Genomic DNA, 40,519 nt, shown 5'->3' with positions numbered 1-40,519 from the left:
ACAAGACTTCTGATTGTACGATATGTTCCATAAAAATGAAACATTTTTAGTATATGGGATATTTTTCCGTAAAAATGAAACTTATTTGACGCTATGCGGGTGCTCGTAAATCTTGCGGGTGCTGTTTTCGCTCCCCTAGAATGATCCTCGCCTCTACGGCAACCGGCGGGGCTCGGGGGGGGGGTGCCTTCGAGGTGCCGGTCCCGCACCCCGGGCGAGCTAAAGCCCGCCCCTACGGTGGACTGCCCCTGCGGCGGATCGCCCCCGCAGTGGACTGCTTCTGCGGTGGGTCGCTCTTGCGGCGCGCGGATATTGCCGGGATGGCACCGCGTAGGGGCGGCCTTCAGGCCGCCCGCCGGGTTGAGCGCGGCCACCTTCTCTGTCGCCCGTAGGGCAAGGGCTCTGCCCTTGCCGCCTTAATGCGGCCATTTTCATTGCCATACTTCTACTTGTCATGCGTCACGTGACATGCTACATTGTTTGAAGGAGGTGGGAGATGATAAAGACGTTCGCCGATTCAGATACGCGGGAGCTGTTCGAGACGGGCGAGAGCAGGAAGCTTCCTGCCGATATCGTCCGCAGGGCGCTTCGCAAGCTGGAGTCTGTCGACAACGCGGTGCTCGTGACCGACCTTCGGCTCCCGCCCGGCAATCGGCTGCACGCTTTGAAGGGAGATCGTGCCGGGCGGTTCTCCATTTCTATCAACGATCAATGGCGCATCTGCTTCAGGTTCGAGCTCGATGGTGTCTACGATGTCGAGATCTGCGATTACCACTGAGGCTGCTAGTAAGGGAGATGCTATGAACGACGATATGATTCTGATCTCGCGCGAGCCCGTCCATCCGGGGGAGTTTCTGCGCGAGGACTACATGCCCGAGCTGGGGTTCACGGTGGCGACGTTGGCGAAGCGCCTTGGCGTGTCGCGCCAGACGGTCAACGACATCGTGCGCGAGAAGCGGGGCTTAAGCCCGGAGATGTGCCTGCGCCTGGGGCGCCTGTTCGGCACGACGCCGCAGTTCTGGATGAACATGCAGTCGAAGGTGGACATCTGGGACTCCATGGCCCTGCACGAGGACGAGGTCATGGCCATCGAGCCCATCGAGGTAGCTGCCATCGCGTAAGCGGCTGCTGCGCCTTCGGCCGCTGCCGAAAATATGGTGCGCTCTGGGTGCGCTCTGGCGTGGGGCGCTCTCTCGGCCTATAATGAATCAATTAACCGTTCAGGGCACCGATTTGAAAGAAGGAGCGCAGCCGTGGCCTACTATTTCGAGGAACCGTCCCGTACATTCAACGAGTACCTGCTGGTGCCGGGCCACACGCCCGCCGACTGCGTGCCTGCGGCGGTCAGCCTGAAAACGCCCCTGGTGAAGTACCGCAAGGGCGAGGAGGAGTGCCCGCTCACCCTTTCCGTGCCCATGGTGTCTGCCATCATGGCCGCCGTGTCCGATGACAAGATGGCCGTGGCGCTGGCCACCGAGGGCGGTCTGTCGTTCATCTACGGCAACCAGTCCATCGAAGACGAGGCCGCTATGGTGGCCCGCGTGAAGGACTACAAGGCAGGCTTCGTCACCTCCGACGCGAACCTGTCGCCCAACATGACCCTCGAGCAGGTGGTCGACCTGAAGGAGCAGTACGGCCACTCCACCATGCCCGTCACCGAGGACGGCACCGCCCACGGCAAGCTGTTGGGCATCGTCACCGAGCGCGACTACCGCCTGTCCCGCATGTCTATGGACGAGAAGGTGGCCGATTTCATGACTCCGCGCGAGAAGCTCGTGGTGGCCCCGGCCGACACTTCGCTCAAGGAGGCCAACGACATCATCTGGGATCACAAGCTGAATTCCCTGCCCATCGTGGACGCCGACGACCACCTGGTCGCGCTGGTGTTCCGCAAGGACTACGATTCCCACAAGAGCAACCCCGACGAGATGCTGGATGCCCACAAGCGCTACATGGTGGGCGCGGGCATCAACTCCCGTGACTACGCCGAGCGCATTCCCGCCCTGGTGGAGGCTGGTGCCGACGTGCTGTGCATCGACTCGTCTGAGGGCTACTCCGACTGGCAGAAGTTCACCATCGAGTGGGTGCGCGAGCACTACGGCGACTCGGTGAAGATCGGCGCGGGCAACGTGGTTGACGCCGAGGGCTTCCGCTTTTTGGCCGACGCGGGCGCCGACTTCATCAAGATCGGCATCGGCGGCGGCTCCATCTGCATCACCCGCGAGACCAAGGGCATCGGTCGCGGCCAGGCCACGGCGACCATCGAGGTGGCGCGCGCCCGCGACGAGTACTTCCGCGAGACGGGCGTGTACATTCCTATCTGCTCCGACGGCGGCATCGTGTACGACCATCACATCTCGCTGGCCCTGGCCATGGGCGCCGATTTCGTCATGCTGGGCCGCTACTTCGCCCGCTTCGACGAGAGCCCGTCTGCCAAGGTGATGGTGAACGGCACCTACATGAAGGAGTACTGGGGCGAGGGTTCCGCCCGCGCTCGCAATTGGCAGCGCTACGATTTGGGCGGCAAGAAGAAGAACCTCTCCTTCGAGGAGGGTGTGGATTCCTACGTGCCCTACGCCGGCAGCCTGAAGGACAACATGGCCATCACGCTGCTGAAGCTGAAGAGCACCATGTGCAACTGCGGCGCGCTGACCATCCCCGAGTTCCAGGACAAGGCCAAGCTCACGCTGGTGAGCGCCACCTCCATCGTGGAGGGCGGCGCCCACGACGTGCTGCTGAAGGACAAGGCTCCCTACGCCAGCAACACGCGCTAGGCGCGGCGGCATACCAAGAACGAGAGGCGGCTTGCGGGCCGCCTCTTTTGTGCGCGGAAAGAACAGGGTGGGTGAAGGGCCGGAGTGGTTTGAGCGGGCGGCTTGAAGGCCGCCCCTACAGGCCTGGGGCTTCGAATACGGGCGGACGCTTGCGGCTTGCGGAGATGGGCGGCCTGAAGGCCGCCCCTACGGGGTGCTGCGAGAGGGTGTTTCCGGGTTGCGGAGGCGGGCGGCCTGAAGACCGCCCCTACGGTCCTGGGGCTTCGAGTACGGGCGGACGCTTGTGGCTTGCGGAGGTGGGCGGCCTAAAGCCCCCCCCTACGGGGTGCTGCGAGAGGGTGTTTCCGGGTTGCGGAGGCGGGCGGCCTGAAGGCCGCCCCTACGGAGGGGTTGCGGTGGTCTGTGGGGCCGAAAACCGCTGGTTGTGTCTAAAATTACAAGAAATTCGCGCGTGTTGTTCCCGAGCCGTTGACCGATGCTATACTGGCCATTTAATGGATTAGAGTGTCAATTTCGGTCGAGAGGCGAAAGAACATGGGAGATATGACGATCGGCATAGCACTATTTGTGCTGATCATCGTTATAGGTCTGGTGATAGGCCTGCGCCTCAGCTCCACGACTGCTCAGCGCCGTGCGGTGGTGGTCGCCTTCGGTTCTATGGCGGCCATTGCGGTGCTGTTCTATGTGTTCGCCATGCAGGCCGCCCAGTTGTGGGCGGCTCCGGTGTTCGCCATCGCGTGCATTGTAGTGCCCATCGGCGCCTACACCTTGATGATGCGTGGCGTGCAGCCCGACAAGGTGGTGTCGCGCCGGAGCGCCAACGAGGCTCCGAAGCCCATCCGCTCCGACCGTGCCAACCGCACCACCCGTCCTGCTACGGCTCTGGATGCCGCGGTTATGCCCATGACTCCCAACCATCCGGTGAATGAATATCTGTCCCTGCAGCCTGAGGATGTCGAGCTTGCCGAGGATATGGACGCCGAAGCTACTTCCGACGAGGCGATGGCCGAGCCGGCCGCAGCGGGCGTTGCGGCTGCCGACGAGGTGCCGATCGCCGAGGCCGATGTGACTGCCGAGCTGTCGTCGGACGAGCTGGCCGGTGCCGCCGAGGCGCAGCATGGCGAAGATGCCGCCGATGCCGAGGCGACCGACGATGAGACTGCCGCCGAGGGCGACCGGGCGCAGGATGCCGAGACCCATCCCACCGCCACTGAGGCCTTCATCGAGGAGTACCTGGTGGAGCAGAACGAGGACGAGGGCGGCTTGTTCGAGCCCGAGGCCTCGCCGTCGCTGCAGACGGAGAAGCCCGGCGCGGCCGTAACTTCCACGTCCACCATGATGGTGACCATTCCCTTCTCTGAAGGCGATGAGCGGTTCCTGGTGGTGTCGGAGAGCACGTCGGTGCCGAATCCCATTCTGGCTTACAAGCGCACCACTTCGTCGCATCTGGTACCCATGGGCTCTGCCAAGCATGGTCCGCGCGAGAAGACCCCGCTGCATGCCGACCTGTCGGCCCCGGTGCCGCTGCGCGAGAAGCCCGCTGCCCCGGCTGCGCCCGAGCAGCCCGTGTTCGAACAGCCCACGCTGACGTGGGACGACGCGCGCGCAGAAGAAGCTTCCCCGGCCGCCGCCTCGGCCCCGGCCGAGCAGTCGGCCGCAGCGCCCGCCCCCGCCGCTCCCGTGGCGGCCGTTGCCGCATCAGCTGCTGTTGCGGCTGCGCCCGCGCCCACGCCCACGCCTGCTGTCGAGTCGGTGGCGGCTCCCGCCCCCGTGCCCTCTGCTTCTGCAGCTCCTGTTTCGGTTGCCGAGTCGGCCGCTCCTGCTGAGGCCGAGTCTCGACCTGCGGTTGAGCCGGCGGCTCCTGAGCCCGCTGCAGTGCGCCAGGAGGCCCCTGTTCCCGCGTCCGCCGCGGCCCCGGCCCCCGTAGGGGCGGCCTTCAGGCCGCCCGCAGCAGCCGAGCCCCAGCCTGCCCCTGCCCCCGCTGCTCCCGAACCTGCGGCCAAGCCGGCCGCCCCGGCGCCCGCAGTGGTGTCCGAGGAGCGCTTCCAAGAGATCATGGACAAGGCCCAGAGCCTGCGCGAGCGTGGCATGCATCCTGTGGCCGCGCGCCTGTACGCTCAAGCGGCCGAGTCTGCGCCGCGCGGCGATGCCCAGCGCCAGGCCCGTTTCGAGGAAATCGCGTGCTACGTGAAGGCCGGTCAGAACGACAAGGCCCGCGCCTTGGCGGCCCAGCTGCGTACGTCCAACGTGCTGACGCGCGTCGAGCGTATCAAGCTCGACGCCATCGAGAGAATGGGGTAGGTCATGGCCGCCCACGCCCGTCCTCCTCGTCGATCGCCTGCGCAGCCCACGCCGCGCACGGCAGCACGCGCTTCCGGCCCGCGCCGGCTGCACATGCCCGCCACATCGCCCATCGTGCTGCCGTTGGTGGCTCTGTGCTCGGTGGCGCTGTCGGCGTGCATGGCCTTCGGCAGCCCCGTGCTGTGGACGAGTGCCGCCCAGCAGCTGGCCGACGATGTGGCGGACGCCCCCGCGCCCACGACGCCTGAGGAAGAGGAAGAGCCCGCGCCGAACGATCCCAATGCTCCCGAGCAGGTGGTCATCGGTGACTACCAGGCTATTTCCCAAAGCAACGATCCCGGTCGCCGCGAGAACATTCGCCTGGCCGCCGAGGCGGTTGACGGCACCGTTATCCAACCGGGCGAGGAGTTCTCATTCAACGAGGTGGTGGGCAATACCTCGCTGGAGCGCGGCTTCCAAGAGGCCTCCGTTATCCGCAACGGCGAGGTGGCCCTGGGCGCCGGCGGCGGCGTATGCCAGGTTTCCACCGCCATCTACATCGCGGCGGTGAAGGCCAATCTGGAAATTGTGGAGCGCCATCCCCACTCGGTGCCGTCCGACTACGCTCCCATCGGTTTGGACGCCACCATCGTGCACGACCAGTTCGACCTGCGCATCAAGAACAACACCGCCCATCCCATCACCATCAACGCGAAGGCGCTCGGTCAGACGGTTGAGGTGTCCATTGTGGGCGATCCGCTGCCCGACGGGCTTTCAGTGGACGCCACCTCCCACGTGACGAGTCAGTACGAGCGCGAAGACGATCAGGGCAAAATGCGCCAGTATTACGTGACCGAGTCGTTCAAGGTGTACTACGAGTACGGCCAGCGTACCACGCGTGACTTGCTGTCCAGCGACATTTACCTCATTACCGAGGATTCCGAAGTGGTTTTGGCCGAAGGCAGCGTCGAGCCGAACAAATAATACGCGAAAGCCGTGGGAGAGTGGTTGTTTTCGCTGGCGAACGCTAACGTTTCGTTTACAATGAGCCTACCTGCAAGACCGAGCACCGCCTGCGCTCAGACGGTTCGCTCCCCCGAGAAAGAGATACCATGGAAACCAATGAGTCCATTCTCGTTCGCGATGTTGTCGGTCTGGACGATCGTCGCGTCATCGGCAAGATGCGCGAGCTGCGTGTCGACTGCGACAGCCTGGCCGTCAGCCATTACGTGGTGGCCAGCGCCACCACCACGTCTCCGCTGGTGCTTCCCTTCGACCGTGCGCTGTCGGTGGGCGACACCTTCGTGACGGTGCAGACGCGTGAGAACTTCCTGCCCGCTTCGTCCGCCGAGGCCCAGGCGCTTATCGCCGGTGGTTTCAAGCTGGTGGGCGTGGACGCCTACAGCCGCACCGGTAACAAGCTGGGCACGGTGGCCTCCTACGAGTTCGATCCGGTGTACGGCACCGTGACCAGCCTGAAGCTGGCCGACGGCTCGGTGTACCCCGCTGACACCTTCGTGTTCTTCGCACCCGAGTTCGTGTTCGTCGACAACGGCGCCAAGACTGCTGCCGAGCTGCGTGCGACCGGCACGACGGCTGCTGCCGAGATTGTCGCCGACGAGGTGGCGGAAGAGGCCGTGGCCGAGGTCGAGCTGGAGGAAGCCGTGGCCGAGGTCGCGCTGGAGGAAGCCGCCGAGGAAGAGGCTGCCGAAGAGGTCGAGGAGGCTGCTGAGGAGGCCGTCGAAGAGGCCGAGGAGGAGCTTGAGGCCCCCGAGCTGTCCGACGAGGATGCCCAGCTGGTGGAGCTGCTGGTGGGCGCTTCGCTCGTCGACGACGTGACCAGCGAGGACGGTGCCTTCACTGCTGAGAAGGGCACGGTGCTCACCCGCGCGATGGTGTACGACGCCATCTCCCACGATGCGCTGTTGCTGCTCACCCTGGGTGCCGACATCTAAGGTTCCACTGCATGCGCAGGCAACCACAACGCGGGCGCTCCTTGCGGGGCGCCCTTTTCTATGCCATAGGATGTGCGAGGCCTTGGTAGAGCGCCTGCAGGTCGGCCTCGAAAATGCTGTTCGGCAGGCGCACGAACGAGATGTCGTGGGTGATGGGCTCGCCTGGCAGCTCGATGATGCGCAAGGCACCCTCCTGCACCTCGCGTTGTACGGCCGCCTCGTACACAAAGGAGATGCCCAGGTTCCCGGCAACGAATATCTTGATGATGTCGAGGCTTTCCACCACGCACACATCGGCGAAGGCCGACGGGCTCAGATTGCGCTTTGCCAGAATATGGGCGAGCACGTCGCGGCTGCCCGAACCCGGCTCGCGCAGAATAAGGCGTTCGCCGAGCAAATCCTCGAAGGTGGCGGGGGTGCTGGCGAAGCGATGGTCGGCCGCGCAGATGGCCACCAGCTTCTCGGTGCGGAAGGTGTTCGCGGTATAGGAGCTCTTGTCGAACAGGCCTTCCACGAACGCGCAGTCGATAGCGCCGGCGTCCATGAGGGACAGCAGGTGCTGGGTGCCCCCCGATCGCACAGTAACCTGCACCGACGGGTGGTCGGACAGGTAGCGCACTAGGGGGGCGGCCACCACGTATTCGCCGGCCGTCAGCGTCATGCCGATGCGCAGCTGCACGGCGGCTCCATGGGCCACCTCGGCGATACGCTCGTGCAGCAGCGCGTCATCGTGGGCCATGGTGGACAGGGCGTCACGCAGCACGCGGCCAGCTCGGGTCAGCTCCAGTTTCTTGCGGTGATAGGTGAACAGCTTCGCGCCGTATTCCTTCTCAAGGTAGGCGATGTGCTGCGATACGGCGGGCTGGGTGAGCGCCAGTTCCTCGGCGGCGCGGGTGTAGTTGAGCGTCTGGCACACGGTGAGGAAGGTTTTCACGCGAAAGTCCTGCATAGGCCCTCCCGGACAACGGCAAAAGTCGAATAAGCCCCTGCATTTTATCAATAATAGTATCTTATGGCAGCATAAAAATAGATAAGTTTTCTTTTGGTAAGAATGAGCGCATAATAGCGGGCATCGCGTTCCTGCGGATCGTCGCGAAGCCGTCCGGCGATCCGTGGTCGAACCCCTCCCTCCTATGGATCAATGAGCCCCAACCGAAAGGTAACCCATGCGCGACGTTATCAAGAAAGTACCGATTCCCACTGCGGGCGTGGCCTTGGGCCTGGCTGCTTTGGGCAACCTCCTGCAGCCTTACACCGAGATCGCCCATGTCGTATGCGGGTGCTTGTCCCTCTTCCTGGTGAGCATGCTCATCGCGAAGGTGGTCATGTTCCCGTCCATGATTCGCGACGACCTGCAGAATTCCATTCTGGCCAGCGTGTCCGCCACCTTCTTCATGACCCTCATGCAGCTGGCCGGCTACCTGGCACCCGTGGCCATCGTGCCCGCTTTCGGGCTGTGGTGCGCGGCCATCGTGGGCCACTTCACGCTGATGGCGTGGTTCACCGCCCATTACATTCGCAACTTCAAGCTCGCCGAGGTGTTCCCCACCTACTTCATCTGCTACGTGGGCATTATCGTGGCGTCGGTCACCTCGCCGACCTTCGGGATGCAGGCCTTCGGCCAGGGCATCTTCTGGTTCGGCTTCGCCTGCTTCGCGGTGTTGCTGGCCGTGGTGGCCGTCCGCTACATCAAGCACGAGATTCCCGAGCCCGCTCGTCCGCTGTTCTGCATCTTCGCGGCTCCCATGGGGCTGTCGCTGGTGGGCTATCTGGCCGTTATGCCCGATCCGAACCCGGTGTTCGTGGCCGTGCTGATGGGTCTCGGCCAGGTTATGCTGGTGGGCGTGGCCACGCAGCTGCCGAAGTTCGTGGCTCTGAAGTTCTACCCCAGCTACGCGGCTATGACGTTCCCCTTCGTCATCTCCGCCATGGCGCTGGGTAAGGGCATTCAGGCCCTGTACGCTGCCGGCATCGCCATTCCGATGCTGCCGATGGTGGAGGCGCTCATCGCGCTGGAGACCGTGTTCGCCGCCGTGATGGTCACCTACGTGTTCACCCACTACATGAAGTTCTTCTTCGGTACGCCGAAGGGCGCTCCGGTGGCGGCTCCTGCGGTGGAGGCCCCGGTGGTGCTCTCCGCCGAGACGGCCGAGTAACGACATCAACTCACAGCCTCGGGTAACCGACGGCCCCTCCTCTCTCCCCGAACGCTCCGGTTCCCTCCCGGGGCGTTCCCCTTTTTGCGGAGAGTTCTATTCCTCGATAGCGCGGGCGATCAGGGTGCGCAGCTCGTCGATGCCGTCTCCCTTTTCCGACGACGTGACCACCATGGGCGTGCCCTTCGGCAGGTCGAGCGCCTTTTTGATGGCGGCGCGCTGCTTCTGCTGCTGTTGCTTCGACAGCTTGTCGGCCTTGGTGAGCACAATGGCGAAGGGCAGCTCGGCGTCTTGCAGGAAGCGCACCATGTTGCGGTCGAGCGCCGAGGGGTCATGGCGAATGTCGATGAGCGACACCACGAGCGCGAAGTTGCGGTCCTGGTTGTAGTAGCCCTCGATGAGGTCGCTCCAGCGGTCCTTCTCCGACTTCGACACCTTCGCGAAGCCGTAACCGGGCAGGTCCACCAAGTCGTGGCCGTCCACCTCGTAGAAGTTGATGGTGGCCGTCTTGCCCGGCGTGGCCGACACCTTCGCGAGCCCTTTACGGTACATCAGCTTGTTCAGAAGCGACGATTTGCCCACGTTCGAGCGTCCCGCGAAGGACACCTCGGGACCGGTTGAGGCCGGCAGTTGGGCCGACGTGCCGTAGGCGGCCTTAAACGATGCGTTGTGGAAGTTCATGGGTGCTCCTTACATGGCGGTGCGCTTATTTGGCTTGAAAAGCACAGTTTTGGAACATCAGCAGCTTTCCGCGTGGCCTTCGGTAATGCGCCACGTGGGGAAATGCTGCGCAGGTAATACAACCGACGCTACTTTTCCCTCAATTCGGCTGCAACAGGTTGCAAAAGCGTGCTTTTCAAGCCAAAACAGAGAATCGGCGGTGATCAGTCTTTGGCTGCTTGCAGGTGGTATGGTACCCGAAAGCAATGGTTGGCGCAGGGAAGGAGCGCGAAATGACTGAAAAGGGGAGAAGCGACAAGCTGGAAGTGGCGCGCATCACGGGCGTGCAGGGCATCCGCGCCGCCATGGGCGTGCTGGCGCGCGAGGCTGGGGGCGACCGGGAAGCGACCAGTCGACCAGAGGGCGGCATGGCGGCTGTCGGGGACGCGGGGAAGGACGCCGACACGTCGCTGCCCACCACCGAGGTGGATGCTCCGCATCCGGTGAAGACCTGCGCCGTCTGCGCCGCCGACAACGACGGCGCTCGCGAGGTGTGCTGGAACTGCGGCGCCTCGCTCCGCCGCGTGCGGTAGGAACGCGGCGCCCTCCAACGACGGAGGAGTCCCCCTGACGAGACGGCTCCATAACGCAGGAACGCCCCCGGAGGGAGGGCGTTCCTAGAATCAACGCGAGGTAGTCGCGGAGGGGAGGGCGAGGCGCCTACCTCGCGTGGCGCAAGACGCCTAGAAGTGGGCGAGGCTCTCGCGGGCGTTGTCGCGCCCGATGAGGTTGTGCTCGAAGCGCCAGGCGGCCTTCAGGTTGTAATCGTCCTCCAGCTGGTGCGGGAGCTCCGGAATCTCATCGTCGGGACGCTTAACCAGCTTGCGGGCCTTTTGCGGGCAGACGTAGGCGCACTGGCCGCAGCGCTGGCAGAGATAGTCGGTCACTTGCGGGGATCCGCCCATGCCGTCCATGGTGATGGCTCCCATGGGGCAGCGGCCAGCGCAGGTTCCGCAGGTAATGCACTTGGTGAGGTCGACTTCCAGCTCATAGTGGGAGCGATGGTTGAAGGCGACGGACTGCTCCTGCAGCTCTTCCCAGCCGCCGAGGGTCGCCGCTCCGGCCTCCCACTGCGCGGTGATGCCGCAGACCTTCGGGTTGCACATGCAGGCCCAAGCGTGCTCCTTGCCGTAGAGGCAGTGCAGGATGAAGCCCGCATCGCGCGCCCGCTGCACAATCTCCAGCGCCTCTTCCTGAGTAATGCGGCGTCCGAGGCCCAGCGACACCAGGTACTCGGCATCGTCGCCCAGGGCAAGGCACGTCTCGATGCAGTCGCCGTTGTTGTCGCGGTAGTCGGTGAACTCGCCCGTGGCAAAATCCTTGAAGGTGGGGAAGGACTCGCCCTTCTCGTGGCATTCGAACACGTAGGTCTCGTAGCGGCAGGAGCAGGGCTGCACGGCGATGTAGTCGTGGTCGCGGATAACCTGGTCGAAGTCGTCGTAGGCCAGAAGCTCGCTTTCCTCCGAGACCACGTCCTTGTTCAGGGGCACCGACATGAACACTGGCGTGCCGGACAGCGCATGGTCCTCGGCCAGGCCCATGCTGCCGAGCAGGGGCCACACGAAGTTCTCCGGATCGGCGTAGTACTCGTCGCAGTAGGTGTAGGTGTTCACGCCCTCGGCGAAGCCGGGAATGTTGTAGGTGCGGCCCTCGTTGCGCGTGCGGAAGGGCAGGTAGGTCTTCTCGCTGAAGAATTCGCACAGCTCCTTGCACTCCTCGTAGGTGCGCTCGATGCCCTCCTTGCGGCACTTGTGGTAGTACTCGTTCACGGTGAACTCGACGCCCCAGGGCATATCCAGGTAGGCTTCCACCTGCTCCTCGGTGAAGGTGTCCATCATGCGCTCGAACATGGCGTCGTTCAGGCCCTCGCCGCAGCCGAAGCCGTGGGTGTGAATGAGCGCGCGCATCTTCACGTAGGCGGCGGGCACCACGGTGCCGTCCTCCTTCACCCACTCGGTCTGCGCGTCGACGTACTCCTTACGGCGGCGGTTCAGCTCCTCGAGCGGCATGGTGGAGCCGCCCAGGGCCGCGATCTCCGGCGGGGTGCCGCGCCACACGGTGCCGTCGCTCAGCACCACCTCGCCCTCCTGGGCCGCATAGGCCACGCCCGTGTCGGGGAGTTCCGGCGCGTTGAGCACCTTGGGAGCGCAGCCGGTCATCGTACCCATGGCGCCGGCAGCGCCGAGGGCGCCCATGGCACCGATCGCGCTTAGAAAGTTTCTACGAGAAATGTTCCCCATCATGGCAGATCCTCCGTCTCTTGCGTCTGTCCGGCAGAGGACGGTTTTCGGGCCGCCGTCGGACATCTCGGGCGTCTCCTCCTTGGAGACGCCCTCATTCTAGACGCTGAGCGAAAGGGTTAGGATATCGTCCCGTTGGGATTTTCCGCAGTGCGGATTCGCGAAACGCAAACGGAAGATTCGCAAAAGCAAAAAGCCTATTGATCTGCGGAAACGGGAAAGTAAAGCTCACTTACGAGATCAAGGTACTCGCGCTGGAGGGGATTAAGCGAGCTGGGGCGGTACAGCAGGTAGGCGTCGGCGATGAGCTCGCCTTCGAACCGGGCGCAGGGGTAGTCGGGAAGGTCGAAGTCGCCGGGGGCGCCCTCCATGGGCTCGAGCCAGAAAACGTACTCGTCATCGAGGTGCTTGAGGAAGGCCTCGGAATTGCGCAAGATGCGCTTGTAGAGAACCTGGATCGATATGCGGTGCTCCGCCAGCTTCTCCGCCACGCCCTCCATGATGATGGACGAGACGGGGTTGAGCGCCGCGATGACCGTCGCCCGGTCGAGCTCTGCCGCGCTTAGCGTGCTCTTTCCGGCGGTGGGATGCTGGGGCGTGCGGGCGAAGACGCAGTGGTACGAGCCGATGCGCGCCCAGGCGATGCTGGCGGGCACGGTGCTCTCGATGCGGCGGCTGGCGCCTCGCACGAGGAAGAGGATCGAGACGTCGCTCAGCCCGTCTTCGAGAACCTCCAGGGGGTCTTCGAAATCGTACTCGTTGGAGCTGAGGATGACCTTGGTGCCCGGATGCTTTGCGAGGAAGGCTTCGCGGGCTGCCGCGATGGGCGGTTCCAGGATATCGAATTCCGGAAAGCTCAGGCGCAGGGCGGCATCGCCGCCAACCGCGCAGTCGCGCAGAAGCTCGTTGTACTCGAACATGATTTTCTGGGCGTGCTCGAGGGCGGTTTCGCCCTCTCGGGTCAGGGCGAAACCGCCCTCTCGCGAGAACAGCTCGCAGCCGATTTCGCGCTCGATGGCAGCCAGGTGCTGGCTGAGCGTAGAGGGCGACATATGCAGCGCCCGGGCTGCGGCGGTCAGCTTCGTGTAGCTTGCCAGCGTGACGAATTCCCTCAAGTAGGAAAGCCTCATAGATACCCCCGCGTCTCCATGGTGCATTGCTCCCGCGCCGCCGGCGGCCGGACGATCGGACATCTGTGATGGATGGCCGGACCTCTGCGGTGCGGACAGGACTAGATATATCATGCACGGTGTCAACAGGCAAGGGGTTTCGATGACGAGGGACCCTGCTCGCGCCCCCTGCTTCGAGGCCCGCTTTGTGCGCGCGGTATGCCAGGAGGCGGGTTGGGGGAAAGGGCTCTCGATGGCGGGCGAATCCCTAAGCCACCGCGCTGTCGGCGAAGCGGGCGACGATAATCTGGTCGAGGGTGAACTCCATGCCGGAGTGCAGGCGGTAGCTGCGATGGGCACCGCAGGCGGGGCAGGTCCAGGTGGAGGAGTCGCGCACGTTCAGCGGAAATACGTGACCGCACTCGTTGCAGCGCACCGTGTAGGGAACGTGCGTGATGACGAGCTTCGCGTTTTCGGCCACCGTGCCACGGGCCAGGAAGGTAAACAGGCCCTGCATGTAATCCTCGATGACGTCGCGGCCGTCGCCGATGGTCAGGTGGACGGCGGACACTTCGGCGGCGCCGGCGCTCGCGGCGTATTCGAGCACGGTGTCGACGATTGGGTGAACTAACGCCATCTCGTGCATAGCGACTCCTCTCACCAATGACGCTCGCGCGCCGAATCCCCTGTTCGGTCGGGGCCTTGTTTGCAGTATAGCCCTGCGCTCATCTATGGGCGCTTGCGACTCGTTCGCTTTTGCCGAAGCCCCGGTTCGGCGTTTCGGAATGGCATGTTTCCCAGCGGCATGAGGGGGCGCATGACTTTACCGCGCGCGGCAATCGTGATTCTGGGACAAAAACCGCGATTCTCAGAACCTTGGCAGCGCGTCGGTGTCCATTTTCTCTGAAGAGCGAGGGGTTTTCCCAGGTCGGCGTTGCGGGCTCCTCCCTTTTGAAGGTCTGCGCCTCTTTCTAAAGTTCTGAAAAACGCGATTTTTGTCTTGCCAGAGGTGTTTTAAGTGTTTTACTCGATGGCGCATGGGAGAAGCGGGCGCTCGGGGCGCTTGCAAAGGGGCGCGATGTCCCCCCCCGGATAGCTCCGTCCGTCGTAATCGGAAGCGCGGTTTGGGAGCGAGGGGTTTTCTCGGGCTTTCCATGGTTATAATGGGGAAATCAACTCGCGGCCGCGGGAATACGCGCGGTCGAAAGCCACGTTTTCCGAGGGAGTGCCATGAAAGCCTACAACCCCCATGAGATCGAGCCCCGCCTGCAGTTGGCCTGGGAGGAGGCCGGCCTGTACACGGTGCCGGAGAATTCCGATCGTCCGAAGAAGTACGTGTTGGAGATGTTCCCGTACCCCTCGGGCGACATGCACATGGGGCACGCGAGCAACTACACCTACGGCGATGTGGCCGCCCGCTACGCCAAGATGCGCGGCTTCGACGTGCTGCATCCCATGGGCTGGGACGCCTTCGGCCTGCCCGCCGAGAACGCCGCGGTGAAGCACCACAGCCACCCGGCTCTGTGGACCTACGAGAACATCGAGACCCAGAAGAAGAGTTTCTCGCGCATGGGCTTTTCCTACGACTGGGACCGCAAGGTGGTGGCGTGCGACCCCGAGTATTACCGCTGGGGCCAGTGGATCTTCCTGAAGTTCTGGGAGCGAGGGCTTGTGGAGCGCCGCAACTCGCCGGTGAACTGGTGCCCGAGCTGCGCTACCGTGCTCGCCAACGAGCAGGTCATCGAGGGCCGCTGCTGGCGCTGCGACTCCGAGGTTGAAAAGCGCGATCTCACCCAGTGGTACTACAAGATCACGGACTACGCCCAGGAGCTGCTGGACGACCTGGACCAGCTTGAGGGCTGGCCCGAGCGCGTGAAGCAGCAGCAGGCCAACTGGATCGGCCGCTCCGAGGGCGCGAACGTGGACTTCATCCTGTGCGACGCCGAGGGGAACGTGCCCGCCGAGCCCACTGACGACGACATCATCACCGTGTTCACCACCCGCGCCGACACGCTCTTCGGCTGCAGCTTCTTCCTGCTGGCGCCCGAGAGCAAGCTCTTGCACGGCCTGGTGGCGGGCACGGAATACGAGGCGCCCGTCATGGAGCTGGTGGAAGCCGCCAAGAAGGTGACCGCGGTGCAGCGTGTTCAGGGTGACCACGAGAAGCACGGCGCGTTCACCGGCCGCTACGTGGTGAACCCCATCAACGGCGAGAAAGTGCCCGTGTGGGTGGGCGACTACATCGTGGCCGACTACGGCACCGGCGCCGTCATGGCCGTGCCCTGCGGGGACGCGCGCGACTTCGAGTTCGCCCGCAAGTACGATCTGCCCATCATCCCCATCATCCTGCCCGAGGACGATGAGCTGTACCCGTCGTTGAAAGACGAGCAGGGCCGCGTGGTCACCTCGGTCGACTGGCCCGAGGCCTACGCTGCCGAGGGCATCCTCGTGCAGTCGGGCCCCTACACGGGCATGCGCGGCGGCAAGCACTCCGAGGGCGAGGCCGCCGTGGTGGCCGCGCTCGAGGAGATGGGCCGCGGGCGCCGCACCGTGGAGTTCCGCCTGCGCGACTGGCTCATCAGCCGCCAGCGCTACTGGGGCAACCCCATCCCGGCCATCCACTGCGATACGTGCGGCGTGGTGCCGGTGCCCGAGGAGGACCTGCCGGTGCGCCTGCCCGAGGACATCGATCTGGCCGCCGGCGAGACGCTGGCCACCCATGCCGGCTTCGCCGAGTGCACCTGCCCGGTGTGCGGCGCCCCGGCCCGGCGCGAGACCGACACCATGGACACCTTCACATGCTCCAGCTGGTACTACATGCGCTATACCGACCCGCACAACATCCACGCGCCCTTCGACCCGGCAAAGGCCAACGGTTGGATGCCCGTGGACCAGTACATCGGCGGCATCGAGCACGCCATCCTGCACCTTTTGTACAGCCGCTTCTTCACGAAGGTGATGCGCGACATGGGCCTGCTCGACTTCGACGAGCCCTTCACGAACCTGCTGTGCCAGGGCATGGTGCTGGACGCCCACGGCGATGTGATGAGCAAGTCGAAGGGCAACGTGGTCTCGCCCGAGGCGGTCATCGCCGAGTACGGCGCCGATGCCGTGCGCGCCTACATCCTGTTTCTGGGGCCGCCCGAGAAGGAGAAGCTGTGGAACGACGACGGCCTGCCGGGCATGTACAAGTTCCTGAACCGCGTGTGGCGCCAGGTGCACGACCTTATGGGCAATGCCGGCGATGAGACGCTGTTCGCCCAGAAGCCGGCCGGCGAGGCAGCCGAGGCCGCGGCGAAGAAGCTTGCGCGCGAGCGCCATCGCGTGGTGCAGAAGGTGAGCGCCGACATCGAGCGCAACAACTTCAACACCGCGCTCGCCGCCATCATGGAGCTGTCGAATGCCGCCGGCGAGTACCTGCGCGCCTTTGGCCCCGAGGATCGCGCGGCCTGCGAGGATAAGCGCGCGCTGGACGCGGAAGTGGCCGAGGTGCTGGTGAAGCTGCTGGCGCCCTTCACGCCGCACCTATCCGACGAGCTGTGGCGGCAGGCGCTCGGGCGCGAGGGCTTTGTGTACGACGAGCCGTGGCCTACATTCGACCCCGAGCAGGCCAAGGCCGACGAGGTGGAGCTGGCCGTGCAGATCTGCGGCAAGGTGAAGGCCCGCATCACGGTGGCCGCCGATGCTCCCGAGGCCGATGTGCTGGCCTGCGCCCGCGAGGCCGTGGCCGACCTGGTAGCCGGCAAGCAGGTGAAGAAGGAAGTGTACGTCCCCGGCCGTTTGGTGAACATCGTGGCCGTGTAGTTGACGCCGTTTGAAGCAGAGCGAGCGTTCGACTTGAGGCCAGGTGATCGCTGTAAAGATTCCGTAGGGGGCGACTTTAGTCGCCCCTTGCTGCCAGGGGCGCCAATTCCGCTCGATAGGGCGGACTGAAGTCCGCCCCTACGAAGGGCGTCTGGCTACGGAGGGCGGAGAAAAACGAGGCGCCCCGGCATCGCCAACGATGTCGGGGCGCTTTTGGTGTTGCCCGGAGCGGAAGGGAGGGGGCCGCCCCGGGCGAAAGGTGCGGCACGGGGCCGCTTTGAGATGGTGCGGTTAGGCGTCCAGCTCGCCGGAGGCCAGCTCCTGGCCCAGCACGTAGGGGAGCGTGATGCAGCAGGCGCCGTAGTTCATGCCCTCCATGGCGAAGGTGTAGGTGGCGCTGTAGAAGTTGCCGATCATGCATCCGGCGTTGTACAGGCCCTCGATGGGCTGGTCGTCTTTGTCAAGCACGCGCAGGTGCACATCGGTGCGTAGGCCGCCGAGCGAGGTGAGAAAGCCCGGCGTGAAGGCAGCTCCATAGAAGGGGCCGTCGCCCTCGCCCACGGGAATCAGCTTGTCGGCCGTCTTGTAGAAATCGGTGTCGGCGCCTGCGGCGCACATGCCGTTGTAGCGCTCGATGGTGTCGATAGTCTCGGCGGGCAGACCCAGCTGGGCGATAACCTCCTCGCGGGTGTCGGCCTTCACGATGTTGAAGCCGTCGGTGTCGTTGTCCCAGCGCTCGATAACCTCTTCCGTGGTGAAGTACTCGCCGTGGGCGTAGTTGATGGCGCCCCAGGGGCCGCCGGCCTCGGCGCGGTTCTGGCCCCAGATGCAGTAGGCGGTTTTCTCGGGCAGATGCATGATGGTGGCGCAGGCGAAGCCGCCCAGCACGTCCTCGTTCATGAAGCGGCGGCCGGTGTTGTCCACCATGAGGCCCGTGTGGCTGGTGTAGGGCTGATCGCCCGGCAGGTTGGGGCGGCCCAGCATGATGTTGTTCGGCTCCTTCTGCCACGCACCGCCGATCCACAGCTCCATCTTGTGGCCGTCGCCGGGCATAAGGCCGCCCATCCAAATGCCCTGGTCGTAGTTCACCTCGGTGGTGAAGTCGCACAGCTCAACGGCCTGCGGGCAGTACTTCTCCATCATGTCCCTGTCGTGGGAGAAGTCGCCGGTGGCCATGACCACGGCCTTGGTGCCCACGTACTTGGTGTAGGCGTTGCCGTCGGTGGCAATGACGGCGTCTACGCGGCCCGATGTACCGTTGGCCGCGCCGCCGCGCACCAGCTGCTCGGCCTTCACGTCCCAGCGCACGTCCACGCCCAGATCCTCGGCGATGTAGCGGCCCATTTCGGCAGCGATGTATCCCTCGCCGTTGCCGATGGCGCCGTGCAGCTCCTCGTCATCCACGTAGAAAGCGTGGGCGGCGGTGGGGGTGTACATGGGGTCGCCCTCTTTGTAGGCCGGGCCCGACTCGATGGTGGTCTTGATGCCAGCGTTAGCGGCGATGTCGATGATCCAGTTGATGGCCTCCTCGGAGTGGTTGTAGAACTTGTACCACAGCTCGGGGCGGAAGTTGCCGCCGTTGGCCGCGTACTGCATGCGGTAGAACCAGGTGGGATCCATGCGCTCGATGCCCATCGACTCCATCACCTTGGAGTACACGCCGTTGTTCGAACCGCCGCGAGAAACGGGGGCCGACGAGGCGCTGATGAGGATGACCTTCAGGCCGTTCTCGGCGCACGAGGCCGCGGTGACCATGCCGGCCATGCCGCCGCCCACCACGACCACGTCGGCCTCCTCGGTGGCGGTAATCTGGTCGTCGGCGATGGGCTCGGGGGCGATTTCGAAGGCCCAGGGCTGGTCGGCGGCGTTCACGCCCGCGCTTGAGGTGTCGGCCAGATTGCCTTCGGCAGCGTCGGTTGTCGTCTGGGCGGCCGGGCTGGTGCAAGCGGCCAGCGCACCGGTGGCCACCAAGCCGGCGGCGCCCAGGGCCGCGCCCTTCATGAAGCCGCGACGATCCATAGATGCTCTCATGTGATTTCCTTCCCTCCAGGATGAACAATGGGCACCGGCGCCGTTTTCCCGTCGGTGCCGACCTCCCTTGAAATCCTAGCGTTTGCGCAGGCTGCGGGCCTCATCCAGTTTGGGTGGTTTCTTTCCCAGAGGGGTGCCGGAACGCCGGCGGGCGCCTATCTGCCCGTATTCAAGGCGAGGCGGCCGATATAATAGATGCGGTTTCGCGTTCTTGCCGCAGTGGCCTTGAAGGGCTGGCGCAGGCGAAGCGGGGAGGGAAGGAAGCTGATGATGCAGAGTGCGACGAGCGACGCGGCGCGACTGGCGGTGGCCGCCGGCTCTTATGGGCTCTTTTTGGCGTGCACGAGCATCGTGCTGTGGGGCGGCTACACCGTGCTGCTGCCAGGCAGCGCTGCCTCCTACGATGCGCGTGCCGTGGAGTACTTCGTGCGCTGCGGTGCTTTCCCCCTGTCGCTGTTCGCCGCGGCCGCTGTTGCCTATCGGCGTCCGAAGAGCGCGGTGTGGCGGCATCCGCTGGTGGCATTGTCGCTGTTTCTGATGGTGCCCGCCATTGTGGGCGCGCATATGGCGGGGCTGATCGGCTTGCACGGGGCGCTGGTGCTGTGCGCGGCGTGCCTGGGGTGCGGTAGCGGTTTCATGTTCTGCTTTCTGCAGGAAATGGTGGCCTCGCTGAAGGTGTACGATGCCGGCATCGTGGTATTCGCGGCCGCTGGCATCTCGGCGGCGGTGTGCATCGCCATCGGGCAGCTGCCCCGCGCGACTATGATGTGGTTGGGATTCCTGGTGCTGGTGCCTGCCATGGCCGCGGCCGTGCTGGGCGCCCGTCGCTTCGTCGGCCAGGTGCATCCGGCATTTGACACCATTCCGGCCCAGCAGGTGGACCGTTGCCGTCGGGCGGCGCGGGAGTCGTGGCCGTCGCTCATCTGCATCGCCTTCTCGGCCTTCGTGGTGGGCCTCATTCGCGTGGAGGCCATTAACAACGCCGAGGTATCCCAGGCCTTCGACAACGCGAATATGGTGGGGTTGCTCATCACGTCGGTGGTGCTGCTGGCCACGTGGAAGACCGTGTACGAGCGGGTGGGCCTTGCACGGCTGTACCAGATCGTGTTCCCGCTGACGGCGACGATCTATCTGCTGCTGCCCTTGCTCGACAGCACGTTTCACCAGTGGCTCGTGCTGCTGGTGTTCGCTGTGTTCTCGGTCACCTCGTCGCTGATGGTGGTGTCGTGCTCGCGTGTGGCACGCAATCAGTGCGTGCAGCCGGTGCTGGTGTACGGGGTGTTCGCGGGCACGGTGTACGCGGCCATGGAGCTGGGGCTTTTGCTGGGCTGCATTCTGGACAACACCGCGGGCATCGGCTTTGCGGGTCTGTCGGTGGTGGCGCTGGTGGCCATCTACTGCATGTCTATGATGATGAACGCCAAGCGACAGCAGGGCGTGACGGCGCCGGCGCCTTCCCCCGAGGATGCGCCGGCCGAGGATGCGTCTCAACCGGCTGCCCCCTCTGCAAGCCCCTGCGATCAGGTGGTGGTCCAGTACGGCCTTTCGGCGCGCGAGGCCGATGTGCTGGGCCTGCTGGCCCGCGGTCGCGATGCGGCCTACATTGCCGAGGAGCTGGTCATCTCGAAGAACACCGTGCGCACCCATATGAAGAACATCTTCGCGAAAACGGGCGTGCATTCGCGGCAGGAGCTGATCGACCTGCTGGAGACCGTCGAGCGTTAGGGCGCGGCGGCTTTTAGGCGAGAACGGTGTCGAGGGCTTCGAAGAGCTTGCTGATCTCGATGGGCTTCGTGAGGTGCCCGTTCATGCCGCAGCGCAGGGCTTTCTGGCGATCTTCCTCGAAAGCGTCGGCAGTCATGGCCAGGATGGGAATGCGCGCCAAGCGCTCGTCGTCAAGGTTGCGAATGGCTCGGGTGGCCTCGTAGCCGTTCATGACGGGCATCTGCACGTCCATCAGCACCAGCTGGAAGTGGTCGGCACCCGAGGCGCGCAGCTTGTCGACAGCCTCTTGGCCATCGACGGCGTACTCCACGGCGAAGCCCTCGTCTTCCAAAAGGGTGATGGCGATCTCGCGGTTCAGGTCGTTGTCGTCCACCAGCAGGATGCGGCTGCCGTGCACCGCGTGCGGATGGGCGTGGGCGGCTTTCTCGGCACGCACGCGGGCCGCGCCTTCCCCCCGCGCGTCCAGGGCCAGCGTCAGCTCGATGGTGAACAGGCTGCCGACGCCCTTCTTGCTTTCCACGGCAATCGTGCCGTGCATCATGTCCACCAGGTTCTTGGTGATGGACATGCCCAGGCCCGTGCCCTGGATGCCGCTGATGGTGCTGGTGCGCTCGCGCTCGAAGGGATCGAAGATGTGGTCGACGAATTCCGGGCTCATGCCGATGCCCGTGTCCGACACCGTGAAGCGGTAGCGGCCGTAGCCCTCGGGTGCTCCGGGCACCTCTTCGACGTTCACCTTGATGAAACCGCCCGGCTTCGTGAACTTCAGGGAGTTGCCCAGCAGGTTCAGCAGAATCTGGTTGATGCGCAGCTTGTCGCAGCGCACGTTGGGATGCGCGAGACCGCTCGTGTTCACGGTGAGATACAGCTGCCGTGCGCTGGCTTCGGCCTGCACGATGCTGTACAGGTCGTCCAGCAGGTCGACGAGGCTGCAGGGCTGCTCGTCGAGGGCCACCTTGCCGCTTTCGATGCGGCTCATGTCCAGGATGTCGTTGATGAGGCTGAGCAGGTGGGTGGACGACGACTGGATTTTGTCCAGGTACTCGCGCACCTTCTCGGGCTGATCGATGCGGCTGCCGGCCAGGGTGGTGAAGCCCACGATGGCGTTCATGGGGGTGCGGATGTCGTGGGACATGTTCGACAAGAAGGCGCTCTTGGCGGCGCTGGCCTTGTTCGCCTGGTCGAGCGCCTCTTCCAGCAGGGCGCGGCGCTTCATCTCGTCGCGCGTCTGCGCATCGACGCTGCGGAAGCCCAGGACGATGTCGTGGCCCTCGGCCCAGTCACCCGTGCGCACCGCCGTGGCCTGGCAGTACTCCACGTCGCCGTCGCGCTCGGTGCGATAGTTCACGTGGATGCGCGTGGTCTCGGCCAGCGCACGTCGCAGGTTCTGGGCGCTCAGGGCCTCGCCCAGGGTGGCGCGGTCGTCCTCGTGCACGGCGCTGGCCAGGTACTCGTCGATGCAGCGTTCCAGCATCAGCGTGCCGCAGAACAGGTCGTCCAGGTGGCGCGTCTCGTCGCCGCTGACGCGCAGGGGCACGCCCTCGCCCGTGTCCAGGTTGAAGGAGCATACGATAAGGTAGTCCTCCGACAGGGCGTGGATGAGCTCCTTTTGGTGGCGTTCCTTCTGCACTTCGGCCAGCTTGCGGTCGGTGTAGTCCAGCAGGAAGCGCTGGTACATGGGCTCGCCGTCGTTTTCGATCAGCTTCACGTTGCCCAGCACATGCAGGATGTCGCCGTTGTCGTGGCGCACGCGGTACTCGGTGCTCACGGAATCGCCGACGTTCTTCAGGGTGGCGATAGCGGCGCGCAGGCGGTCGGCGTCCTCGGGCAGCACTGAGTGGGCCACCATGTCGAAGCCGCCGGCCACCAGGTCTTCCTCCGACTCGTAGCCCAGGATGTTCAGGGCCGCCTGGTTCACGCCCACCACGCGCGAGCCGTCTTGGGAGTGGGTAATGACGCCGCATTCCATGGTAGTGAAGATGGTCTCCAGCGTGCGGTTCTTCTCGACGATCTCGCCCTCGTAGGCGCGTTCCTGGGTGACGTCGATGGCTACGCCCACGGTGCCCATGACCGAGCCGTCTACATTGTAGAGGGGCGACTTGTAGGTGGTGAGCAGGCGCGTTCCATCGCCTGTCTGCACCACTTCCTCCGACACGATGGTGGATTTCGACTCCATCACCTGCCGTTCCGACTCGATGCACGCCGGGTCGTCGGCCTCCACGTCCCAGATGTAGGCATGGCCGCGGCCCTGCACGTCGTCTTTCTCTTTGTTCACGGTGGCGCAGAACGCGTCGTTCACCTTGTGGTGGATGCCGTCTTTCGACTTGTACCACACCAGGCAGGGAATGGAGTTGATGGTGGCCTCCAGGAACTGCTCGGTTTCCCAGGCGTCGGCGTCGCGGCGGCACAGGTGCTGCCAATGGGTATAGCGGTAGGTGAATTCCTGGGTCGACAGCGGCGCGATCCAGATGTCGGCAATGGCGTCGAAGAAGGCGGCCAGCTCGGGAACCTGTTCGTGGTGCGCGATGACGACCAACTTCGCCCAGTGCTTCTTGTGCTCCAGCACGGCGCCGACGAGCGCGGCCGCATCGCGATCGGTCACGTCGATGAACAGCGCCTCGGCCCGCGCCACCTCGGCGGCGTTCGGATCGTCGGTGCGGAATACCTGATGGGAAAACGGGTGCAACGGCTCTGTGGTTGCCACGATGTGGGCGCACTCGTCGGCGACGCCGACGAGGCAGATGTTAACCGGGCAGTGGTACATGCGCGCGTCCTTCGGAGGATACCGGGTTAGTTACAGTAACGTTACAGAAAGGCAACGTTTTATCTTTCGTAGTATACCAACTTTAATGCCAAGTTTATCTGGGCATTTCATCGAATGCCCGTGGGTTGTGCTAAATTTGCTATAGTGGACGCTCTTATTTGTCCCGTTGCCAGGGGGAGGTGCTCGTGTCTCGCGGTGAAACGCGCCGTCCATCGTGTTTGGGCCGCTGCCTGAAGGCGGTTTTGGCCGTGCTGGTCGCCCTGGCGGCGGTGGTGATCGCGGCGAACGCGATCACGGTGCTTTCCACCCGGGGGCAGGTGCATACGGTGGCCCAGCTGGCCGACGAGTTCGCGGACCGTCCCGCCGATGCGGTGGTGGTGCTGGGGGCCAGCGTGTACGCCGATGGACGCCCGAGCGACATTCTGGCCGATCGTCTGGAAGTGGCGGTGGACCTGTACAAGGCCGGCGCAGCCCGGGCCATCATCTGCAGCGGCGACAACCGGTCGTCCCATTACGACGAGTCGGACGCCATGAAGGCCTACTGCGTGTCCCTCGGCGTTCCCAGCCAGGACGTGTACGTTGACCACGGCGGTATCACCACCTACGATTCCATGTACCGGGCGCGTTACGTGTTCGGGGCCGAGCGCATCATCGTGGCCACCCAGGCCTACCATCTGTACCGGGCTATGTTCACCGCCGATGCGCTGGGCATGGAAGCGTGGGGCGTGGCCACCGACAAAGGCGCCTACCACAACCAGATGCAGTACAGCCTGCGCGAGGTGGTGGCGCGCACCAAGGACTTCTTCGCGGCATTGCTGCAGCTGCCCGTGGACACGGGCGGCGAGACGGTGTCGCTTTCCGAATCCGGCGACTTGACCTAAGGAGGCGACGTGCAGAGTCTTTCGACGGGGTTGAGCGCGCTGGTGGCCGACTTGGGGCCCGAGGCCGCCCAAGCCCTGAAGCGGGCGCGCAACAAGGAACGTTATCGGGCGGCGGTGGAACGTACCTGGCGCGCGCGGCCTGAGGTGGCCCGGTTCGTGCTGGAACATACCAACGGCATCTACATCGCCCGTGACGATCGGCCGCGCAAGGGGCCTGCCAAGGACCGCGACTGGTGGGTGTTCGGCATGTACCTGGACGATCCGGCGGCGCGCACCGAGGTGGACGCGTGGCAGTCGGTGCTGCTGCAGGCACTGCGTGCCGAGGGCATTACCGTCGACGAGCTGCGTTTCCTGCCGGCGAAGTGGGACATGCGCAAGCGCAAGCTGTTTCCCGTTGAAGAGGAAACGGGTGCCCACGCCGCCCGCGCAACCACGGCGGACAGTGCACGGACGGTCTGGCGCGAGGAGGACGAGTCGCGCGGGCTGGACATCGTGAAAACGGCCGCCTGCCTGGTCTTTGGAGACGTTGAGCAGGCCTGGGCCTTTCTGGAGCAGGTGCGTGGCGCGGTTTTGGATGAGGTGCTGCTGCGCGAGCCGAACGAGGCCGGATCGCGACGCGACGGCAAGGTGCAGGGCGAGAAGTGGTACTGGCTGGTGCTATACGTGGACGACGTGCAGGGCATGCAGCGCATCGTGGATGCCTATGGGGACGCCCTGCGCAGCCAGGCGCGCCGTTTGGGGCTGCGCATTCGGAAGGTGGCCGTGCGCGAGGCGCCGCCCGCCTTGGCCGGGTGCCGCAGCTTCCGGCGCCAGGGCCGCTCGGTGCCCCTGCGCAGCCTGGGGGCAGAGATGCCCTCGCTTTCCCCGGCTTCCCGATCTTAGCCGAACTGGGCGAGAGAGCTGCAGGCCTTGCGAGATATGCGCACTTCCCAGCCGTGCACGAGATCGTACACGTAGAACAGCGTGTCGTCGCGGGCGCCCAGCACGCGGCCGATGGACGCCTCGGCCGCCGAGTAGATCTTGCGGCAGCGGGCCGACAGATGGTCGTGGCCGCGGAACAGCTCGGGGTCCTCGAAGCGGCAGCTGCCGTAGCTGAAGAAGTAGTTGTGCGTGGCGTCCCAATCGAAATGCCGCGTGATCTCCCGATGCAGGTCGGCGAGCGATGCGTCGGGCTGCACGGCGATGGCGTGGGTGCGGGCGCGGGAGGGATCGGGGTCGACAAGTTCCACGACGAGCGCGATGTTCGCGTCGCCCTCGGAGCTCCGAGCGGTTCCCTGCGCGGCTGCGCGGCAATCGGCGGGAAACGGTATGATCTTCGCTGCCATGGCCCGTGCCTTTCACCTGGGTCGGGAATGGTTCGCTGCGCATTGTAGCAATTCTTTTCCCGAGTTGATGCCAAGTGGTTGAAAATGCGGCAAAAGGCGGTTTTTATCAGGGATTATAGACTGTTTACATTGAGTTAATAGGTCATGAAATTGGGGAATTGGTGACGGTTGCGGTTCGCGATGGGGCGCGGCGGGCGCGCGGTATAATCTCCCCAGCAGTTCATGATCTGACGGAGGATGGGCGTGACGCAGCGGAAAACGAGGACGACCAAGGCCGATGCCACCCGGCGCCAGCTGCTGGACGCCGCGTTGGCCGTCATCGCCGAGCGCGGGTACGCCGAGGCCACGGTGGATCGCATCGTGGAGGTGGCGGGCGTGTCGAAGGGCGTGGCCTACTACCATTTCCCCAGCAAGGCCGCCATTGCCGAGAGCATTCTGGTAGACGGCATCGGCGATCTTATCGTGTCGTTCGAGCGCGTGGCCGCCGAGGCAGTTTCGGCCACCGCCGCGCTCACGGCCATGATCGAGCTGTTTGCGGCGGTCATCTTCGAGAACGCCGCCTTCGGCCGGTTCTTCGTGGCCGAGCTGTGGCGCCCGGGGCGTGCCTGGTCGGCGGTGATGCGCGGTTACGAGCAGCGGCTTTTGGCCCTGTTGCAGGCGCAGCTCGTGCGCGGCCAGCGCGAGGGCACCGTGCGTCCCGAACTGGATGCCGCCTTTGAGTCGGTGGCGCTGGTGGGCATGGTGTTGACCACCACGCTGTACTACATCGGCGAGGAGGGGGAGGCCCACGGCACGTTGGACGAGCGCCGTCAGCTGTTCATCGCCCGTATCGTCGATTTCGTGCACCACGCTAACGCTTCCGCAGGTATGCGGGCGGGCTAAAGCCCGCCCCTACGAAATCGCGCCCGAGTGCCGGCTTCTCCGGCTTGCGACGCGCCCTTCCGGTTTGCGATGGCGGCCCTCCGTAGGGGCGGCCTTCAGGCCGCCCGGCCCGTGCCGGCGACGCGCCCTGTTTTGCGCCGGCGACCCCCTCCTCCGTAGGGGCGGCCTTCAGGCCGCCCGCCAGCCGCGCCCGACGCATAACGGTGGCGGCATCGCGGCCGTATAATCGCCATCCCCGTGCGCATTTGACCCGCAGGGGCGGCGCTTCTCGCGTGCGGGCGTGCTTTCGCGGTATGCTGGGGCGGTATCTGACCCTGGCTTTGCAGGAGAGAAGGAGCGCCCCCGTGTACAAGATCCACTGCCTGAACAACATTTCCCCCGTCGGCCTGGCCGTGCTGTCCGACGAGTACGAGCTGACCGACAACGTGGAGGAGGCCGACGCCATCCTGGTGCGCTCCGCCGACATGCACGACATGCCCATCCCCGCCAACTTGAAGGCCGTGGCCCGTGCCGGCGCCGGCGTGAACAACATCCCGCTCGACAAGTTCGCCGAGGCCGGCATCGCCGTGTTCAACACGCCGGGCGCCAACGCCAATGCCGTGAAGGAGCTGGTGCTGGCCGGCATGCTGCTGGCGAGCCGCGACATCATCGGCGGCGTGGCCTGGGTGCGCGACAACGCCGACGACGAGAACGTGGGCAAGGCCGCCGAGAAGGCCAAGAAGCAGTTCGCCGGTGGCGAGATCGCGGGCAAGACTCTGGGTGTTATCGGCCTGGGGGCCATCGGCCGCAAGGTGGCCCAAGCCGCCGAGGCCCTGGGCATGAAGGTGGTGGGCTACGACCCGGCGCTCGACGGCATCACCGTGCACGAGCAGATCTCGCCCACGGTGGAGTTCACCGACGATCTGGCCAAACTGTACCCGGCCTGCGATTACATCACCATCCACGTGCCGGCGCTGCCCGCCACGAAGATGATGATCAACGAGGACGCCATCGCGAGCATGAAGGACGGCGTGGTGTTCCTGAACTTCTCGCGCGACGTGCTGGTGGACGACGCCGCCATGACCGCCGCCCTGGATTCCGGCAAGGTGGCCGCCTACGTGACCGACTTCGCGAACCCGGCCGTGGTGAAGATGGATCGCGCCATCGTCATCCCGCACCTGGGCGCCTCCACCGCCGAGGCCGAGGACAACTGCGCTGTGATGGCCGTGGAAGAGGTCATGGCCTACCTGGAGCGCGGCGAGAAGATCCACTGCGTGAACATGTAGCAATCCGATAATGCGGGCGGCGCCTCTTGTGGAGGACGCTCTCCGTCGCCGTTCTGGCCGCAGTTGCTCGCCGATTCTGCTGGATTATGTTCTCTGTGGGGCGGTCTTTAGGCCGCCCTTTTCGCTATCCCGTCGCTTATAATAGGCGGAAAACTTCTTGGAAGGAGAAGCCGATGAGCGTTGAGCGGCCTTGCGTGTTGGTGGGCGTGACTGGATGCATTGCGGCCTATAAGGCGTGCGAGATCGTGCGTGGGCTGCAGAAGGCCGGCGCGCGCGTGAAGGTGGTCATGACCGAGCACGGCACGCATTTCGTCGATCCCGTGACCTTCCGCGCGCTCACCCACGAAAAGGTGGCTGTGGATCTGTTCGACGACCCGACCGACCCCATCCACCACATCTCGCTCGCCCAGGAATGCGACGTGTTCCTCGTCGCACCCTGCACGGCCAATGTGATGGCGAAGGTGGCTTGCGGCATTGCCGACGACTTGCTGTCCACTACCGCGCTGGCCACCACGGCTACGCTGGCCATTGCGCCGGCGGCCAACGTGCACATGTACGAGGCTGCGGCCACCCAGGAGAACATGGCCACGCTGCGCCGTCGCGGCGTGCGCTTTATCGAAGGCGATGCGGGCTACCTGGCCTGCGGCGATGTGGGGCGTGGCCGCTTGGCCGACCCGGCCGTAATCGTGCGCGAGACGCTGGCGCTGCTCGCCGACCGCGTGGGGCTGGACGCCCTGCGCGCGGCCTGCGAGGCCTACGGCGAGGTGCCGTTCGCCTCGGTGATGGACCAGATCGGCGCCGCTTGCGCGTCGACCCCTGCGGCCTCGCCCGATAGCGCCCTCGAAAGCGCATCAGCCGCCGTTTCCCCGTGTCATCCTGAGCGGAGCGCCGAAGGCGCGGAGCCGAGGGATCTCCCGATCTCTGCCGCCCCCGCGGCCTCCGCTCCCGCCGACGTTCCCCAGCCCGGGGCAGTGGCCGATGGCGCGGCTGCCATGCCCGCAGGTGCGCTCGCGGGCCGTACGGTGCTCGTGACGGCGGGCCCCACCGTGGAGCCCATCGACGCGGTGCGCTACATTTCCAACTACTCCTCGGGCAAGATGGGCTATTCCATAGCCGAGGCCGCCGCGGCGGCCGGGGCGCGCGTGGTGCTGGTGTCGGGCCCCGTGTCCCTTCCCGCGCCGGCGGGCGTTCAGGTGGTGCCCGTGAAGACGGCCCGCGACATGTTGGCCGCCGCCTCCGAGGTGTTCCCCGTGGCCGATGCCGCCATCTTCTCGGCCGCCGTGGCCGACCTGCGCCCGGCAAACCCGGCCGACCGCAAGCTGAAGAAGGGCCGCGACGATGCGGCGCTCGCCAACGTGCCCCTCACGGAGAACCCCGACATTTTGGCCACGCTGGCCGCCACCAAACGGCCTGGCCAGTACGTGGTGGGCTTCGCCGCCGAGACCAACGACGTGCTCATGAACGCCCACGCCAAACTCGTGAAGAAGAACGCCGACATGATCGTGGCGAACCAGGTGGGCGACGGGCTCGCCTTCGGTACCGACAACAACGAGGTATGGCTCGTCACCGAGGGCGACGATGTGCTGCTGCCCCTCATGAGCAAGCGCGATGTGGCCCAGCGCCTCGTAGAGGTGGTGGCCGCGCATCTGGGCTGACGCTCGATGCGAAGCGCGGTATTGGAGCCAAGTGCCGAGATCGTCTTGAGGTCCGATGACCTTTCTTGTCGAGTCGACGTTCAATTTTGCCGTCGAAAATGCGTTTGTTAGCAATGGGCTGCGAGGCGAGCGCTGTTTTCAGGTGCTCGAACGCTTAGGTGTGCAGCGTTTTGCCAGTATAGGGTTGCGACGGCGGTTGATTGGCCTTTGCGCAATCGGACGGATTGCTAACAAACGCAATTTTCGGGACATATTTCGGTGCCGTCTCGTCAAAATACAACCATCGCAGGTCATTACGCTTCCGTAAGCCGCGGTGGGAATTTCCCGAAAGCGCTCCCTGGTCGGGGCGCTTTCGCTATTATGGTGCCCGAAGGAAACGCGCGAAGCGGAAGGAGCGGCCATGCGCGTACTGTTAGTGGAGGACGACGGCGCCATCGTGCGCACGCTGACCGATCTTCTGGTGGGCGAGGGGTTCTCGGTTACGGCCGAGGCGACCCAGCCAGCAGCCCAGCAGCGCCTGGCCGCCGAGCGCTTCGACATCGCGCTTCTGGATGTGACCCTGGCCGAGGGCAACGGGTTCGCCGTCTGTGCCGCGGCCCGCGAGGTCGCGCCCGATATGCCCGTCATCTTCCTGACGGCCTCCGACGACGAGTACTCCACCGTGGCGGGGCTCGACATGGGCGCCGCCGACTACATCGCCAAGCCCTTCCGCGCCCGCGAACTGGTCTCGCGCATGCGCGGGGCGCTGCGGCGCACAAGCCCTGCCGAGAACGTGCTGGCCGTGGGCGACGTGCGCCTCGATGTGACCTCGGGTGCGGTGACGCGGGACGGGGCCGAGGTGTTCCTCTCGGCGCTGGAGTACCGGCTTCTGCTGTACTTTTTGCAGCATAAGGGCAAGCTCGTCACCCGCGAGATGCTGCGCGACGCCGTGTGGGACAGCGCTGGGGAGTACGTGTCGGACAACGCCCTGAACGTGTACATCAAGCGCCTGCGCGAGAAAGTGGAGGCCGATCCGTCCGACCCGCGCGTCATCGTGACCGTGCGCGGGCTCGGCTATAAGGTGGGGGAGTAGGGGCGATGGTGCGCATTCGGCGGTCGGAAACAGTGCGGCCGATGGAGCGCGCCGCCGTGGCGCGAGGGGGCGAGTAACGTGGGCTCCGCATCGACCCTGCTGCGCCAGTGCGCGGCCATGGCGGCAGTGGTGGCCGTGCTTATCTGGGCGGCGCCGACGGATGCGAAGCTGTGGGTGGCGGCCACGGGCGCGGTGCTGATCGCGTTGTTTCTGGGCATCTCGCTGTACCGACACCGGCAGATCCGCCGCCTCGCCGCGGAAATCGACGAGGTGCTGCACGCGGGCCGCGCCGTGGGGTTCTCCAACTGCCGCGAGGGCGACGTGGCGGTGCTCGCCAACGAGCTGGGGAAGGTGGTGGCGCGTCTGTCCCGCATGAGCGAGATGCTGGCGAGTGAGAGCCGCGCCTTGGCCGATGCCCTGGCCGATGTGTCCCACCAGATTCGCACGCCGCTTACAGCCATCGCGCTCATGTTGCCGGTGGTGGAACGCGCCGACGATGCTCGCGAGCGCAAGCGCGCCGTGCGCGAGCTGGAGGCCATGATCGAGCGGGTGTCGTGGCTGGTGACCACGCTGCTGAAGATCGCGAAGGTGGATGCCGGCGCCATGCACGTGGAACGCCGCGAGGTGAGCGCCGCCGATGTGGTGCGCCGGGCGGTGGCGCCCCTGGCCACGGCCATGGACCTGCGCGACGTGAACCTGGTGCTTCAGCTTGACGAGGCTGCCACCTTCCAGGGCGATGCGCCGTGGACCGCCGAGGCCGTGGAGAACATCGCGAAGAACTGCATGGAGCACACGCCGGCCGGCGGCACGGTGACGGTGGCCGTGCGCGAGGACGCTCTGGCCACCACCATCGTTGTCTCCGACACGGGCCCCGGCATCGCGCAGGAGGATCTGCCCCACATCTTCGAGCGCTTCTATCGGGGAAGGAGCGCGGGCGCGGTGGCGCTGGCGCCTGAGGAGACGGCCGAGGGGGTGGCGATGCAGATTGCTGCTGAGGGGGCCAGTCAGGTTGCCGTTGCCGCCAGCGCGGATGCGGCCGGTGACGTGCGCCAGCCGGCCGGTTTCGGCATCGGGCTCTCGCTGGCTCAGGCGTTGGTGTCGGCCCAAGGCGGCACCCTGCGCGCCGCCAACAATCCCGAGGGCGGCGCCCGCTTCGAGATATCCTTCCCCAAGCTGGTGGTATAGGGCGTCGTGTTCGCTAATGTTCGAAATTTAGAGCATTAAGTCCGTTAATGCTCCAAATTTCGAACATTAAGCTTTTTAATTACAGCATCGTAATGGGCGCGTTAGGGGTGCGCAAGAAGGCGTGCCCATACTTGTTCCGTAGATTGGGAGACCAGGAGAAGAAAGGCATCTGGCATGGACATCTTGACGGTCAGCCACTTGACGAAGATCTACGGAGAGGGCGGTACGGCCACGCGCGCTTTGGACGACGTGTCGTTTTCCGTGGCCGAGGGCGAGTTCGTGGCCATTGTGGGCTCGTCGGGCTCGGGCAAATCGACGCTTCTGCACCTCATCGGCGGGGTGGACCGCCCCACGTCGGGGCACGTGTTGTTGAACGGCGCCGACGTGTACGCGCGAAGCGATGAGGAGCTGGCGGTGTTCCGCCGCCGCGAGGTGGGGCTGGTGTATCAGTTCTACAACCTGGTGCCGGTGCTGAACGTGGTGGAGAACATGACGCTGCCCGTGGCCTTGGACGGCCGCGTGGTGAACGAGGACCGCCTTGCGAGCTTGGTGGGACGCCTGGGGCTTTCCGGTCGCGAGGGGCATCTGCCGAGCCAGCTTTCCGGCGGCCAGCAGCAGCGCGTGGCCATCGGGCGCGCGCTCATGAACGCGCCGGCGGTGGTGCTGGCCGACGAGCCCACGGGCAACCTGGATACGCGCAACAGCGGCGAGATCATGCAGCTTCTGCGCGATTCCAACCGCGCGTTCGGCCAGACCATGATCGTCATCACCCACGACGAGGAGATTGCGCTGGCGGCCGATCGCATCATCGCCGTGGAGGACGGCCGCATCGTGCGCGACGAGAGGATCCGCCGATGAACGCCATGGCCAACTTCACGGTGAAATCACTGCGCGCCAACCGGGTGCGCACGCTGGTGACCATCGCGGGCGTGGCCTTGGCCGCCGCCCTGCTCACGGCGGTGCTCACCACCTACGCCTCGCTGAACGACTTCCTCTACCGCATGGAGGCCGAGCAGTCGGGCACGTGGATGGCCTGCGTGGAAGCGCCGGGTGGTGCCGCCACGCAGGAGCGGATCGATGCCGCGGCGGTCGACCCGTCGGTAGCGGCCGTAGCCACGCTGCGCGATGTGGGCTTCGGGCACCTGACGCCCGAGCAGCAAAACGTGCTGGGCGCCTACGTGCCCGTGCGCGCGGCGACCGGCGACGTGGGCGCCATCTGCGGCATCCGGCCGAGCGAGGGGCGGCTGCCCGAGAACGAAAACGAGGTCATGTTGTTCGCCACGTGGCAGAGCTATGAGAACCTGGAGCTGGGCGACGAGGTCACCCTGGACGTGGGCCGGCGCGTGGCACGGCTTGCCCCCGGCGAGGAGGGCGAGCAGGTCCACGGCGAGAAGGAGCTCGGCTGGGGCGTGAACGACGGTGAGGGCGTGGAGAGCGTCATCGAGGACGGCACGCCGCTCGACTCGTCCATGGGCGTCTTCGACGCGGCCGCGGACGGCGGCAAGTTCAACGAGGAGCTGGTGGATGCCGAGAAGCGCACCTTCACGGTGGTGGGCTTCTACGACAGGGCCGGCTATGCGCTGTCCACCGGTGCGGGCATGACGGCGCTCATCGGCCCCGGGGCCGCCGGCGCGGATGCCTTCACCGATGTGTACCTCACGCTGAACGATGTCGCGAGCGCCCAGGACGTGTCCGCGCAGGCCGAGGCGCTGTTTTCCGACGACCATATCGTGCTGCACACCTCCATGCTGCGCTACATGGGCATCTCCGACGGCGCGTCGCTGTGGTCCACGTTCTACGGCATCGTGGCGGTGCTGGCGGGCGTCATCGTGGTGGCGTGCGTATCGCTCATCTTCAACGCCTTCAACATCTCGGTGGCCGAGCGCATCAAGCAGTTCGGGCTGCTGTCGTCGGTGGGTGCCTCACGCCGGCAGCTGCGCCGCGCGGTGGTGCTGGAAGGGGCCCTGGTGGCGCTCGTGGGCATTCCGCTGGGGCTGCTCATCGGCCTGGGCGGCTGCGCGGTCACCTTCGCGTTCATCGGCCCCATGATCGCCACGCTCTCGGGCGCCGAGGACGTGCCCTTCACCCTGGCGGTGAACGGGGTGGTGCTGGCCCTGGCGGCGGCGCTCACCTTCGTGACGGTGCTCGTGTCGGTGTGGATTCCCGCGAAGCGCGCGAGCCGCACGAACATCATCGACTCGCTGCGGGCCCAGGGCGCAACCCGCGTCTCGAAACGCGGTGAGAAGGCGGCGGCGCGGGCGGCGGCCGGATGCCGGCTGTGGCAGTCGCGCGGGGTGTCCGGGCGCCTGTACGGCATCGGCGGCACGCTTGCCCGCATCAACCGCAAGCGGGGCACGGGGAAGGGCCGGGCGGCATCGGTGTCGCTGGCGCTGGCCATCGTGCTGCTTATGACGGCGGGTTCCCTGAACGTGTTTCTGGGCACGCTGGCCGATGTGGTGAGCGGGGGCGCCGAGGCAGCCGGCCAGGTGTCGGTGACGACCCAGCTCATGGCCGTGACCCCCGGCGAGGCCGACGGGGTTGCGGAAGGCTCCGCGGGCGAGGGCGCGGTCGAAGGCGACGACGGGACCGCGGCCGATGGGAATGCCGCCGCGGCGCCGGGCGCGGAAGGTGCTGCGACAGGCGCGGCGGGTGCGGAAGGCGCTGCTGCCGGGGTCGATGCGACGGCCGACGATGCGGCGCCCATCACGCCCGAGGCCCTGCTGGCCGAGGACAACGCGCGCCTTGCCGACGAGGCCGCCGTGTTCGCGGAGGCCTTCGACGCTCTGGGTGCGCTTCCGAACGCGAGTGCCGTGGGCTGGAAGCTCTCAGGCGATGCGAACGTGGTGCTTCCCGCCTCCATGGTGGGAGAGGCCTTCATGAGCGAGGACGGTCTGGCGGGCGGCGTGATGGCCGACGGGCGCTACGGCACCGTGGCCTCCCTGGTCTATTTGGACGATGCCTCCTTCGACGCCTACGCGCGCGAGGCGGGGCTTAATCCCGCCGACTTCCGCGACCCCGCGCACCTGCGCGCCATCGCGCTCGGCCAGGGCTACGGCAACAACGGCTCCCTCTACCAGCTGCTCGACGTGCTGCGCGAGCCGGGTACGGTGGACGTTATCGCGTCGGCCACCTACCAGGGTAGGCCCGTGGCCGGCATCGGCATGAGCGTGGAGCTCGGCGCCGATGGCGCGCTGCAGTTCGCCTTCGTGCCCTACGCGCCCATGGGTTCGGATGACACCCTCTCGAGCCTGACCATGGCCGACGTGGAGGTGCAGACGGTCTCGCTCGAGGTGGCCGCCGTGGTGGACGAGACGCCCCCGGTGGTGGGCGGACCCGGAGCCGGCCTGCAGCTCATCGTGCCCATGTCTGTGGCCGCCTACCAGGGGTTCGGCAACACCGATCCGGTGTTCTACGGCTACTTCGACCCGACCGATGGCGATCATGCCGCCCTGGCCGAGGAGTTGTCGAGCGCGGGCGGCGAGTACTTCCACGATGTGGAGGGCTACGAGCCCACGTTCTACTCGTACAACGATTTCATCGCCGAGCAGGACTCCACCCAGATGCTCGCGATGGTGGTGAACGTGTTCTGCCTGCTGTTTACCGTCATCCTGGCGCTCATTGCCATGGCGAACGTGTTCAACACGGTGACGAACAGCCTCATCCTGCGCCGGCGCGAGTTCGCGGTCATGCGCTCGGTGGGCCTTTCGAACCGCCAGTTCCGCCGCATGATCGCCGAGGAGTGCATGAGCTTCGGCATTGCCGGCCTGGTGCCGGGGCTGCTCATCTCGGCGCTGGTGGCGTGGCTTCTGTGGGCCGTGGTGACCCAGTCGATGAGCGGTTTGGGCTTCACACTGCCCTGGGGCTACGTGGCGCTGGCTGTGGGGCTCACGGCGGCGGCCATGGGCATCTCGGTGGCCTACGGCATGCACCGCTGCCGCGCCGACAGCGTGGTGGAGGCCCTGCGCGCCGACGCCGTGTAGGGCCTGTGGCTGCTGCACAGTGCCGCGCAACAGCCGCACCGGTCGCTGAAACGTGGGGTGTCTGGAACCGGGAAGGCTCCAGGCACCCCTTCTGCCATCGGGGCTGTGCTGTCTTTCTGGGCGTCGCCTAAGAGGTCGATAGCCTCTCGAGAAGAGTCGGGTCCAAGGTGAAAACCATGGCGTTGCCGCGATAGCTCTGCCGCAGGTACCCTTTTTCCACGAGGCCGAGGTAGTCGGCCCGGGCGGTTGCGTAGGCGATGCGGTGATTGGTCTGATGGTAGCGGATGGTCATCTCCGCTTCGGGATTGCGGAGCGCATAGTTGACAATGGTGCACTGACGTCGATTGAGCTGTCTGCCCTCGAAGAGGCTGCTGGAAAGCGAAGCGAGCTCATTTTCCTCACGCTCGACTTCTTCCTTGAGCTGGATGAGGGTCGCTTCGGCCAACTCAAGGGAGGCTTCGAGGAACAAGGTGATATCGGCGTTGGCGACATCGGTCTCGCATCCCGGCTCCTCCGCTTCAAAGAAAAGGTGGCGCAAGGTGCGTGGATTGGCATCGATCCAGGCGACGACGGTCTGGGTGAAGGGGGCAATCGCCAAGGCGGTGAGGTGGTTTTTAAGGGCGAAGAGACTGAAGATGAAGCGCGTCAGCGTGGTGCCGAAGGGTTTATCGTGAAAATACCCGGAGAGGAGCGTGCGCAGCGTGAGGGCCTTCACGACGGGGTCTTCGGCCGCCTCGCCCGTTGCGTTGTTGGCATAGGCCCACAGGTTGTTTCCTTCGAGGCGAAAGCGCCGGAACAGCTGCCGCTGCTCGGCGGGGTCTTCGAGGTGGGAGAGGTCTGTTTGGCAACTGCGCAGCAGGGTTGGGTCTACCTTGTAGGTGATTCGCCGGTGGAACTCATCTGCCAGATCATCGGAAAACGGCTGCTCCTCATAGTCTTCGAGAGAGTCCATGAGAAGGGCGATGTTGCCGATTACCCGCTCCTCAACAGATCGCGGCTTCTTCTTGAGGATGACGATGTCGTAGGCCCGGTCGGGGCTGAGCGTGAAGCCGTCTTGAGCTGCGGTGGCCAGAATCTCGGAGCGTTGGCACTGACTGCGATGGTGTGCGCCTTTGGGACTGCGGAGCAGGCGCGAGAGCGGGGAATCGTCCCCGGAGCGAGCGTTGATATTCCGGGCCATGGACGAAATGCGCAACGTCGGCGTGTACCAGGGTCCCGGCTGCCGCCCGTGGGCGGAAGGAATGTGTACGGCGCCACAGTGGCGGACGTCGCAGAGCGCGAGCCAGACCTGCTCGGGCGTGTAGCCTTCCGGAATGGGCTGACGGAGAAACTCGTCCCAGGAGAGGGCCTGTTTCGTCGAGCAGTGGACAAGGGACCGGAACCGCTCGTCCAGCCAAAGCCTCGATGCCGTTTCTCCTGCTGCTCCCATAGCGCCTCCTCTCCCGCTGAGGATATTTTACCCGCTTCGCCAAGACAGGGGAGGTGTCGGTTTTCGCGAGATCAACTGTCGTCTATCAGTTTCCGATAGGTTTGAGAAAAAGTATCGAAAACTTAGATATTGATAGGTTTTTCCTCTCTCCCTATGCTTAATGCATCGGCCCAACCGATAGACCTTTTGGAGAGAAGGAGGAATCATGTCAGAATTGGGACACGACCGCGCGAGCTCGGTTGCTCAGATCAGCCGCCGCGGTTTTCTCGGTGCGACAGCAGCGGCTACGGCGGCCCTTGCCTTGTCGGGCTGCAGCCCGACCGATAGCGAGAACACGCTTGAGCTGGGAGAGACGGGCTCTCTGGAGGAAGGCGAGTGGGTGGCGCTTCCGTGCAATTGCGGCGTCTGCTGCAACATAGGATATGTGGTCGACAACATGGTGGTGCGCCAGAAGACCGACGATACCGGCGAGGACACCGATGAGAACCCCCAGAATCGCTGCTGCGTGCGCGGGCGCATGTCGCGCCAGCGCTATATGGGCGCCGATCGACTGAAGTACCCCATGAAGCGCAAGAACTGGCAGCCCGGCGGCGTCGATTTCCACGGCGAGCTGCGCGGACGTGATGAGTGGGAGCGCATTTCCTGGGACGAGGCCCTCGATCTGGTGGCCGGCGAGGTCAAACGCATCATGGATAACCATGGCCCCAAGTCGTTTTTCTGCGGCGTGAGTGGCGACGGCCATGGCGGCGGCGCGGCTGGCGGTCAGGTCACGCGCTTGCTCAACGCCATGGGCGGTTGCGTGTACGTGTGGGGCACCCAGTCCTATGGCGGCATTCCCGTGGTGTCGACGTTCATGGAAGGCGACCCGTGGTCGTACGGCATGATGGAGACCCAGGACGTGTTCACGGCCTGCAAGGCCGATACGGCCATCATTTTCGGCCTGGCTGCGGGCTCGCTCGCTAATTCTTGGTATCGCGCCATGAAGCATGCGGGCGTGCGCTTCATCGTCATCGACCCGTGGTTCTCGGGGCAGACCGAGCAGGTGGCGGATATGTGGGTGCCGGTGCGCCCGGGCACCGACGGCGCGCTTCTTCTTGGCATGGCGTACCACATGATCGAGAACAACCTGCACGATCAGGAGTTCCTCGACGCCTACACCGTCGGCTTCGACGCGGATCACATGCCCGAGGACGCCACGACGAACGAGAACTTCAAGGACTACGTTCTGGGTGCCTACGACGAGACGCCCAAGACGCCCGAGTGGGCGAGCGAGATCTGCGGCGTGTCGCCCGATAAGATTCGCGAGCTGGCGGAGATAGCCACGTCGGCAAGCCCCCTCATCTGGCGTTCGACCCAGGCTCCGGCCCGTACGGAGAACGGCCAGAACTACACTCAGCTGTTCTACGCGGTCGGCTGGATGACGGGCAACGTGGGCTTCGAAGGCGCCGAGGTGGCCATGGCCAATCCCCAATCGGTGGGCATGGGCAGCTCCATGATCCTGCCTGGCTCTCCCGGCATCGAGATTGTGACCAATCCCATTTGCGAGGGGCCGGCCGAGGTGTCCATGCTCGACAAGGGCGGCTACGACCCGGAGAAGTTCTACGGACTGCCCTACGGCGGGGCATGGGAGGCCATCGTCTCGGGGAAGTATACTGATTTCGTCCATGGCGAGCAGCCCATCGACATTCGCTGCATTTGGAAGATCAACTCGTGCTCGCCGCTCAACCAGTTCTCGGGGGCCAGCAAGGGTATCGAGGCGTTCCGCAAGGTGGAGTTCGTCGTCACATCCGACTTGTTCATGACCTCCGACTGCGAGTATTCCGATATCGTGCTGCCCGCCGCTTCCTTCTGGGAGACGCCGTGGAGCAATGCGGGACAGGTCATGCCCCTCAATCCCCGCGCCCTCTTCTTCGGCGGCAAGCAGGTGATCGAGCCGCTGTTCGAGGCAAAAGACGATGTGTGGATGGAAGAGGAGTTGGCCAAGCGTCTCGATATTGATCCGAAGCTCATTCGCAACATCAGCTGGGAGCAGGCTTCGTACAATGTTCTCGCGACGACTCAGGTTATGAAGGACGACTTCTCCGGCATGGAGCCCCTGGCGGCCATCACCCAGGAGGATATCGACGAGTTTGGTGTCGAGGGAACTCCGCAAGAGGGACGCGTTCCCATCAAGGAATTGCTCGAGCAGGGCTACTATGCCGCCCAGCGCTCGCCAGATGATCCTTACGCGATTACTCCCAAGCGTGCTGATTATCGCAACGATCCGGTGGCAAATCCCCGAAACACCCCCTCTGGCAAGTACGAGATTTACAGCCAGTCGCTTACGAATTACATGGAGATTTACGGGACGACGCCCGTCGTGGAGCCCCTGCCGAAGTACCGGCCGGCTGATGAGGGCTACGAGCAGACGTTTGCCAATTGGGAGACCAAGGAGAAGGGCGAGTATCCCTTCCAGGTTATCTCGACCCACTCCGCCCGCTCGGTGCACTCCTCGTTCCACAATGTGCGTCAGCTGAACGAGGTGCACGCCAACAATCTCATGATAAACGCGAACGACGCTGCGGCCCTCGGCCTCGAGCAGGACGAGACAGTGCTCGTTACCAGCAAGCATGGCAAGATCCTGCGTCGGGTGAACATCACGCCGCGAATTATGCCCGGCGTGCTCATGATCGGCGAGGGCAACTGGATCAACCTCAACGAGGAGGGCATCGACGAGGGCGGCAGCGCCAACATTCTCGCCGGGGGCCACGTGGTCGGCCATGGGCATCAGCCTTGGAACACCTGCCTCGTCAAGGTCGAGAAGTGGGACGGCGAGCCGCTTCTGCCTGACTGCCAGCGCCCGTACCGCACCTTTGACTTCGAATAGGAGGGATTTCCGTGGCTAACCAACTCGGCTTCTACTACAACATCGATGACTGCATCGGCTGCAAGACGTGCATTATGGCCTGCAAAGACACTCACGACTTGCCGGTGGGCACGAAGTACCGCAGGGTAATCGAGTACGCGGGCGGCACCTGGAGCGACAAGGATGGAGTGCCTACGCTTGAGGGCTTCTTCGCCTACCATATTCCCACGGCGTGCAATCATTGCGAGCGCCCGCTGTGCGTGGCCAACTGCCCGACCGGGGCCATGACGAAGCGTGACGAGGACGGAGTGGTGTATTCCGACCCGGAGACGTGCATCGGTTGCGGAACCTGCGTGGAGTCGTGTCCCTACGATGTTCCCCAGGTGCGCGAGGAGACGGGCGTCTGCGGCAAGTGCGACTTCTGCAAGGATCTCATGGAGCA

Annotated in this window: 30 protein-coding genes (1 of these 30 only partly in view); 21 read left to right on the top strand and 9 right to left on the bottom strand. The window is 65.0% G+C overall.

What is annotated here, in order from left to right:
* Positions 1–496: 496 nt before the first annotated feature.
* The 6 genes from VIN30_RS10075 (at position 497) to VIN30_RS10050 (ending at position 7,009) form a co-directional block, all read left to right on the top strand.
* Positions 497–778 carry a type II toxin-antitoxin system RelE/ParE family toxin gene (locus VIN30_RS10075; RefSeq protein WP_338211303.1) on the top strand — a complete coding sequence of 94 codons (282 nt, stop codon included), beginning with the start codon at positions 497–499 and terminating at the stop codon, positions 776–778.
* A 22-nt stretch (positions 779–800) separates the two neighbouring features.
* Entirely contained in the window at positions 801–1,121 is a 321-nt protein-coding gene (locus tag VIN30_RS10070; RefSeq protein WP_338211301.1) for a HigA family addiction module antitoxin, read from the top strand.
* 132 nt (positions 1,122–1,253) lie between these two features.
* The gene (locus VIN30_RS10065) at positions 1,254–2,774 is read left to right on the top strand and encodes an IMP dehydrogenase (protein ID WP_326425415.1); all 1,521 of its coding nucleotides are present in this window, start codon (positions 1,254–1,256) and stop codon (positions 2,772–2,774) included.
* A gap of 534 nt (positions 2,775–3,308) precedes the next feature.
* A complete protein-coding gene (locus VIN30_RS10060) occupies positions 3,309–5,075 on the top strand; it encodes a tetratricopeptide repeat protein (protein WP_338211299.1) in 1,767 nt (588 codons plus the stop codon).
* Positions 5,076–5,078: 3 nt separating this feature from the next.
* On the top strand, positions 5,079–6,038 hold the full coding sequence (locus VIN30_RS10055; protein ID WP_326425413.1) for a VanW family protein: 960 nt from the start codon (positions 5,079–5,081) through the stop codon (positions 6,036–6,038).
* A 128-nt stretch (positions 6,039–6,166) separates the two neighbouring features.
* Complete coding sequence (locus VIN30_RS10050) at positions 6,167–7,009, top strand: hypothetical protein (protein ID WP_326425412.1); 843 nt, start codon at positions 6,167–6,169, stop codon at positions 7,007–7,009.
* 58 nt (positions 7,010–7,067) lie between these two features.
* On the opposite strand, the gene VIN30_RS10045 is transcribed toward VIN30_RS10050, so the two are convergent.
* Positions 7,068–7,958 carry a LysR family transcriptional regulator gene (locus VIN30_RS10045; protein WP_326425410.1) on the bottom strand — a complete coding sequence of 297 codons (891 nt, stop codon included), beginning with the start codon at positions 7,956–7,958 and terminating at the stop codon, positions 7,068–7,070.
* Between the two features lie 217 nt (positions 7,959–8,175).
* Between VIN30_RS10045 and VIN30_RS10040 the strand changes: the two genes are divergently transcribed.
* Positions 8,176–9,165 (top strand): TDT family transporter, encoded by a 990-nt coding sequence (locus VIN30_RS10040; RefSeq protein WP_326425408.1) that lies wholly within the window; start codon positions 8,176–8,178, stop codon positions 9,163–9,165.
* 96 nt (positions 9,166–9,261) lie between these two features.
* Here the strand turns inward: VIN30_RS10040 and yihA are convergent, their stop codons facing one another.
* Positions 9,262–9,846, bottom strand: a complete 585-nt coding sequence (gene yihA / locus VIN30_RS10035) for a ribosome biogenesis GTP-binding protein YihA/YsxC (RefSeq protein WP_338211295.1) — start codon at positions 9,844–9,846, stop codon at positions 9,262–9,264.
* A 272-nt stretch (positions 9,847–10,118) separates the two neighbouring features.
* On the opposite strand from yihA, the gene VIN30_RS10030 reads away from it, so the two are divergent.
* Positions 10,119–10,418, top strand: coding sequence for a hypothetical protein (locus VIN30_RS10030; RefSeq protein WP_326425404.1), 300 nt, complete (start codon positions 10,119–10,121; stop codon positions 10,416–10,418).
* Positions 10,419–10,568: 150 nt separating this feature from the next.
* Here VIN30_RS10030 and VIN30_RS10025 read toward each other — a convergent pair whose 3' ends face one another.
* The 3 genes from VIN30_RS10025 to VIN30_RS10015 form a co-directional block, all read right to left on the bottom strand.
* Complete coding sequence (locus VIN30_RS10025; protein ID WP_326425403.1) at positions 10,569–12,128, bottom strand: ATP-binding protein; 1,560 nt, start codon at positions 12,126–12,128, stop codon at positions 10,569–10,571.
* Between the two features lie 194 nt (positions 12,129–12,322).
* Positions 12,323–13,255, bottom strand: a complete 933-nt coding sequence (locus VIN30_RS10020) for a LysR family transcriptional regulator (protein WP_326425400.1) — start codon at positions 13,253–13,255, stop codon at positions 12,323–12,325.
* Between the two features lie 247 nt (positions 13,256–13,502).
* On the bottom strand, positions 13,503–13,880 hold the full coding sequence (locus tag VIN30_RS10015) for a hydrogenase maturation nickel metallochaperone HypA/HybF (RefSeq protein WP_338211292.1): 378 nt from the start codon (positions 13,878–13,880) through the stop codon (positions 13,503–13,505).
* A 584-nt stretch (positions 13,881–14,464) separates the two neighbouring features.
* Here VIN30_RS10015 and leuS point away from each other — a divergent pair.
* Positions 14,465–17,038 carry a leucine--tRNA ligase gene (gene leuS, locus VIN30_RS10010; RefSeq protein ID WP_338211290.1) on the top strand — a complete coding sequence of 858 codons (2,574 nt, stop codon included), beginning with the start codon at positions 14,465–14,467 and terminating at the stop codon, positions 17,036–17,038.
* A 291-nt stretch (positions 17,039–17,329) separates the two neighbouring features.
* On the opposite strand, the gene VIN30_RS10005 is transcribed toward leuS, so the two are convergent.
* Entirely contained in the window at positions 17,330–19,069 is a 1,740-nt protein-coding gene (locus VIN30_RS10005; protein WP_338211288.1) for an FAD-binding protein, read from the bottom strand.
* 267 nt (positions 19,070–19,336) lie between these two features.
* On the opposite strand from VIN30_RS10005, the gene VIN30_RS10000 reads away from it, so the two are divergent.
* Positions 19,337–20,794 carry a response regulator transcription factor gene (locus VIN30_RS10000; RefSeq protein ID WP_338211287.1) on the top strand — a complete coding sequence of 486 codons (1,458 nt, stop codon included), beginning with the start codon at positions 19,337–19,339 and terminating at the stop codon, positions 20,792–20,794.
* A gap of 13 nt (positions 20,795–20,807) precedes the next feature.
* Here VIN30_RS10000 and VIN30_RS09995 read toward each other — a convergent pair whose 3' ends face one another.
* A complete protein-coding gene (locus tag VIN30_RS09995) occupies positions 20,808–23,558 on the bottom strand; it encodes a PAS domain-containing hybrid sensor histidine kinase/response regulator (protein ID WP_338211285.1) in 2,751 nt (916 codons plus the stop codon).
* Positions 23,559–23,743: 185 nt separating this feature from the next.
* Between VIN30_RS09995 and VIN30_RS09990 the strand changes: the two genes are divergently transcribed.
* Both VIN30_RS09990 and VIN30_RS09985 read left to right on the top strand, forming a co-directional pair.
* Positions 23,744–24,439 carry a SanA/YdcF family protein gene (locus tag VIN30_RS09990; RefSeq protein WP_338211282.1) on the top strand — a complete coding sequence of 232 codons (696 nt, stop codon included), beginning with the start codon at positions 23,744–23,746 and terminating at the stop codon, positions 24,437–24,439.
* 9 nt (positions 24,440–24,448) lie between these two features.
* A complete protein-coding gene (locus VIN30_RS09985) occupies positions 24,449–25,321 on the top strand; it encodes a hypothetical protein (RefSeq protein WP_338211280.1) in 873 nt (290 codons plus the stop codon).
* On the opposite strand, the gene VIN30_RS09980 is transcribed toward VIN30_RS09985, so the two are convergent.
* Positions 25,318–25,764 (bottom strand): IS1096 element passenger TnpR family protein, encoded by a 447-nt coding sequence (locus VIN30_RS09980; RefSeq protein WP_338211278.1) that lies wholly within the window; start codon positions 25,762–25,764, stop codon positions 25,318–25,320. The two genes, VIN30_RS09985 and VIN30_RS09980, sit on opposite strands and share 4 nt — an antisense overlap.
* Positions 25,765–26,007: 243 nt before the next feature.
* Between VIN30_RS09980 and VIN30_RS09975 the strand changes: the two genes are divergently transcribed.
* The 7 genes from VIN30_RS09975 to VIN30_RS09945 all read left to right on the top strand — a co-directional run bounded on the left by VIN30_RS09975 (position 26,008) and on the right by VIN30_RS09945 (position 35,803).
* On the top strand, positions 26,008–26,646 hold the full coding sequence (locus VIN30_RS09975) for a TetR/AcrR family transcriptional regulator (protein ID WP_338211276.1): 639 nt from the start codon (positions 26,008–26,010) through the stop codon (positions 26,644–26,646).
* A gap of 344 nt (positions 26,647–26,990) precedes the next feature.
* Positions 26,991–27,911: a 3-phosphoglycerate dehydrogenase gene (locus VIN30_RS09970; RefSeq protein ID WP_338211274.1), complete on the top strand. Its 921-nt coding sequence runs from the start codon at positions 26,991–26,993 to the stop codon at positions 27,909–27,911.
* A 173-nt stretch (positions 27,912–28,084) separates the two neighbouring features.
* The gene (locus VIN30_RS09965) at positions 28,085–29,566 is read left to right on the top strand and encodes a bifunctional phosphopantothenoylcysteine decarboxylase/phosphopantothenate synthase (protein ID WP_338211272.1); all 1,482 of its coding nucleotides are present in this window, start codon (positions 28,085–28,087) and stop codon (positions 29,564–29,566) included.
* A 400-nt stretch (positions 29,567–29,966) separates the two neighbouring features.
* On the top strand, positions 29,967–30,638 hold the full coding sequence (locus VIN30_RS09960) for a response regulator transcription factor (protein WP_338211270.1): 672 nt from the start codon (positions 29,967–29,969) through the stop codon (positions 30,636–30,638).
* 78 nt (positions 30,639–30,716) lie between these two features.
* On the top strand, positions 30,717–31,823 hold the full coding sequence (locus VIN30_RS09955; RefSeq protein WP_338211268.1) for a sensor histidine kinase: 1,107 nt from the start codon (positions 30,717–30,719) through the stop codon (positions 31,821–31,823).
* 174 nt (positions 31,824–31,997) lie between these two features.
* Positions 31,998–32,681: an ABC transporter ATP-binding protein gene (locus VIN30_RS09950; RefSeq protein ID WP_338211265.1), complete on the top strand. Its 684-nt coding sequence runs from the start codon at positions 31,998–32,000 to the stop codon at positions 32,679–32,681.
* Positions 32,678–35,803, top strand: coding sequence for an ABC transporter permease (locus VIN30_RS09945; RefSeq protein WP_338211263.1), 3,126 nt, complete (start codon positions 32,678–32,680; stop codon positions 35,801–35,803). Before VIN30_RS09950 ends, VIN30_RS09945 begins: the two co-directional genes overlap by 4 nt.
* 127 nt (positions 35,804–35,930) lie before the next feature.
* Here the strand turns inward: VIN30_RS09945 and VIN30_RS09940 are convergent, their stop codons facing one another.
* The gene (locus tag VIN30_RS09940) at positions 35,931–37,232 is read right to left on the bottom strand and encodes a Fic family protein (RefSeq protein WP_338211261.1); all 1,302 of its coding nucleotides are present in this window, start codon (positions 37,230–37,232) and stop codon (positions 35,931–35,933) included.
* 205 nt (positions 37,233–37,437) lie between these two features.
* Between VIN30_RS09940 and VIN30_RS09935 the strand changes: the two genes are divergently transcribed.
* Positions 37,438–40,098, top strand: a complete 2,661-nt coding sequence (locus VIN30_RS09935) for a molybdopterin-dependent oxidoreductase (protein WP_338211259.1) — start codon at positions 37,438–37,440, stop codon at positions 40,096–40,098.
* A gap of 11 nt (positions 40,099–40,109) precedes the next feature.
* Positions 40,110–40,519 carry the 5' portion of a DMSO/selenate family reductase complex B subunit gene (locus VIN30_RS09930; protein WP_326425368.1) on the top strand. The gene runs 211 nt beyond the window's last position, so the window shows 410 of its 621 coding nt (coding positions 1–410); it begins with the start codon at positions 40,110–40,112; its stop codon lies off the right edge, out of view.

Origin of the sequence: Adlercreutzia wanghongyangiae (assembly GCF_035989245.1) — a bacterium.
GTDB lineage: Bacteria > Actinomycetota > Coriobacteriia > Coriobacteriales > Eggerthellaceae > Adlercreutzia > Adlercreutzia wanghongyangiae.
The sequence above is the reverse complement of the archived record's forward strand: the minus strand, read 5'-3'. Positions and strand labels throughout refer to the sequence as shown.

Coding starts and splice junctions, on each gene's coding strand:
- VIN30_RS10075 (WP_338211303.1), top strand. CDS start 497: ATGATAAAGACGTTCGCCGATTCAGATACGCGGGAGCTGTTCGAGACG.
- VIN30_RS10070 (WP_338211301.1), top strand. CDS start 801: ATGAACGACGATATGATTCTGATCTCGCGCGAGCCCGTCCATCCGGGG.
- VIN30_RS10060 (WP_338211299.1), top strand. CDS start 3,309: ATGGGAGATATGACGATCGGCATAGCACTATTTGTGCTGATCATCGTT.
- VIN30_RS10055 (WP_326425413.1), top strand. CDS start 5,079: ATGGCCGCCCACGCCCGTCCTCCTCGTCGATCGCCTGCGCAGCCCACG.
- VIN30_RS10050 (WP_326425412.1), top strand. CDS start 6,167: ATGGAAACCAATGAGTCCATTCTCGTTCGCGATGTTGTCGGTCTGGAC.
- VIN30_RS10045 (WP_326425410.1), bottom strand. CDS start 7,958: ATGCAGGACTTTCGCGTGAAAACCTTCCTCACCGTGTGCCAGACGCTC.
- VIN30_RS10040 (WP_326425408.1), top strand. CDS start 8,176: ATGCGCGACGTTATCAAGAAAGTACCGATTCCCACTGCGGGCGTGGCC.
- yihA (WP_338211295.1), bottom strand. CDS start 9,846: ATGAACTTCCACAACGCATCGTTTAAGGCCGCCTACGGCACGTCGGCC.
- VIN30_RS10030 (WP_326425404.1), top strand. CDS start 10,119: ATGACTGAAAAGGGGAGAAGCGACAAGCTGGAAGTGGCGCGCATCACG.
- VIN30_RS10025 (WP_326425403.1), bottom strand. CDS start 12,128: ATGATGGGGAACATTTCTCGTAGAAACTTTCTAAGCGCGATCGGTGCC.
- VIN30_RS10020 (WP_326425400.1), bottom strand. CDS start 13,255: ATGAGGCTTTCCTACTTGAGGGAATTCGTCACGCTGGCAAGCTACACG.
- VIN30_RS10015 (WP_338211292.1), bottom strand. CDS start 13,880: ATGCACGAGATGGCGTTAGTTCACCCAATCGTCGACACCGTGCTCGAA.
- leuS (WP_338211290.1), top strand. CDS start 14,465: ATGAAAGCCTACAACCCCCATGAGATCGAGCCCCGCCTGCAGTTGGCC.
- VIN30_RS10005 (WP_338211288.1), bottom strand. CDS start 19,069: ATGAGAGCATCTATGGATCGTCGCGGCTTCATGAAGGGCGCGGCCCTG.
- VIN30_RS10000 (WP_338211287.1), top strand. CDS start 19,337: ATGATGCAGAGTGCGACGAGCGACGCGGCGCGACTGGCGGTGGCCGCC.
- VIN30_RS09995 (WP_338211285.1), bottom strand. CDS start 23,558: ATGTACCACTGCCCGGTTAACATCTGCCTCGTCGGCGTCGCCGACGAG.
- VIN30_RS09980 (WP_338211278.1), bottom strand. CDS start 25,764: ATGGCAGCGAAGATCATACCGTTTCCCGCCGATTGCCGCGCAGCCGCG.
- VIN30_RS09965 (WP_338211272.1), top strand. CDS start 28,085: ATGAGCGTTGAGCGGCCTTGCGTGTTGGTGGGCGTGACTGGATGCATT.
- VIN30_RS09960 (WP_338211270.1), top strand. CDS start 29,967: ATGCGCGTACTGTTAGTGGAGGACGACGGCGCCATCGTGCGCACGCTG.
- VIN30_RS09950 (WP_338211265.1), top strand. CDS start 31,998: ATGGACATCTTGACGGTCAGCCACTTGACGAAGATCTACGGAGAGGGC.
- VIN30_RS09945 (WP_338211263.1), top strand. CDS start 32,678: ATGAACGCCATGGCCAACTTCACGGTGAAATCACTGCGCGCCAACCGG.
- VIN30_RS09940 (WP_338211261.1), bottom strand. CDS start 37,232: ATGGGAGCAGCAGGAGAAACGGCATCGAGGCTTTGGCTGGACGAGCGG.
- VIN30_RS09935 (WP_338211259.1), top strand. CDS start 37,438: ATGTCAGAATTGGGACACGACCGCGCGAGCTCGGTTGCTCAGATCAGC.